This is a genomic window from Lutibacter sp., assembly GCF_016342705.1.
Lineage (GTDB): Bacteria > Bacteroidota > Bacteroidia > Flavobacteriales > Flavobacteriaceae > Lutibacter.
On sequence record NZ_JAEINV010000012.1, the window covers coordinates 57,672 to 114,766 of the forward strand.

The 57,095-nt window shown below is 29.8% G+C and carries 40 protein-coding genes and 3 tRNA genes (1 of these 43 only partly in view); 36 read left to right on the plus strand and 7 right to left on the minus strand.

From position 1 onward, the window contains the following. Nucleotides 1–783: the 3' portion of a tetratricopeptide repeat protein gene (locus tag JEY78_RS11830; protein WP_291851449.1), read on the plus strand. Its footprint begins 453 nt before the window's first position; only the last 783 of its 1,236 coding nucleotides appear in the window; its start codon lies beyond the left edge, outside the window; it ends in the stop codon at nt 781–783. Between the two features lie 48 nt (nt 784–831). On the opposite strand, the gene JEY78_RS11835 is transcribed toward JEY78_RS11830, so the two are convergent. Together JEY78_RS11835 and JEY78_RS11840 are read right to left on the minus strand one after the other, a co-directional pair. Then, nucleotides 832–1,602, minus strand: a complete 771-nt coding sequence (locus JEY78_RS11835; protein ID WP_291851451.1) for a C40 family peptidase — start codon at nt 1,600–1,602, stop codon at nt 832–834. A gap of 9 nt (nt 1,603–1,611) precedes the next feature. Then, complete coding sequence (locus tag JEY78_RS11840) at nt 1,612–2,787, minus strand: acetyl-CoA C-acyltransferase (protein WP_291851454.1); 1,176 nt, start codon at nt 2,785–2,787, stop codon at nt 1,612–1,614. Nucleotides 2,788–2,931: 144 nt separating this feature from the next. Between JEY78_RS11840 and JEY78_RS11845 the strand changes: the two genes are divergently transcribed. The 6 genes from JEY78_RS11845 (at nt 2,932) to JEY78_RS11870 (ending at nt 8,558) form a co-directional block, all read left to right on the plus strand. Further along, a complete protein-coding gene (locus JEY78_RS11845) occupies nt 2,932–4,329 on the plus strand; it encodes an FAD-dependent oxidoreductase (protein ID WP_291851457.1) in 1,398 nt (465 codons plus the stop codon). A gap of 38 nt (nt 4,330–4,367) precedes the next feature. Continuing rightward, nucleotides 4,368–6,422: an HDIG domain-containing metalloprotein gene (locus JEY78_RS11850; protein WP_291851460.1), complete on the plus strand. Its 2,055-nt coding sequence runs from the start codon at nt 4,368–4,370 to the stop codon at nt 6,420–6,422. 101 nt (nt 6,423–6,523) lie between these two features. Beyond that, nucleotides 6,524–6,607, plus strand: a tRNA-Ser gene (locus tag JEY78_RS11855). 13 nt (nt 6,608–6,620) lie between these two features. Further along, a tRNA-Pro gene (locus JEY78_RS11860) sits at nt 6,621–6,695 on the plus strand. A gap of 29 nt (nt 6,696–6,724) precedes the next feature. Then, nucleotides 6,725–6,798 (plus strand) — tRNA-Arg (locus JEY78_RS11865). A gap of 95 nt (nt 6,799–6,893) precedes the next feature. Beyond that, complete coding sequence (locus tag JEY78_RS11870; RefSeq protein WP_291851463.1) at nt 6,894–8,558, plus strand: hypothetical protein; 1,665 nt, start codon at nt 6,894–6,896, stop codon at nt 8,556–8,558. Here the strand turns inward: JEY78_RS11870 and JEY78_RS11875 are convergent. From JEY78_RS11875 to JEY78_RS11885, 3 genes are all read right to left on the minus strand, one after another. Next, nucleotides 8,545–8,691: a hypothetical protein gene (locus JEY78_RS11875; RefSeq protein ID WP_291851466.1), complete on the minus strand. Its 147-nt coding sequence runs from the start codon at nt 8,689–8,691 to the stop codon at nt 8,545–8,547. The two genes, JEY78_RS11870 and JEY78_RS11875, sit on opposite strands and share 14 nt — an antisense overlap. Beyond that, a complete protein-coding gene (locus tag JEY78_RS11880) occupies nt 8,688–9,329 on the minus strand; it encodes a recombinase family protein (RefSeq protein WP_291851470.1) in 642 nt (213 codons plus the stop codon). The genes JEY78_RS11875 and JEY78_RS11880 overlap by 4 nt, the downstream gene beginning before the upstream one ends. 145 nt (nt 9,330–9,474) lie before the next feature. Beyond that, the gene (locus JEY78_RS11885; RefSeq protein WP_291851473.1) at nt 9,475–11,265 is read right to left on the minus strand and encodes a VCBS repeat-containing protein; all 1,791 of its coding nucleotides are present in this window, start codon (nt 11,263–11,265) and stop codon (nt 9,475–9,477) included. A gap of 643 nt (nt 11,266–11,908) precedes the next feature. On the opposite strand from JEY78_RS11885, the gene JEY78_RS11890 reads away from it, so the two are divergent. The 5 genes from JEY78_RS11890 to JEY78_RS11910 all read left to right on the plus strand — a co-directional run bounded on the left by JEY78_RS11890 (nt 11,909) and on the right by JEY78_RS11910 (nt 14,827). After that, entirely contained in the window at nt 11,909–12,910 is a 1,002-nt protein-coding gene (locus JEY78_RS11890) for a DUF2971 domain-containing protein (RefSeq protein ID WP_291851475.1), read from the plus strand. Between the two features lie 154 nt (nt 12,911–13,064). After that, the gene (locus JEY78_RS11895) at nt 13,065–13,358 is read left to right on the plus strand and encodes a hypothetical protein (RefSeq protein WP_291851478.1); all 294 of its coding nucleotides are present in this window, start codon (nt 13,065–13,067) and stop codon (nt 13,356–13,358) included. A 7-nt stretch (nt 13,359–13,365) separates the two neighbouring features. After that, nucleotides 13,366–13,605 (plus strand): hypothetical protein, encoded by a 240-nt coding sequence (locus JEY78_RS11900; protein ID WP_291851481.1) that lies wholly within the window; start codon nt 13,366–13,368, stop codon nt 13,603–13,605. 38 nt (nt 13,606–13,643) lie between these two features. Beyond that, entirely contained in the window at nt 13,644–14,039 is a 396-nt protein-coding gene (locus JEY78_RS11905; RefSeq protein WP_291851484.1) for a hypothetical protein, read from the plus strand. A 50-nt stretch (nt 14,040–14,089) separates the two neighbouring features. Continuing rightward, nucleotides 14,090–14,827 (plus strand): Cthe_2314 family HEPN domain-containing protein, encoded by a 738-nt coding sequence (locus JEY78_RS11910; protein WP_291851485.1) that lies wholly within the window; start codon nt 14,090–14,092, stop codon nt 14,825–14,827. A gap of 76 nt (nt 14,828–14,903) precedes the next feature. Here JEY78_RS11910 and JEY78_RS11915 read toward each other — a convergent pair whose 3' ends face one another. Further along, nucleotides 14,904–15,923 (minus strand): ParB N-terminal domain-containing protein, encoded by a 1,020-nt coding sequence (locus JEY78_RS11915; protein ID WP_291851488.1) that lies wholly within the window; start codon nt 15,921–15,923, stop codon nt 14,904–14,906. Between the two features lie 440 nt (nt 15,924–16,363). Between JEY78_RS11915 and JEY78_RS11920 the strand changes: the two genes are divergently transcribed. The 10 genes from JEY78_RS11920 (at nt 16,364) to JEY78_RS11965 (ending at nt 32,740) form a co-directional block, all read left to right on the plus strand. Continuing rightward, nucleotides 16,364–16,756, plus strand: coding sequence for a hypothetical protein (locus JEY78_RS11920; RefSeq protein ID WP_291851491.1), 393 nt, complete (start codon nt 16,364–16,366; stop codon nt 16,754–16,756). Between the two features lies 1 nt (nt 16,757). Further along, nucleotides 16,758–17,183 (plus strand): hypothetical protein, encoded by a 426-nt coding sequence (locus JEY78_RS11925; RefSeq protein ID WP_291851494.1) that lies wholly within the window; start codon nt 16,758–16,760, stop codon nt 17,181–17,183. Between the two features lie 784 nt (nt 17,184–17,967). Beyond that, entirely contained in the window at nt 17,968–20,736 is a 2,769-nt protein-coding gene (locus JEY78_RS11930) for a triple tyrosine motif-containing protein (protein WP_291851497.1), read from the plus strand. A gap of 293 nt (nt 20,737–21,029) precedes the next feature. Continuing rightward, nucleotides 21,030–24,155 carry a SusC/RagA family TonB-linked outer membrane protein gene (locus JEY78_RS11935; protein ID WP_291851500.1) on the plus strand — a complete coding sequence of 1,042 codons (3,126 nt, stop codon included), beginning with the start codon at nt 21,030–21,032 and terminating at the stop codon, nt 24,153–24,155. A gap of 12 nt (nt 24,156–24,167) precedes the next feature. Beyond that, nucleotides 24,168–25,685, plus strand: a complete 1,518-nt coding sequence (locus JEY78_RS11940; protein WP_291851503.1) for a SusD/RagB family nutrient-binding outer membrane lipoprotein — start codon at nt 24,168–24,170, stop codon at nt 25,683–25,685. Between the two features lie 191 nt (nt 25,686–25,876). Continuing rightward, nucleotides 25,877–27,451: a family 16 glycosylhydrolase gene (locus JEY78_RS11945; RefSeq protein ID WP_291851506.1), complete on the plus strand. Its 1,575-nt coding sequence runs from the start codon at nt 25,877–25,879 to the stop codon at nt 27,449–27,451. Between the two features lies 1 nt (nt 27,452). Continuing rightward, nucleotides 27,453–28,289, plus strand: coding sequence for an endonuclease/exonuclease/phosphatase family protein (locus JEY78_RS11950; RefSeq protein WP_291851508.1), 837 nt, complete (start codon nt 27,453–27,455; stop codon nt 28,287–28,289). Between the two features lie 112 nt (nt 28,290–28,401). Continuing rightward, nucleotides 28,402–29,448, plus strand: coding sequence for an alkaline phosphatase D family protein (locus JEY78_RS11955; RefSeq protein WP_291851512.1), 1,047 nt, complete (start codon nt 28,402–28,404; stop codon nt 29,446–29,448). Nucleotides 29,449–29,457: 9 nt separating this feature from the next. Continuing rightward, on the plus strand, nt 29,458–31,722 hold the full coding sequence (locus tag JEY78_RS11960; RefSeq protein ID WP_291851515.1) for a glycoside hydrolase family 3 N-terminal domain-containing protein: 2,265 nt from the start codon (nt 29,458–29,460) through the stop codon (nt 31,720–31,722). Nucleotides 31,723–31,801: 79 nt separating this feature from the next. Next, on the plus strand, nt 31,802–32,740 hold the full coding sequence (locus tag JEY78_RS11965) for an aldo/keto reductase (RefSeq protein WP_291851518.1): 939 nt from the start codon (nt 31,802–31,804) through the stop codon (nt 32,738–32,740). A 73-nt stretch (nt 32,741–32,813) separates the two neighbouring features. Here JEY78_RS11965 and JEY78_RS11970 read toward each other — a convergent pair whose 3' ends face one another. Further along, nucleotides 32,814–33,536 (minus strand): ribonuclease activity regulator RraA, encoded by a 723-nt coding sequence (locus tag JEY78_RS11970; RefSeq protein WP_291851520.1) that lies wholly within the window; start codon nt 33,534–33,536, stop codon nt 32,814–32,816. A 101-nt stretch (nt 33,537–33,637) separates the two neighbouring features. Between JEY78_RS11970 and JEY78_RS11975 the strand changes: the two genes are divergently transcribed. The 14 genes from JEY78_RS11975 to JEY78_RS12040 all read left to right on the plus strand — a co-directional run bounded on the left by JEY78_RS11975 (nt 33,638) and on the right by JEY78_RS12040 (nt 56,823). Further along, nucleotides 33,638–35,947: a chondroitinase-B domain-containing protein gene (locus JEY78_RS11975; RefSeq protein ID WP_291851523.1), complete on the plus strand. Its 2,310-nt coding sequence runs from the start codon at nt 33,638–33,640 to the stop codon at nt 35,945–35,947. A 14-nt stretch (nt 35,948–35,961) separates the two neighbouring features. Continuing rightward, nucleotides 35,962–38,223 (plus strand): heparinase II/III family protein, encoded by a 2,262-nt coding sequence (locus JEY78_RS11980; RefSeq protein ID WP_291851526.1) that lies wholly within the window; start codon nt 35,962–35,964, stop codon nt 38,221–38,223. 52 nt (nt 38,224–38,275) lie between these two features. Further along, complete coding sequence (gene gndA, locus JEY78_RS11985) at nt 38,276–40,171, plus strand: NADP-dependent phosphogluconate dehydrogenase (RefSeq protein WP_291851529.1); 1,896 nt, start codon at nt 38,276–38,278, stop codon at nt 40,169–40,171. A gap of 29 nt (nt 40,172–40,200) precedes the next feature. After that, the gene (locus JEY78_RS11990) at nt 40,201–41,475 is read left to right on the plus strand and encodes an Nramp family divalent metal transporter (protein ID WP_291851530.1); all 1,275 of its coding nucleotides are present in this window, start codon (nt 40,201–40,203) and stop codon (nt 41,473–41,475) included. 123 nt (nt 41,476–41,598) lie between these two features. Further along, nucleotides 41,599–43,938, plus strand: coding sequence for a polysaccharide lyase 6 family protein (locus tag JEY78_RS11995; RefSeq protein ID WP_291851533.1), 2,340 nt, complete (start codon nt 41,599–41,601; stop codon nt 43,936–43,938). Between the two features lie 13 nt (nt 43,939–43,951). Beyond that, nucleotides 43,952–46,237: a heparinase II/III family protein gene (locus JEY78_RS12000; protein ID WP_291851536.1), complete on the plus strand. Its 2,286-nt coding sequence runs from the start codon at nt 43,952–43,954 to the stop codon at nt 46,235–46,237. A gap of 21 nt (nt 46,238–46,258) precedes the next feature. Continuing rightward, the gene (locus JEY78_RS12005) at nt 46,259–46,633 is read left to right on the plus strand and encodes a cupin domain-containing protein (protein WP_291851539.1); all 375 of its coding nucleotides are present in this window, start codon (nt 46,259–46,261) and stop codon (nt 46,631–46,633) included. A gap of 605 nt (nt 46,634–47,238) precedes the next feature. After that, nucleotides 47,239–50,235 (plus strand): SusC/RagA family TonB-linked outer membrane protein, encoded by a 2,997-nt coding sequence (locus tag JEY78_RS12010; protein WP_367158782.1) that lies wholly within the window; start codon nt 47,239–47,241, stop codon nt 50,233–50,235. 38 nt (nt 50,236–50,273) lie between these two features. Continuing rightward, nucleotides 50,274–51,647, plus strand: coding sequence for a RagB/SusD family nutrient uptake outer membrane protein (locus tag JEY78_RS12015; RefSeq protein ID WP_291851543.1), 1,374 nt, complete (start codon nt 50,274–50,276; stop codon nt 51,645–51,647). Nucleotides 51,648–51,685: 38 nt separating this feature from the next. Further along, nucleotides 51,686–52,534, plus strand: coding sequence for a PKD domain-containing protein (locus tag JEY78_RS12020; RefSeq protein WP_291851545.1), 849 nt, complete (start codon nt 51,686–51,688; stop codon nt 52,532–52,534). 34 nt (nt 52,535–52,568) lie between these two features. Next, nucleotides 52,569–53,483 carry a polysaccharide lyase family 7 protein gene (locus JEY78_RS12025; protein ID WP_291851547.1) on the plus strand — a complete coding sequence of 305 codons (915 nt, stop codon included), beginning with the start codon at nt 52,569–52,571 and terminating at the stop codon, nt 53,481–53,483. Between the two features lie 189 nt (nt 53,484–53,672). Next, a complete protein-coding gene (locus JEY78_RS12030; protein ID WP_291851549.1) occupies nt 53,673–54,377 on the plus strand; it encodes a FadR/GntR family transcriptional regulator in 705 nt (234 codons plus the stop codon). 192 nt (nt 54,378–54,569) lie between these two features. Then, nucleotides 54,570–56,033 carry an MFS transporter gene (locus JEY78_RS12035; RefSeq protein ID WP_291851551.1) on the plus strand — a complete coding sequence of 488 codons (1,464 nt, stop codon included), beginning with the start codon at nt 54,570–54,572 and terminating at the stop codon, nt 56,031–56,033. 25 nt (nt 56,034–56,058) lie between these two features. Then, nucleotides 56,059–56,823, plus strand: coding sequence for an SDR family NAD(P)-dependent oxidoreductase (locus tag JEY78_RS12040; protein WP_291851553.1), 765 nt, complete (start codon nt 56,059–56,061; stop codon nt 56,821–56,823). The last annotated feature ends 272 nt before the right edge of the window (nt 56,824–57,095 follow it).

A 57,095-nucleotide genomic window follows, 5' to 3' on the forward strand; every position in this document is an offset into this window, starting at 1 on the left:
AAAGATTATGCTACATCACGTGATTTATACAAACAATTATTAGACTTAAATTATACAGGTATTGCTCAGGAGTTTATTGCAACTAATAAAGCTGATGGTCAGGATGTATCTTATCCAGATAAAAAAGCTATGGACTTGCAAGTGAAATTAGGAATTGTTGAAAATCCAAGAGTTGAACTTAAAGAATCCAGACGTGAACTTATTTTTAAAAATATAGCGCAAAATTATTCAGATTTAGAAGAGATGGATAAAGCTTTAGAATATATTGCTAAAGGTAGAGCTGAATTTCCTGAAAGTTATTCATTATTAATTGATGAGGCTAATATTTATTATAAATTAGGGGATAATGCTAAATTTAAAGAGCGTTTAGAAATGGCAATTGAAATGAATCCAACAGAGCCAACATTATATTATAATGTGGGTGTTATGAATATGGATCAAAAGAAAATAGACGAAGCTATTAAATATTTTGAAAAAGCAATTGAGTTAAATCCTAAATACGGAGATGCTTACAATAATATTGGAGCTGCAATTATAGATAGGGCTGCACCAATTATAGAAGAAATGAATAAAAGTTTATCTGACTTTTCAAAGTATGATAAATTACAAAAGAAGCAATTTGAGATTTATGAAAAAGCAGTTCCATACTACGAAAAAGCTTTTGAATTAAATAAATCTAGTATAAGTGTAGTTCAAACGTTAATGGGTTTATATGAAAACCTAGGAATGAGTGAAAAACTTGAAGCAATGCAAGCGGTTTATGCAGAGTTAAAAGGCGAATAAATAAAATAAAAATAGTATAAAAAAAGCTCACAAAACTGTGAGCTTTTTTTATACTATTTTTTTAATGACTCTTAATTTATGTGAATGCCTTTGTGTATCAATATTAAAAATTCCACTATGGTCAATTCTATCAATTCTAACTTTTCCGTGTGCGTGAATAATGTAATTATCATTCATGATTATTCCAACATGAGTTATAATTCCTTCATTATTATCAAAAAAAGCTAAATCACCAGGTTCACTTTCTTCAATAAAACTTAAAACTTCACCTTGTGTTGCTTGCTGCGATGCATCTCGTAATAACTTATAGCCACATAATTTATAAACCATTTGTGTAAACCCAGAACAATCAATACCAAAGGGAGACTTTCCACCCCATAAATAAGGTGTATTTAAAAAATTATAGGCTATTTCAACGATAGAATTTTTAGATAATCTTTCATCAAATATTTTTCCTTCATATTGGTAATTAGTGTTGTTTATTACTAATTGCTGATTGTTATAAAAAGGAAGGCAAGAACCCATTGGAATGGTTAAAAAACTTTGGTCCGATTTTGTGGCAAAATCAATAATGTCAGCAGATAAAATATGTTTGCTATTTTCAATTATTAAAAAAGTTTCTTCCGAAATTTCTTCATATTGTTTTTTATCAATCCAGCCTTCATAATTATCAAAGGCTACTCTAATTTTACTCCAGTTTTTTCGTATTTCTAACACTTTAAAATGTTCGCCAAACAGTAATTGTGAAACCATTTCACTTGCATCGTTTGGTTCAATTCTTAAAGGGATAATACTTAAATTACAAATTCCGTAATTCATATAGTTTAATTACATTCGTTCTATAACAATTGCACTTGCACCGCCGCCGCCATTACAAATTCCGGCAGCTCCAAGTTTTGCGTTTTTTTGTTCCAATATTGATGTTAAAGCAATTACAATTCTTGCTCCAGACATTCCTAAAGGATGACCTAAAGAAACTGCACCTCCATTAACATTTACTTTGTCAGGATTTAATCCTAAAATTTTAATATTTGCCAAACCAACTATTGAAAAAGCTTCATTTAGTTCAAAATAGTCTATTTCATTTTGAGAAACTCCTGCTTTTTCTAATGCTTTTGGTAAAGCTTTAGCTGGAGCCGTAGTAAACCATTTTGGATCGTGAGCAGCATCTGCATACCCTAAAATTTTTGCAATTGGTTTTAAGCCAAGTTCTTTTGCTTTATCTAAACTCATTAATATTAGTGCTGCAGCTCCATCATTTAATGTTGAGGCATTTGCAGCTGTAACCGTTCCTTCTTTATTAAAAACTGGTCGTAAAGTTGGTATTTTTTCTAATATAACATTTCTGTATTCCTCATCTTCAGAAAAAAGAATAGGGTCACCCTTTCTTTGTGGAATTTCAACAGGAACAATTTCATTTTTTAAAAGCCCATTTTCCCAAGCTTTTGCAGATTTTTTATAGGATCCAATGGCAAAATTATCCTGGTCTTCTCTAGAAAAGCCATATTCGGTGGCGCATAAATCACCACAAGTTCCCATATGTTGCCCGTCGTAAACATCGGTTAAACCATCAATTAATAATCCATCTGTTATAGTAATATTTCCTAATTTTACACCTTTTCTTCCTTCCATATAATGGGGAATACTGCTCATATTTTCCATTCCACCGGCAACCACAATTTCTGCATCACCGCATTTTATTGCTTGTGCGGCAAACATAATAGATTTCATTCCAGAGGAGCAAACTTTATTTATAGTTGTACACGGAACAGTATTTGGAATTCCTGCAAAAATAGCAGCTTGTTTAGCCGGAGCTTGTCCTAATCCAGCAGAAACAACATTACCCATATAAACTTCATCAACAAGATTTGGGTCTAAATTTATTTTATTTAAGGCGCCTTTTATGGCAGTTGCTCCTAATTTTGTAGCTGAAATATTAGATAAGCTACCTAAAAAACTTCCAATTGGAGTTCTGGCTACGGATACAATAACTACTTCTTTCATAAACTTGGTTAAATTCAACTGCGAATTTAGGAATTTTTAAGCAATCTTTTAAATTATGCGTTGGTCTTTATTAAATGTAATAATTATTGCTTTGAAGAGCTGTAGGTTTTATAATTTTCATGAAGTATTCAAAAACAGGTAATTATGAAGAAAAAAGAACAATTTAACAATCATTATATAGCAATAATTGGAGGTTCAATTTCTGGTTCTGAAGCTGCTAATATGTTGGCTCAGAATGGGTTTAGAGTAGTTGTTTTTGAAATGAATAAACTTCCATATGGTAAAATTGAAGATGGGTTACCAAACTGGCATGTAAATTTAAGAGACCGCCAAATTGCTGAAATTGATTCAAAATTAGATCAAGAAAATATTAGGTTTGTACCAAATACAAAGATTGGTTTGGATATAAATTTTATTGATTTGGTTAATAACTGGGGTTTTTCTGCAATTATTTTAGCAAATGGTGCTTGGGAAGATAGAGCACTTCAAATTCCAACTATTGAAAATTTTATAGACGGAGAAGTGGTGTATCAAAATTCATTTATAAATTGGTTTAACCATAAACATGAATATAATTATTTAGGTAAAAATTATTTTATTAAGAATAATATTGTTGTAATAGGTGGAGGCTTAGCATCTTTAGATGTTATCAAAATTGTAATGATAGAGTTGGTTAAAAAGCAATTGTATTTAAAAAAAGCAATTGATATTGATTTATTCACAATTGAAAAAGAAGGAGTTACTTCAATACTTGAAAAAAATAATATTACTTTAAGTGATTTACAAATTAGTAAAGCTAAATTAATTTATAGGCGTACGGCGAAAGATATGCCTTTAAAAACACCAATTGATGAATCTAAAGAAAGTATTGAGGCTGCAAGATTAGTATCAGAAAAGCTTTTATTTAAGTATGTTGAGAAATATCAATTTGATTTTATTCCATTGTCAATTCCGGTTAATTTAACAGAAGAAAACGGAAGGCTTTCGGGAATAATTTTACAAAACTTAGAAATTAAGAATGGAAAAGTAGTTCCTATAAAAAATAGTTTTGAAAAGTTTAACTGTGAAATGATTATTTCTTCTATAGGAAGTATTCCTGAAAAAATTGAAGGCTTAAATTATAGCAATTCTAATTTGAAAATGCGAGATGAAGCAGATTATCAAGTATTTGGATTTGATAACGTTTTTGCTATTGGTAATGCTGTTACCGGTAGAGGTAATATTCAGGAATCTAAACAACATGGGAAACAAATGACTGAAATTATTATGGATAAACATTTAACAGAAGATGTTTTTGAAAAATGGTTAACAAATCATAATAATCAAATAAAGAATAAAGTTCAAAAACAGCTCAATTCTATAATTGAACAAATTAAAGCTCAGGAGGTTAAACCAGAAGAAATTACCCAAGAAATTTTAAACAAAACAACAGAAATTCATAAAAAAATAAAATTTACAAGCTATAAAGATTGGATTTTACTAAATACTCCTGCCAGATTAGAAGATATCTCAAAAAATAAAGATAATTGCAAATGTTCATAAAATAATTATTGTTATTTTTGGAATGCAAATAAAACTTCGTGAAAAACACTATAAATAAATTACTTGTAAACCACTCCTTATTTTATAAAGCACTTTTATATGTTGCTACGGTAATTTTAGTTGTGTATTTATTTCCGAAAAGTGGACATTTTAAATACGAATTTCAAAAAGGAAAACCTTGGCAGTACGAAAATTATTACGCACCTTTTGATTTTGCTGTTCAAAAAACTCAAGAAGAAATAGATAAAGAAATTTTAGAAACCAAAGAGTTTTCAAAACATTATTTTAATTATAATGAACAAATTGTTGAAAATGTTAAAACAACAATTAATGAATTAGTCGCAGAATTTATTGATACATCTGAACTTACTAAAAATGCTAAAAGTAATTTAATTCAAAAAACACATGAAATAATTGAAGAAGTATATGAATTTGGTTATTTAGAGACTTCCAGTGAGCAAAAAAATGAGCAGACAGTAATTACTCTTAGAAAAGGAAATAAAATTCAGGAGATTCAACTTCATAAAATCTTTTTATCCAATCAAATATTAGATTTTATTCAAAATAAAATGGGGGAGCAGCCCTATAATGAAACTGAAACTGCAATAATAAATATTTTATATAAAGAACTAAAGCCAAACGTAAGTTTTGATGATAGTTTTACGCAAAAAACATTAAATGAAAATTTAAATAAAATATCATATACAAAAGGATTAGTTTCTGAAAATGAGCGTATTATATTTAAAGGTGATATTGTTGAAGGTGAAAAATTTATGATTTTAAATTCTTTAAAAAACGAATTTGAATCGCAAGTTTGGAGTAAATCTAATTATAATTGGATAGTTACAGGTTACACATTATTAGTTGCCTTAGCCTTTTTAATGATATTTTTATTTTTAAGAAAGTATAGATTAGATATTTTTGAAAACAACACCAAAGTATCATTTATATTTTTCAATATTATTTTAATTATTTTACTTATTACATTTATTGTAAAATACGATGCTAAATATGTGTATATAGCACCAATTGTTATTTTACCTTTAGTTCATAAAGCATTTTTTGATGCACGTTTAGGTTTATTTACCCATGTTTTAACTGTATTATTACTAGGCTTTATTGTGCCTAATAGTTTTGAATTTATTTTCTTACAAATTATTGCAGGTATAGTAACAATTTTAACAATATCTGAACTGTATAAAAGAGCCAATTTATTTATTTCAGTATTACAAATTACTTTTGTTTATTTCGTAGCTTATTTTGCATTTTCAATAATTCAAGAAGGAAATGCACAAAACTTAAATTATGAAAAGTTTGTTTATTTTGTTTTAAATGGAGCGGCAACGTTATTTGTACTGCCGCTTATTTATATTTTTGAAAAATTATTTGGGTTAGTTTCAGATGAATCATTAAAGGAATTATCAAATACCAATTCACAATTATTAAGAGAATTAGCAGAAAAAGCACCAGGAACATTTCAGCATTCATTACAAGTTGCAAATTTGTGTGAAGCTTGTGCAAATGAAATTCATGCAAATGCAATGTTGGTTAGAACCGGAGCTCTATATCATGATATTGGAAAAATGTTAAATCCAATGTATTTTACAGAAAATCAAACCACAACAGTAAATCCGCATAACGATTTAACACCGAGAGATAGTGCTCAAATAATTATTGATCATATAATAAATGGGGTTGAATTGGCGAAAAAAAATCATATTCCAGATAGGATAATTGATTTTATTAGAACCCACCACGGAACAACGTTAGTATATTATTTTTATAAAAAAGAAGAACAGTTTATTGGTGGAAAAGTGGAATTGAATGATTTTCAATACCCAGGACCTATTCCATTTTCAAAAGAAACAGCAATTTTAATGATGTGTGATTCGGTTGAAGCAGCTTCAAAAAGTTTAAAAGAGCCAAATTCACAATCTATTGATGAGTTGGTAGATAAGATAGTAAACAAGCAAATGGAAGATGGACAATTTATGAATGCAGATATTACTTTTAAGGAGTTACAAACCATTAAAAAGGTGTTAAAGAAGAAGTTAAAGAATATTTATCATTTACGAATTGAATATCCAGAATAAATAAGTTCATTTTTTAAGTAAAAAAAGTGAAAAAATGTTGTGTAAATGCTTTTCTAGTGCTACATTTGCACTCGCAAAAATAAGTTCATAAGCATATTAAAGGAGAGGTGCCGGAGTGGTAACGGAGCAGATTGCTAATCTGTCGACGGGTAACTGTCGCCAGGGTTCGAGTCCCTGTCTCTCCGCTTTTTTTATTTTCGGGGTGTAGCGTAGCCCGGTTATCGCGCCGCGTTTGGGACGCGGAGGTCGCAGGTTCGAATCCTGCCACCCCGACAGAATAACCGGATATTTATTGTCCTAATGGTGGCATAGCTCAGCTGGATAGAGCACCTGCCTTCTAAGCAGGCGGTCCTAGGTTCGAATCCTAGTGCCATCACTAAACTAAACTGATAATCAGTTGGTTACATAAATTAAACACGATTTGGGAACAGAAATGGGAACAATATCGTGTTTTTTTTATATCTTTATTTTATGGGGTTATCTCTCACACAATCATATAATAAAGGTAAAAAGTTGGTATATCCACACTTTATATACCACAAGAAAAATTATAAAAGAATAAAAATTTACTGCAATGCTCCTTGTTTAATAAAACATTGGAACACAGAACTTAAACGAGTTGAGAGGGGTGATAATAATTACAAATTAAAAAACCTTACAATACAATCATTAAGAAACAAATTAGAGGCTATTATAAATCGTTATAAAAATAACGATGATGATTTATCACCACCACGATTAAGATTAGAATTAAAAAAAAGAGAAAAAATAAAAGAAGCTATTAGTTTCTCAACACTACCATTACTTACTCTAATTCAAGATTGGGAAAAGGAGTATATGAATAATAGTAATGTTTTAGATGTTACTAAAATAAGAACCAAATCAGTTGTTAAGCATATCAAAGATTATATTGTTGAGGTTGAAAAAGAAAGTAGCAAAACATTGTTGATTGATGATATGGATGATACCTTCTTACTTAATTTTATGAATTGGTTATTTATTATTCCTACTATAAATGGTACTGGGTTATTGCCTCGTTCAGCTTTACGAAGATTTCAATATTTACAAAGTTTTTGTATATGGTATAGTAGTAATTCAAAAGAGTATAAGAGGGTGAAAACTCCAACTGAATTAACTCAAGCCGCCAACATTGATAAAAATGAAAACCCTATATCATTTAGCCTAAAAGAGCTAATTAAACTTGTCACTTTTACAGATTTCAACTTTTTAGAACCTGTTAAGAATGAGAAAGGAAAAACCGATTGGGTCGAAAGTGATAAGTGGAAAAAGTATTTAACGAGTGATAAACAGAACAGAGATAATAAAAATGGAATTGTTGAATTTATATATGAAAATACTAAATACGGTAAACAAACTTATACAAGTTGGGAAGTATACAAAGATTTCCTTGTTTTTCTCTGCTCAGTTGGTTGTAGATATAGTGATGGTATAAAAATTAAAGTTGGTGATTTAAAACATTCTAAAAGAAACACTAATTCCCCAATTGAAGGTGGTGTTGATGGAAATTTCGTGTTTTACCAAAAGAAAACAAATACGAAGGCTACTCCACGGTTGAATGATGTTTCTTTTATGATATACAAAAAATACAGTAGAGGTAAAAAAAATGGAGATTTCTTATTTCCAGAAACAAAAAGAGGTAATCAAATAAGTGCAGTAAAAATAAACAAGCAAATAAAACGTATCTGCAAAACCATTGGGTTTAACCGTAAGATAGTTAAAAGAAAACTTGGCAGTAAAGGGATTGAAATACATAGTGAAAGTAAATCTTTATGGGAATTGGTTACCACACATATTGGTAGAAAAACTTATATAAAAACGATGGTAATGGGTAAAAACTTTACCACACAAGAATTAATGAAAATGAGTGGGCATAAAACCGATGATATGTTTCATCAATATTATTCTATAACTGAGGGAGATATACTTAATAAACCAAACTCTTCATTTCTTAGTAAGCAGGGAGAAAATAAAACTACTAAGGATATACCAGCGCTTCTAACGAATGAACCTACAATTATGGATAAACTTATTCAGTTAAAAGAATTAATAAAACGTGAATTAATTTCGGAAGAAGATTATGAAGAAAAGAAAAATGAATTCCTTAAATCTTTATAGAAAGTTTCAGTTCTATCCATTCTATTAAACCAACAACAGGCTCATCCTCTGGGCGATGTGGAATTCTATCGCCCATTCGTTTGTACCATAAATCTCTATCCTTCTCTTTAATAACTTTTAATTCATTTCTCATGCTAATTCATTTTGAGGTTTAATGTACTTCTTGATTTTAGTAATGGTATTTTTATTCAGATTGTAAATCTTACAAACTTCTGAACCTTTATACCCTTTCTCCAATAATTCAATTGGCTTCTTGTATTTTTCGAGAAACATCATAGTAGATTCAGAGCCTCGTTGTTTTCGGTTCTTGTATTTTCCAAGAGATTTAGCAATCTCAATTCCTTCCATCTGCCTCTCACGCCGTATATCATTCTCAATCTCTGCAAATGAACCCATGACTGAAATCATCATTTTAATAGTGTAGTTCATCTTACCATCAACAAGAGTTCTCATTCCAAGGTTTTCAATATATAATGAAACACCATTAGAATGGAAGAATTCAATAACATCTAACAGATTTTTTAAATCGCGGGCTAATCTATCAATTGAATGAATTGATATTTCATCTACTTTTCCTTGTTCAACATAAGACTTTAAATGAATCCCATATGTTCTTTCAAAAAGTGGAATAGTACCACTACATTTATCTTCGAATACATAAGTGTACTGTTCGTTATTTTTTTGTTGCCTATCTAAATTTTGAGTTATAGAACTCACACGGTTATAACGAATAATTCTAATTTCTTTCCTAATTTTAATATCCTTAATCATATACCTCTAATATAGGAAAAAGCGTCGGTAATTACTAACTAAACGGCTGATATGACGAAAATTAAGTGTACTAAATTTATGTAAACATCATCTTTAGGAATTAAAATGAATACTTGATTTTTGGTGTACGAAATAACTATTTTTTCTATTCACCATCCAAGTACCAACTAATTCCAACATGTGGTGGAAGAAATATTAAATCACTCAACTTTCCATTTCTTTGTTCAAAGGTCCCATTTATATTCTCAAGAACAACATGTTCCTCTGGCGATTCAAAACTATTATTCCATTGCAAACTATTGGAAATAATTACATCCATATCATCATCATCATCAATATCAATAATTTCAAAATCTTCCCACAATGAATCTCCAATTGAATTTTTATACAATTCATAAAAACCTGAAAGTTCAAATGTTCCGTCACAATTACCTATACTGAAGTCAATTCTATGGTCTATATCCACAAAATAAGACATAAGATCTAAACAACCATCCTTATTAAAATCATTAACCAATAACCCAATTCCTCCAGAAGGAACACCTGTATTTTCAAAAGAAGTCTTAATTAAACTTCTTGGATATTCATATATTAATTGACCTGTGACAGGGTCTTGAAGTAAAATTAAATTGGTTTTGTTTAATATATTTCCATAGGGGTCAATTATCCTACCTCTTAAACCATTTTCATCAGCAGGGTCGTCTAAATATTGTAATCCACATCCAATAATAGCATCATCAAATCCATCATTATTAAAATCTCCTGATGTACTCCACCAACCAGAAATATGACCATCACCAATATCCATTCTTAGAACTCCATCAATTATTGGGTGTCTTTGAATTTCATATGAGTCAATATTTAAAGCTGGTTCAATTCCTTCATCCCATAATTCAAAAACACCATTATTATTTTTCAAAACAAGTTGACTCCCTCCTGTATTTACAATTATATCTCTATCCCCGTCACCTTCTATATCAATAGAAGTACATCCATGTGAAAAATTTGAAATTTGAGGTAAAAGTTCATTTGTTACTTCAATTAAATTACCATCCGTAGTTTGATAAATTAATTGATCCTGAGCCCCAGGGAAAGGGGGTGAATCTAATCCACTATCCGCCAGAAAAAAATCTATCAAACCATCATTGTTGAAATCATCAAAAACGATATTTCTACCCCAGCAATTAATCCCTGTATTTATACTCTCAAAACTTATATTATCATTGTTTTTAAATAAAATCATTTCCTTATGTTGTCCAAATTCAGGACCAGCAAGAATTAAAATCATATCTAAATCTCCATCATTTTCTAAATCAAAAGAATATGACCAAGACGGATTTCCATCAGGTCTAATTATATCTAAAACCTCATTCCTTAATTTAAGAATAGCTTCTTTGTACATCAACTCATTATTTTTTTTGAACTGAATGGTTAAAGATTTAGATTTATCAACTGTAATTGTAATAGGGTTTTCTGTTCCAACATAATCACCAGACCAACTTTCAAACTCCCAACCATCCACAGGTATTGCAGTTAATTTCACAACACTTCCTGATGGGTAATCTTTTGTTGGTTTAGATGATAATAGTTCTTCTGTTACTGTTCCTTCACCTTCAATTGTTATTGAAAGAGGATACATTCTCTTTTCAAAAACTCCAGTAATATTCTTATTAGAATTTATTGTTACTGAAATCGGGTTGGTTGTTCCAGTAACTCCACCATTCCATTCCTTAAAAATATACTCTGGTGATGGAGTTGCAAGTACGGAAACACTTGTACCTGTTTGATAGTTCCCATCTGATGGAGTTACTGTTCCACCATCAGTAGGCGTAACTGTAACCTTTAAATTATAGTTTGGAATAATTTCAGGTTCAACATCTTTAGAACAAGAAATAAATAAGATAAAGACTAATAATGTTTGGAAGGGGATTTTCATAATAATTTTTTATATAGTAAAGTTATTCAATTTATTGTTAAACTCTATGATTTTTATCACCACCAAAAAATGACATGGTTAAGCCAGTTTGTTAAAGTCCGATTGTATTTAACTCTCATAGTGTTACCCTTTATAATTGAGATTAAACATATCAAAAATCAACGACAAAATCTGATATAATACGCATTAAATATGCCTTTTAGAGTTACGTTGTAATTTGTGAATTAAAGGGAAATGTTTTTATTTTAATGAGTTTATAAACTCACTAAATATATTCTTAAAAAACGATTAGGTTTCTTGTAACTGAGAAAAAATAAAAAAGATTATTATGTTGTAGTACCAGTTCATATATCGAGGTTAATTTTTCACTCCATACAATATGACAGGGTAAAAAAAATCAAAACATGTAGTTTCAGAAATGGAAACAATGAAGAATATTTAAAAATTGGTAATAAAAATAGTGAATGACAATAATCATATGATATTAAAATCATCTTTTTTATATTTGAAATAAATTGCAACCAAATTCGATATTTTGTAAATGTATAAAGAAAACGTTTATTCACCTTATACGGATAATTTGAGGGGATGTGCATATAAAATGAACATATAACAGAGTTGACAACAAGCTGAAAACAAACTAATGGCTGAATACAAATATAAAGACAGAATATACAAGTTAACTAATGATAACTATGATGTTGTATATCCAGACGATATTAAATTACCAAAAAACGTATTTAAATATTACGGAAAGACAAATTACAGTATAGATGCAATTATAAACAATTATTTATTTTGTAGTCACCCATATCATTTAAATGATTCAATTGATAGTTCTAGTCTACTTTGGGATTTTACAAATTTATCAAAGAAAGTTTTTGATGCATTTTACAAACACTACTATGATAGCGTAAATGTTATCGACTATGACGAAGAAAAAAGTAATAGTTTTGTTTTTACAAAGCAAAGATTTTTTGAAATTGCTTCAAAAAATGCGGGAATTATTTCTCTTACAACTAATTCATTACAAACATTAATGTGGGCGCATTATTCAACGGAAAATGGATTTATGATTGAATTAGATTGGGAAGAAATTAAAGACAATTTAAAAAGCTTAAATCCAAAATTAAATAATTACGCTTTTTTTCCAATCCAATACGTTGACAAATTAGAAAGTATCGATTTTTTCGATAAAAACTTTGATTCACGTGATATTCCTTACCTATATTCATCAGCTGTAAAAAGAAAAGATTGGATTTATGAAAACGAGTGGAGATTAATGACTTTTACACCAGATTATGGGGTGCCAAATTCTATTAGAGGTCCTTTACCAGATATACAAAGTGAACACGAAAGAAAATTATATTATCCGAAAAAGGCAGTAAAGTCAATAGTTTTAGGAAAGCATTTTTTAAATTCATCAAATTTAAAAAAAATAATAGACGACAAAACATATCAACTAAAAACCAATTCAGATTTAGATTTTATTAACTTTTTAATGGAGAATTATAATGATAGAATATACTTTTGTGGAGAATACCAAACCGGTATAGAATTCAAAAGAAGTGCTGAAAAAGTACACTTTGAAAAAGTAGATTGGAATACAATTCAAATGATAAGAGAAGACAAAGTTTATATTTAAAGGCTTTAGCTGAATCCGAAAAGTATCACTTACAACCACCCTACTTTTCTTGTACTAACCCATTGGCAAGTATTTGAAGAAATGATTAAGTTTTAATATTTTTAATAAAATGAATAATACAAATAAATTAGAATAACCTAAAATAAAAAATACAATGAATATACATCCTATTTTTTCTAAAAAATATATACTATGGTGGTTCATTATGGCTGCTACTATATCCTTAAAAATTATGTTATTAGGATTTAAACCAAATGGAATATCTTCAATGGAGGCATATGAAAATAGTGGTCTGTTAACTTGGGTTTTTGGAACATTACTCTGTGGAATCGTGTTTGCCACACCAATTTACTTGTTATACCGAGTATTTTTCAAAAAATGGAATAACAAAGTATTTATGATTTTAATTTCCGCGTTTGTTGGTCTTATGTTAATTTTTATATTATAAATAAAATATGTTCGAATTCACAAAAGAAAACAGAAATGTGATTGGTGTAATTATGGGAATCAGTTACACTCTTTATTTTAATTTGAGAATTGGTCAATATCCATTAATAGAAACTTTAGTTTATTCTTTACCTTTTTTAGCTGCTTCAGCTTTAATTGGTTTTGGAATTTCTAAAGTTAGAAAGGATAATAATTTTGGGATTTACTTTGCTGTTATTTCTTTGATATTTGTAGTTTCTAAAATTTAAAAGGACAGACAAATTCCCATATAAAATTCTTTGGATAAATGAAAAATATAATTCTACTATTTACATCAATTTTAATAATGTTGATTTATTCTTTTCAAAATGAATATACATTTGGTGATGGTATTAAATGGGCTGTAACTTTATACATAGTTATTTTACTATTTGATTGGATATTTATTGGGTATTTTACAAATGAGTTCAAACCTATTAAGGGTTTTATCAATTCAAGAGTGTTTATATACAAAGACAATGATTTGAATTGGTTAAATCTATTTAGTTGGGTGATTGCACCTTTAATATTGATATTAGGTGTTTTATTAAATGAAAAAACAAGAAATGAAAATTTATTTGTTGCAATAATTTCTTGTATAGTATTATTTTTAGGTGTGAGGGGTTTGTTTCGGTGGTTTGTAAAGGGTAAGCAAAAAAAATGAAATAAATATAGTATATTTTAGAATGATTTAACCAATTAGAGTAAATTCAAATGGAACACCTCGAAAAGCATTATGCTGAAGTTTCAAAATTCTTTGCACAAAAAAGTTTAATCAGCCTATCTGATAATAAACATAATTATAATGGGCTGAATACAATGGAAATTCTGAATTTGAAGAAAGTCAATCCAAAGTTTATAAAGTTTAATAAATTCAAAAATTTAATAGATTTAAAAAACTGTAATAACGACTTGAAGTTGCTAATTGCAAATTTATATTTATATCATCCACACATAAACAATCCGTTAAACGAATTCAAAATATTAGAAGGAGAAAAGTTATTTACCTATTTTCAAAATGGACCTGATTGGATTTACTCAACTTTTGTTAGTTGCTGTTATGAAAAATTGTATAATTATTGGGATAGAATTGGAGATACTCTTGCCTATTATTTAGAAATAGGTATTCTTGAACATAGAGTAACGTTCGCCTCTGTAATTGACAAAATGGAAAGAATGGAGATATTTAAGTCTAACCCAAGTTTTGAATACCTAAAAGAGTTTAAAGAGAATGAGTATATGGAATTTAACAAACATCGAAAAGAGGTAGTTCACTATTATCAATTTGAAACTACCTACAAACACCAAATAGAAGAAAATTGTCGAAATGAAGAAGAGATTGAAAAACTTTGGAATTGGAAAAATAATATGCCTGAATATTTTAAAAATCAATTAAATTTATCGTGTGAGGGCTTTACTAAAACCTATGAATTAATAAAAACCTTTCCCTAACAACCATATAAAAATAAAATAGTGAGTTCGTAAACTTATCTAATTAACTCATTAATAATAAACCTCAACAATTCTATTAAACAGTTTTATTTGACTTTTTCAAATCTAAATATCCTTGATTTATTGATATAACACCTTTCAATACTTTATTGTAAATTTCAGAGTCGGCATTTTCAATATATCCCAATCTATATTCTTGTGTTTGGGAAATTCCAGTTTGTTTATATAGATAATCCCTCATATTTGAATTGCCCATTAATTTTTTCCTATCCTTATAACCAAGGTTTAGAATTTCTTGCTTCAATTCTCGGTATCTCTTCACCTGTTCAGATAGCAATACGCTACTATTCAGTTTGAAATTAATTATTTCTAAAATATCAGATTTAAACACCTTCTTAATAACTGTTATTTTTGATATTCCAAGTTCTTTACAACATTGATATCTCTTAACCCCACATACAACGTAATCGGTTTTTTCATCTACAATTATTGGTTCTAATAATCCATATAATTTAATCTTTTCTAATAGGGTTAAATATTCTTTGCTTTTAGAATTGCATATATTTCCTTTTGGGTGTAAGTTTATGGAGTTGATATTTACAATTTTAATTTCATATTTTGATTGAGGCTCATATTTCACTCCATATTTTTTAAACAATTCTACTTTTTCCTTTTCTAATATGCCTATTTGTTCTAACGTATCATAATAATCCTCACAATGATGCATGCTCTCACCTAAATCTTTTGCAAGTAATTTTAAAAATTCATAATCACGCGCTTTCTTCTTTTTTTTCTTGGGATAAATGAAGTTGTATTTCCTTTTAGGTATTTCGTTAATACAAACTGAATAAAAACCTCTAAAATCAACTTTTCTATACTTTGGAATCAACTTTCTTTCAAGAATTTTCCTTGCTGTTAGATATTCGGAAATTTTTAATAATGGTTGAATAATTTCCATTTCTTCAATGGATTTAAGTTTTCTCCAAATGAGCCAAATTTGCCCTTCTATTTTCTCCACTTCCTCATCCGATAGATTAGCTACCCAGTTAGGTTCCTGTATTGCGGTAATATTTTCTATTACTTTGCTTATTGTCATTTTTCAATCCTTTTAGCGATTATAAATTCAAAACTACATATTGCAACTAACTCTTGAAATACCTCTCGTAAATGCTTTAAAAACAAGGTTATGTTTGATAGTGATTCAAGTATTATTAAATGTTTTGTTAAGCTCTATTTAGTGAGTTTAAAAACTCATTAAATGTAGTAAATAATTTAATCATTTTAAGGCTTTCAATTTCAAGTACTAAACCTCATTGTGGTTCACTTTTTATCTTTTTTTTAAAACTCTCTACTTATAGTTAGAATTTTTATTGAGATAGTTCCAATACATTACTACAAACGTAGTTGAAAAGCACTTGATGAATAAATTTCAAATAGAATACTTAAAGATGTGAAATTATCAGACATCAAGACCATACTTATAACTTAAAAGTAATAATAGTCATCTAAAATACTAATAAGCATAACTTAATAACCATGAATAAATTAGCAATCACCATTAGAAAATTCGATTACAAAAATGGAAATTTTCAAAACCCATCACCAGAAGTACTACATAAACAAATATTAAAACTTCATAGAAATATTAAAAAGAATGATAGTATATATTCGGAATATACTATTGAAAAAGATAGTGACAAATCTAAATACCATGCACACTTACTTATCCAATATAACGATAAAAAGAACCTATATAATCAGCTATCCCGATTCATAGGTGGAATTGATTGGAAAATCAGAGAAAAGGGGTTAGACACCTTTGATGAATGTAATGGGAAATACGGATTAATTCACACAGAACCAATATATAATGAATTGCAGTACAGAAGATATATGAACAAGCATGAATTATCTAAATCTCTTTATTAAAATGATAGAAGAAAGGCAAGAACTAATAGAAAAAGGAACTCTATTTCTTATACAACATCAGATTTTAATGGAAGAAAATTCAGAGTATTTAGATAGTCTACCAACTAAACAAAATAGGATACTACAAATGGATAGAATTAGAAAAGAATATTGCCTGTGGTTAGAAAGTTTACCAAATGAATATGAATTAAAGAAAATCAAAGAATTAAAAATAAATATTATGAAAATAGAAGAAAGAATATCTAAACAAGAATTACAAAAGATTTATAAAGTTGATAGAAGCACAATAGAATCATGGATTACGAATTATGGCTTGCCCATGATTGTCATAAATTCACACAGTAAATTTTGTCGTGCATCAGACCTCATAAAATGGGAGCAGTCAATGATTTTAAGTAATAAATTTATTGATATTTTAGAGAGTTAATCTTTCGTAATGTATCAGAATTGAATTATGATAGTGTATGTAAAGTAAGCCTATTACCTACTATTGTATAAGTATTAAAAAATATGCTCATCTGTATACGCCTTGTGTATCTTTATTATTTTAGTTTTGTGATATGTTCCCAATATGGAAACATATTTGTTCCTATTGTAGGAATATGTAAAAATATTCAAAATTTTAATAACTTGTAAATAAGTAATATAGAGAAATAAATTAAATTGGTTCTGATGCTAGTGCCATCACTTTAACACTTATCAAAGAGTGGTAAAACCTTGTAAATCATAAGATTTACAAGGTTTTTTTAGTTTTTAGACCATCATACGAGTTGATTTCAATTGATTTTTTAGGTCAACAAATCAGTCAATAATTTTTTTTCAATAAATTTGTTGACCAGATGAGCATAAAAAATAGTAGTTTTGATAATTATTAATATGCTTGTGAGCCTTTATTAATGCTGGGTTATAACAATTTATTACTTCAGAAGAATTCACAGAATATAGTGGAATCAAATTGGAAATTGTAACAGAATATTTACAAAAAGTTTCATAGTATTTGATGCAACTTATAGTATGAAAAATAATTTAGAATATAACTATGTTTTTTCATTCTTCTAAATATGAATGAAACTTTAAGAGTCTTAAATTTAATTTCATTTTAATTGTTTTATTAGCTCGTGATAAATTATTACTACAAATCAATTTTGTTTAACTTTGAAATACAATTATAAATAGTGTAAAAGTATTTATTAATCCTTATCTTCAAAATAGTGAGATATTTTAAAGAAGTTTTTTTTATTTTTCTAATTTCTTGCTCTTTAAAAGCACAAGAATTGCCATCTATAGAAATATTTACTCCTGAAATATATGGAGGTGAAAATCAGAATTGGATGATTTCACAAGGTTCAAATAAATTTATTTATATAGCAAATAATGAAGGTTTATTGGAATATGATGGAGCTACTTGGAAAATGTACGCTTCACCAAATAACACTATAATAAGAGCTGTAAAAGTTGTTGATAATAAAATATATACGGGGTCTTATATGGAATTTGGATATTGGGAAAAAGACTCATTTGGAATGTTGAATTATAATTCTTTGGTGCCTAAGCTAAATGAAAAAATGATTGAAGATGAAAATATATGGAATATTATTACCTATCAAGATTGGATAATTTTTCAGTCATTTAATAGGATTTATTTTTATAATCTGGCAAAAGATAAGTTCACAATTATAAATTCAAAAAATCCAATCTCTAAGGTATTTAACAATAATAATGCAATCTATTATTTTGTTAATAATGAAGGTTTATTTAAAATCAAAGAGGGAAAATCAAAATTAATTGTAAATAATTCAATATTAGATGTTAATATTTTAATTAATATTTTTTCAATTGATGAGGGCCTACTTATTCAAACAAGAAATTCAGGTTTTTATATTTTTAAAGAGGGGAAGCTTCAAAAGTGGAAAAGCTCTGAATTGAATGATTTAGAAGGGATTAAAACATACAACAGTATTCAGTTAAAAGACAAAAGTTTTGTTTTAGGAACAATTTCAAATGGAATTATTTTTTTATCAAAAGAAGGTAAAATACAATACCAATTAAACCAGAAAAATGGATTAAGTAATAACACGGCACTCTCACTTTTTGAAGATAGTGATGAGAATATTTGGGTAGGTTTAGACAATGGAATTAATTGTATTAACATAAAATCTCCTGTAAATGTTTTTAATGATGACGACGGTTCTTTAGGAACTGTTTATACTTCAATTGTTTTTAATAATTACAGCTATTTAGGAACCAATCAAGGATTGTTTTACAAAAAAATAAATTCTAATGAAAGCTTTAAAATTATTACAGGAACCGCTGGTCAGGTTTGGAATTTATTTGAAAATGATAATGAATTATTTTGTGGACATCATTTAGGGACTTATTTAATTAATGAAAATAAAGCCATAAAAATAAGTGATATATCGGGGACCTGGAGTTTTAGAAAAATCCCTGGTTCACAAAATAAATTATTACAAGGTAATTATAGTGGGTTTTATGTGTTAATTAATAATAATGGAAAATGGTTTTTAAAAAATAAAATAGTTGGATTTGATAATTCTGCAAGATACTTTGAATTTATTAATGCCAATGAGTTATTTGTAAGTCACGGGTATAAGGGAGTGTTTAAACTTAACGTAGATGCAAGTTTCGAAAAATTCACCAAAGTTTCAAAACAAAATGATGTTTCTATTGGAAAGAACTCTAGTTTAATAAAATTCAATAATTCTATTTTGTATGCTAATAATAAAGGAGTTTATAAATATGATTTGATAACAAATAAATTTTTAATGGATTCTGTTTTAAGCCCTATGGTTAAAAATGAAACTTATTTATCTGGAAAATTAATAGTTGATAAAAGTCAAAAATTATGGGGTTTTACTAAAGAGAGTATGAACTATGTAACAATTAATGATTTAACAAAAGAATTTAATATTAATACAATAGATATTCCTGCATCTCTTAGGAAAGGTATAAGTGGATACGAAAACATTTCATTATACAAAGACAACAAATATTTATTAGGCACTTCAAATGGATATATTACTTTAGATCTTGGCAATTTTGAAACTCGAAAAGAAAGCTTAATTTTTATTAATGAAATTTCAACAAAAAATAGGGAGTCAAATAAATCATTTGTGAATTTGAGAGATAATGGTGAATTTGCATTTGATCAAAACTCAATTGTTTTTAAATTTAGTGTCCCTGTTTTTGACAAATACCAATCAGTAACCTATCAATACAAATTGGAAGGCTATTATAATAAATGGAGTGATTGGAGTGACCAAACAACATTAACTTTTGATAATTTAACATTTGGAGAGTATTCTTTTAGTGTTAGAGGGAAATTAGGAAATGAACTCACAAATAATATTGCTACTTATCATTTTCAAATATTAAAACCTTGGTATTTTTCATATTTTGCAATATTCATTTATGGTCTTCTGTTTTTTATATGTGCATTTTTATTGCATAAAGCCCATTTAAGGCATTATAAAAATCAATTAGCTCATAAACAATTAGAAAGTGAGCAATTAATTATTCGAATGAAAAATGAAAAGTTGAACCAAGATATTGAAAATAAAAATAGAGAGTTGGCAATTTCGACAATGAGTATTATTAATAAAAATGAAGTACTCAATAGTATAAAAAGTGAGTTAAAAACGAATAATATTGATTCAAGTAATTTACAAGTATTAAAATTAATTGACGGGAATTTAAATAACTCAAAAGACTGGGATGTTTTTAAGGAAGCCTTTAATAACGCTGATAAATATTTTTTAGATAAGATTAAAGAATTACACCCAAACTTAACTCCTAACGATTTGCGTTTTTGTGCATATTTACGTTTAAACTTAACTTCTAAAGAAATTTCACCTTTACTCAACATGACTGTAAGAAGTGTTGAAACAAAACGCTACAGATTAAGAAAACAAATGGGTTTACCCCATGATGCTTGTTTGGTAAGCTACATCTTAAATGTGTAATACCACATCATATGTTAATTTCACTACGACATTACCACAACGCAAACGTTGTAATTAAGCAAAAAGCTTTAATTTCTTTACAACATTAAAAAGTATTTAATATCGCCTAGCCTAATATTCATAACGATTCAGTAGGGAATTTTTATTTTTTTTAAGTTTTAATTCAGCTGTCTGTTTTTTGTTGTGGTACACTTTCATTTATAGGAGAGAATATTGTGTAATTTTAAGAATATTCTTTAGGGATTTATCCAATAGATATAATCAAACAAAATTTTAACTTAACTCAAATGTTTATGAAATTTAAATTATTCACCAAAAAAGTCAGATTACTTTTCTCACTTTTTTTATTCTTAGGTATTTTTGTTGTTACGGCACAAACCTTAGAAGTTAATGGTACCGTAATTGATGCAAATGAAGTTCCTTTACCCGGAGTTTCTATTGTTGTTAAAAATACAACAAAAGGGACAACAACAGATTTTGGAGGTAAATTTGCATTGTCAAATATTCAAAAAGGAGAGGTGTTGGTTTTCTCTTTTATGGGATACAAATCGATAGAAATTGTGATTAACAATTCTAATTACTTGAATATTACACTTAATGAAGATACTCAAACATTAAATGAGGTTGTTGTGACAGCTTTAGGTATTAAGCGTGAGGAAAAAGCGCTTGGGTATGCAGTTCAAAAAGTAGCTGGAGCAGACATTCAAAGAGTATCAGGTGTAGATGTTACTTCATCTCTTACGGGTAAAGTAGCTGGTCTTTTGGTTTTAAATTCCACAGATTTTGCTGCTACTCCAGTACTTACTATTCGTGGTGAATCTCCGCTATTAGTAATAGATGGTATTGCTTATGAAAATAAAACACTAGGAGATATATCTTCTGAAGATATCGAATCTATGAGTGTATTAAAAGGAGCAACTGCTTCAGCGCTATATGGTTTTCGTGGTGCAAGTGGAGCTATTTTAATTACTACAAAAAACGGAAGTTCTAATAGTACAGGTATTACGGTAGATTATGCAACTAATACCATGTTCTCATCTGGGTTTTTAGCAATTCCTGAAAAACAAAGTCTTTATGGCCGAGGTAGTAATAATACTTATGATAAAAATTCTACGAGCTCTTGGGGTACAGTTATGGAAGGACAAATTCTTAATCAATGGGATCCTTTCTTAAAGGCATATAGTGATTACGAATATTTACCTGTTGGAAAAGATAACTTTAGTAATTTTTTAGAGCAAGGGTATGTTACGAATAATAATTTAAATATTGGATTTAAACAAGATAACATTTCCTTAAGAAGTTCACTTAACTGGACACAAAATAAAGGTATTTACCCAAATTCTGTATTAGATAAATTTACTTATACTTTTGGTGGAGAAGTAAATTTAGATAAATTTAAATTGAATTCAAATTTAGCATATTCAAGAAAAACATCTCCAAATCAGGGGTCAAATGGGTATACATCATATGACCCAATGTATTCACTGTTAATTTGGTCGAGTGCAGATTATAATATTTTGGATTATAAGAACAATTACTGGATTGATCCAGGTGTAAAACAAAATTTTACCTATCAATCTGGTATAAATAATCCATATTTTGATAAATACGAAAAAATAAATGAGACTTCTCGTGATATTTTTAATGCTGATTTATCTGCAAGTTATGAATTAACAGATTGGTTAAAAGCAACTATTCGAACTGGTCTTGATTTTTATACAGACCGCGGAGAGCTGAGACTTTCAAAAGGTTCCTATACCCAATCAGGTAATACCGCTGTACCAGGTAATCTTTATACTTGGAATGGCGGACCAGCAGGTGGATATGTTACAGGTCAAACACAAGGATTTAGTATAAATAGTGATTTTTTACTTACAGGTGATAGAGCATTTGATAAATTTAATATTGAATATCTAGCGGGTGGAACTATATATTACAAAAAAGATGATAATATTTATGCAAATACTGTAGGTGGTATTTCTATACCAGACTATTTTTCATTGAATGCATCTGTAAACCCAGCGAATGTTTCAGAAAGCACATATGCAAGACAAGTAAATTCTGCATTTGGTAGAGTTGCTTTTTCTTGGGATAAATTAGTTTATATAGATATAACAGGGCGTAATGACTGGAGTTCAACTCTTGCAAAAGAAACACAATCATACTTTTACCCATCAGTTGCTACTAGTTTTATTGTATCGGAACTATTACCAGAATCAACAAAAGATTGGTTAGATTTATTTAAGATTAGAAGTTCTTGGACTCAATCAAAAGGAATGGCAGGTATTTATGATATTAACAGTTCTTTTACAATTAATAGTGGTACTTGGAATACTTTTAATGGAGCAAGTACGCCTTCAAATTTATACCCAACAAATATTATTCCATCAAGTGCAGAAACTTTTGAAGTAGGTTTACAAGGAATGATGTTTAAAAATAGATTAATGCTTGATGTATCTCACTATAGTAAAAGATTTTACGATGGTATTATAACTGGACCAATATCATCAGCAAGCGGATATTCAGGAGTTTTCACAAATTCAGAAGAAGAAATAACCCGTCGTGGTTGGGAAGTAACACTAAATGCAACACCAATTAAAAATAAAGATTGGCAATTAGATTTAGGTATGAACTGGTCCACTTTTAAACGTGTTTACACAAAATTGGATCCAACTTATACAACTGTAAAACCATGGATAGAAGTTGGAGAACGTGTTGATGCATATGTAGGTAGAGAATTTTTAACAGATCCAGCAACAGGAGCATTTATCTATAATAATGGAAGAATCGCAAAAAGTGGATACGATTCAGTTTTTGGATATTCTGACCCAGATTGGCTTTGGGGAGTAAATTCTACTTTAAAATATAAAGACTTTAGTTTATTTCTATCTTTGGATGGTGTAGTAGGGGGAATGATGACAACTAGGACTGAAAGTTATATGTGGAACTCAGGAGGTCATCCAGATTCTTTAACACCTGAGAGAGCATTAGACGTTGCTACACCTGGTTCAACAAACTATATTGGTGAAGGTGTGAAAATTGTATCAGGTACAGTTACCTATGATGCCGTTGGTAATATTACAAGTGACACACGTGTTTTTGCTCCTAATGATATTGCAACAACCTATAAGCAAGCAATGCAAGATTTGCATGCTGGTAGTGCTTGGGGAGGGTCAGGAACACGTAATGATGCGTATTCTAAAACCTTTTATAAACTACGAGAAATGTCTATAACTTATACGTTCCCAAGTAAATACTTACAAGGTTGGGCTGCAAAGGCTGCATCCGTAAGTTTTGTTGGGCAAAATGTGCTTTTATGGGCTAAAGATTTTAAATATTCTGACCCTGACGGTGGTTATGAAGATTTTTCTGACCCATCAGTAAGATACCTTGGAGCGAATATTAAACTTACATTTTAATCTAATAGAACAATGAAAAATTATATATATACATATTTAGCCGTATTTTCTCTTATCATTGTAGCTTCATGCAGCAATTTTGAGGATATAAATACTGACCCGAATAAGCCTACAACTGTAGCGCCTGAAATGCTTGCTACACAAGTATTGAAAGATTCTTATAGATTTTGGAACCCAAATCCAACTGATTTTTCTTACGCAAACTTATATAATAAGCATACGGCAATACTTCAAACAAATCCAAATCCGTATCAATATTATTATTCATATTATCCTTATGGAAGTTGGGGATATCAGAAATTAACAAGTCTTAAACGTATGGTTGAGTTTTCTGAAGGAAGTTCAACGGAATCTTCATATAAAGGATTGGCTTTGTTTATGAAGGCTTCTTACGGTTTTTCAGCAACATTAGAAATGGGTGATGTTCCATATTCTGAAGCAGGATTGGCGGAAGAAGGAATTACCAAACCAAAGTACGATAAACAAGCTGATGTATTTGTGGCTATTTTAAATGATTTGAAAACAGCAGAAACATATTTTGCATCAGGAACAAATTTTTCTGGTGACATCATGTTTAATGGAGATGTTACGAAATGGCGTAAACTTTGTAATGCTATGCAATTAAAGGTTTTACAAACTATGAGCAAAAAAATTACTGCTGAACAAAAAACTCGTTTTGCTGCTATAGTAGCTGCAAATAATTTAATGACAGGAAATGCAGATAATTTTAAATTAGTATATACAGATAATCCAAACGCAACTCACCCTTTCTGGAACGGAGAAGGTATTAGAATTACGGACGCTGTTTCAAAATTGGTTGTAGATGCATTAAAAAACACCAATGATCGTAGATTGTTTTATTTTGCAGAACCAGCAGCAGCATTAATTACAGGTGGAGCAACAGAATCACAGTTTTCAGCTTATGAAGGTGCTCCAACTGAATTAGCTGCAGATGCTTTATATATTAATGGTCAAGCTGGTCAATATTCTTTAGTAAATAAACGATATACTTTATCTAGAGCTGGTGACCCAATGATTTTATTCACCTATGCTGAACAATGTTTTATAATTGCTGAAGCAATTGAAGAAGGTTGGGTTGCAGGAAGTTCACAAACTTATTATGAAAATGGAGTGAAAGCAATGCTTGCATATTATATGGCATTACCTTCTACTGGAACTCATGGAATGGCAATCACACAATCTTATATTGATGGTTATTTTACAGGTGCTGCTGCTTTTGCAGCAACTAAAACAGATCGTTTACACCAAATTTGGACACAAAGATGGCTGATAGATTTCTTTCAAGGAAATGGTGGGAATTATCCACAATTCCTTCGCACAGGTTATCCAGTCTATCCTATAGATCCTTCAACTAGTATGAATCCAGATGATTCAGCCTTATATCCTCAACGATGGAAGTACCCAACCAGCGAATTAACTACAAATGCAGAAAATTATTTAAAAGCGGTTGATGAGCAATATGGTGGATATGATGGAATAAACCTAAAGCCATGGTATTTGCAAAATTAGTTGAAATCATAACTAAATAAGAACTCCTCTTATAGGAGGAGTTCTTATCCAATAAAAAAATGTTAATTCATATTTTTATTGATGAGTATAATTAAGTGTATTTCTATATTAATTAAGTTTTGTTTTATTTGTTGCTTCTGTCTTTTATTTACAAAATGCAGAAGCAACTTTTAAAATATAGAGTATTCAAAATGAGAAAAATAAAAAAAATATCTACGGTTTTATTGATAATATCTTTTGCATTTCTTTTGGGATGTAATTCAACTAAAACTAGCTTGAAAAGCAATATTAATTTTGCTAATAACAAAGTTGTTGCACATAGAGGAGCTTGGAAGATGCATAATCTTCCTCAAAATTCAATAGCTTCGCTTAAGAAAGCAATTCAATTAAACTGTTCAGGTTCAGAATTTGATGTTAGAATGACTGCAGATAATGTGCTAATTGTAACACATGACCCACAATATAATAATTTAGAAATTGAAAAAACCAACTATTCAGAATTAGCGGCTTTTAAATTATTCAATGGAGAAAAGCTCCCAACTTTAAAAGAATATCTTTTGGCTGGGATTAAAAACAATACCACCACTAGATTGTTTTGTGAGATAAAACCTTCAAAAATAAGTAAGGAAAGAGGACAGCTTATAGCAACTAAAGTGGTTCAAATGGTTGAAGCGCTAAAAGCAAAAGATTTGTTAGTGTATATAAGCTTTGATTATGATATACTAAAAAAAATTATACAATTAGAACCATCAGCTTTAATCCAATATTTAGAAAGCAATAAATCACTTGAGCAATTAAAAAAAGATGGTATTAGTGGTATTGATTACTACTATAATAATTATAAAAACAATTTAAAAACAATTGAAAACGCAAAAACAATAGGTATTGCTTTAAATGCTTGGACTGTAAATGATGTTGCTGATATGGAATGGTTGCTGGCAAATAAATTCGATTTTATTACAACAGATGAACCTATACTATTGTTAGAACCCGAAGAGAAAAGAGCTGCTAACTATAAAGAATATAACCTTGTTTGGTCAGACGAATTTGAATATTCAGGTTTGCCTGATTCATTAAAATGGAATTATAGATCTGGAGGGCAGGGTTTTGGTAATAATGAAAAACAGTTTTATTTAGAAAAATCTTTAGAGAATTCATTTGTTAAAAATGGAAAATTACATATTGTAGCTTTAAAAAAAGACATTGAAAATAAACATTATACTTCAGCAAGGTTAACAACTTATAATAGGTTTGTTTTTCAATACGGAAAAATTGAAGTAATGGCAAAATTACCTGAAGGAAAAGGAACTTGGCCAGCAATTTGGATGCTTCCAGAAAGTCTTCGTAAAAAAGAAGAGTCTTGGCCTTTGTGTGGCGAAATTGATATTATGGAACATGTTGGGAAAGACCCAAATATGGTCCATGTTTCACTACATTCCAAAGAATACAATCATATAATGAATACTCAAATAACACATTTTGATAGAATTTCTGATGTTTTTAATGACTTTCACTTATACGGAATTGAATGGACACCAGAATTTATGAAGTTTTATATAGACAATAAATTGTTTTTTGAAGCTAAAAAAGGGGAAAATGGAATGGTTTCTACGAACGAAGGTTGGCCTTTTGATAAGCCTTATTTTTTAATCTTAAATCTTGCCATTGGTGGAAATTGGGGAGGTGAAATTGATGATGCAATTTTTCCTTCTGAAATGTTAGTAGATTATGTTAGAATATACCAAAAAGCAACAAATAAAAATTAGGATGAAAAAATTAGTTATTTTATTACTATTTATTGGATTGTGTATCAACTCATATGCCCAGACTTTTAAAGCAATGACATATAACATCCGTTTAAATGTTGCAGTCGATGGTGAAAATGCTTGGCCATTAAGAAAGGAATTTTTAACATCACAAATACAGTTTTATGAACCTGATATTTTAGGTGTTCAAGAAGCAACTCCTCTTCAGGTTGCTGAAATGTCTGTATCGCTTCCTCTATACAATCAAGTAGGTGTTGGAAGAGATGGTGATGGTAAAGGAGAATCCTCAAATATTTATTATAAAAAAAATCGATTTATTGTTATAGAAACAGCTACTTTTTGGCTTTCTGAAACACCTGATGAAATTTCAAAAGGGTGGGACGCAGCATATAACAGAGTTTGTTCCTACGCTTTGTTGAAAGATAAAAAAACAAAATATAAAATATGGGTTTTCAATACTCACTTAGATCATATTGGAGAAGAAGCGAGAACTAAAGGTATTGAATTAATTATGACTAAAATTAAAACGCTTAACACAAATAATTACCCCGTAATATTTATGGGTGATTTTAATTCTGACCCAGCCACTGAAAGAATTATAAATCTAAAAAAAATAATGAATGAATGTAGGGAAGTTTCAATAGAAAAACCTTTTGGTCCTTCAGGAACTTTTAATGGTTTTAAACACAATGAACCAGTGACCCAATTAATTGACTATATTTTTATTTCAAAAAATAATAAAATAGTAGTTGATAAATATGCAATTTTAAGTGATTCTAAAGACTTAAAATATCCATCAGACCATTTGCCTGTATTTGTAAAATTGAGATATAAATAATAGAATATTGCTTAAATTAAACTAAAAGTAAAACTTTATCGATTAGTTGTTTTTGCTTATGTTGTGCAAGGGAATGCCATAATTTAAATATCCCATTTAAAATAAATTAATTATGAATTATCAAATCAAATTTAAACTAGTTTTAATGGCATTGATAGCTATTTCTTTAAATAGCTGCTCTCAAAATAAAACTACAAAAATAGCTTTTGGATCTTGTGGTCATCAAAATGATTCGTTACCAATTTATAATGTGGTGGTGAAACACAAACCAGATATATTTATTTTTTTAGGTGATAATATTTATGGTGACACCTATGATATGGATGTGCTAAAAGCTAAGTATGATATATTAAAAGGTAAACCCTCTTTCCAAAATTTAAAGAAAAACACACCTATAATTGCCACTTGGGATGATCACGATTTTGGTTGGAATGATGCTGGAAGACATTATAAATTTAAAAAGGAATCAAAAGAGATTTTTTTAGATTTTTTTAATGAACCTAAAAATTCTGAAAGAAGGAAACAAGAAGGTGTTTACACTTCTTATTATTATGAAAAAAGCGGAAAAAATTTACAAGTAATTCTATTAGATGTCAGAACTTTTAGAGATGATTTATTAAAACATACAAAAGAAGAAAATAAATTCTTTTACGAACCAGATTATGTTCCATATCAACATGCAGACTCTACATTGTTGGGTGCAACACAATGGAAATGGCTTGAAAAGGAATTATCAAAACCTGCAGATATAAGAATTATTGGTTCAGGTTCACAATTTGGAATTGAATATAATGGGTATGAAGCTTGGGCAAATTTCCCCTTGGAACAACAAAAATTCTTTGATTTAATAAAAAAAACTAAGGCAAATGGTGTTCTTTTTATTTCAGGAGATGTGCATTATGCCGAGATTTCAAAAGTTGAAACACCTAATTTATATCCCATCTATGATATAACTTCAAGTGGGCTTTCCTCACGTTGGCTGTTTGCAACCCCAAATAAAAACAGAATTGAAGGACCCGTAATGGAAAATCATTTTGGTTTAATTACTATTAATTGGAAAACTAAAAACCCTGAAATAAAAATGGAAATTTGGGATGTGAATGATAATCAACGAATTGAATATTCAATAAAATTAGATGAAATAAGTTTTAAAAAGTAACTACTCAAAATGAAAACACACCTATTAAATATAATTTTATGGATAACCTTACTATCAATTTTTTCTTGTTCTACAAAAATGACTATAAATAAAAAGCAACCAGAGAAAAATCCTAATAATTCAAAGGCAATAGTTTTTGTTGATAGTTTACTTCAAAAAATGACATTGGATGAAAAAATAGGTCAAACAATTCTCTTTTCTTCTGGCTCCGACATTACAGGACCAACTATAGATAAAAATTTCGTTGATTATTTAAAAGATGGTATGCTTGGAGCAGTATTTAGTGTGCCAACTGTAAAAGCTACCATAGATCTTCAAAAAATTGCAGTTGAAGAAACCAGATTAGGAATTCCATTATTATTTGGATATGATGTTATTCACGGATACAAAACTATATTTCCAATTTCACTGGGAGAATCAGCATCTTGGGATTTAGATTTAATAGAAAAAAGTTCAAGAATTGCAGCAGAAGAAGCTTCGGCCTCGGGTTTTCACTGGACCTTTGCACCAATGATTGATATTACTCGTGATCCTCGTTGGGGAAGAGTCTCGGAAGGAGCGGGAGAAGATGTTTTTTTAGGTAGTGCAATTGCAAAAGCACGTGTTAAAGGTTTTCAAGGAGATGATTTATCTAAAAACAATACAATTTTGGCTTGTGCAAAACATTTTGCAGCATATGGAGCAGCAATTGCAGGAAGAGACTATAATACGGTAGATATGTCCGAAAGAGAATTAAGGACAACGTATTTGCCACCTTTTAAAGCTGCCATTGATGCCGGAGTAACTACTTTTATGACTTCTTTTAATGATTTAAATGGAGTTCCAGCTTCTGGAAATAAGTTTTTATTGTCGGATATCTTAAGAAATGAATGGAACTTTGATGGTTTTGTGGTTACTGATTATACATCTATAAATGAAATGATTCCTCACGGGTATTCTAAAGATGAAAAACAGGCAGGAGAACAAGCGCTAAATGCCGGAGTTGATATGGATATGCAAGGTGGTGTATTTTTAAGAAATCTAAAAAAATTAGTTGAAGAAGGTAAAGTTTCAGAAGAAAAAATAACAGCTGCAGCAAGGCGTATTTTAATTTTAAAATATCGTTTAGGGCTGTTTGAAGATCCTTACAGATATAGTAATGAACAACGTGAAAAAGTAACGCTTTATAAACCTGAATATTTAGAGACAGCCAAAGAATTAGCTCAAAAATCTATTGTCTTATTAAAAAATAAAAACAATATTTTACCTTTAAATAAGCATCAGAAAATAGCGTTAATTGGTCCTTTAGTTAAAGACGAAAGTCATATTTTAGGAACTTGGATAGCGCGTGGAGATAGGACTGGTAAAGCTGTTAGTGTTTATGAAGGAATAGAAAATTTACTAGGGAATACTGAAATTATTGAGTACGCAAAGGGTTGTGAAATTGAAGGAAATGATAAATCAAAATTCAATGAAGCTGTAAATATTGCTAAAGAATCAGATGTTGTAGTAATGGTTTTAGGAGAATCTCACGGATTAAGTGGTGAAGCTGCTAGTAGAACTAATTTAGATTTACCAGGAGTGCAAAAAGAGCTAATTGCTGAAATTAAAAGAACAGGGAAACCAATTATTTTAATTTTAATGAATGGTAGACCGTTAACATTAGAATATGAAAACGAAGTTACAGATGCAATTTTAGAAACTTGGTTTTCTGGGACATTAGGCGGAACTGCAATTACGGATGTGCTTTTTGGAGTGTACAATCCATCAGGGAAACTTACAATGTCGTTTCCTAGAAATGTTGGGCAAATCCCGATTTATTACAACCATAAAAATACAGGAAGACCTTATGAAATTAAAGGGGCAGAACAACTTTTTAGATCAAAATATTTAGATGTTCCTAATTCGCCATTATATCCATTTGGTTATGGTTTAAGTTATACGTCATTTGAATATTCAGACTTAAAAATTAATAAAAAAGAGTTTAATTTTAATGAAACTATTGAGATTAGGGTAACAGTTACAAATACTGGGAAATATGATGGCGAAGAGATTGTGCAACTATATATTCAAGATATTGTAGGAAGTGTTACTAGACCAGTGAAAGAATTAAAAGGGTTTGAAAAAGTTTTTCTGAAAATTGGGGAATCGAAAGAAATATCATTTTCATTGACTTCTAAAAATTTAGCATTTTATACAATCGATATGAGTTTTAAAGCTGAGGTAGGCGATTTTAAAATATTTGTAGGAACAAATAGTGCAAAACTTTTGGAATCAGCGTTTGTTTTAAAATAAAGAGTAATATCTCCATAAATGTTTTCTTTAAATTACTATTTTTTCTTAATTTTAAAAACTTTAAAAGGATTTTTTAAATATGGAAAACTTTAATAAAGTTAAAAGACGTGAGTTTATAAAAAAAAGTGGGATATTTACTGCTGGAACCCTGTTTTTAGGTTTTGGAGGCTCAAATCTTTACGGGGCATTTGAGTTTGCTGAAATTGAAAATTCCATTCCATTTGTAACACTTAGTAATAACGTTAAAATGCCAATACTTGGCTTTGGAACTAATACGCTTATGGGACCCGTTTGTATACAAAGTGTTTCCGATGCAATTTCAGTTGGATATCGCTTAATTGATACCGCTAAAATTTATGGAAATGAAGAATTTGTAGGGCAAGGGATAAAGCAAAGCGGTATGAATAGAAAAGAGCTATTTATAACTTCAAAACTTTGGGTAGATGATGCAGGTTATGAGAGTACTAAGAAAGCTTTTCAGACTTCCTTAGAGAAATTGGGCGTAGAATATTTAGATTTATATCTTATTCATAGACCAAGAGGAGATGTAAAAGGTTCATGGAAAGCTATGGAAGAGTTACATAATGAAGGAAAAATTAGAGCTATTGGAGTAAGTAATTTTAATCCTAATCAGTTAAATGATTTATTATTAAATGCTACTATTAAGCCGGTCATTAATCAAATTGAGACAAATGTTTTCTGTCAGCAACACATTTCTTATGAATTTTTAAAAAACACGAATATTCAAATGGAAGCTTGGTCTCCATTTGCTGCTGGTAGAAATGATATTTTTAACAACCAAATCTTAAAAGAAATTGGTGAAAAGTATCAAAAAAGTGTTGCGCAAGTTTGCTTAAGATGGCTTTATCAAAGAGGAATTGTTGCTATTCCAAGATCTTCACAAAAAACACATATGATTGAAAATTTAAATATTTTTGATTTTGAACTTTCTAAAGCAGACATAAAAAAAATAGTAGCATTAGATGTAGATACTACTCAATTTCCTGAATGGGAATAAAGAATAATTATAGTTTTAATAAACATCAAATTTAAAATTGTAAATATTCCATTATTAGATGTTAATATTTTGTTTATCTGTTTTTTTGTAATTTTTTCCATTCTTGAAATTGTGCTAAGGAGGCTTCATTGGTTGGTGGATATAAACCAATAATTGTTTGTCCTTCTGCAACTTTTTCTAAAACAAAGTCTTCAAAAATGGTCATTTCAACACATTCATCGGTAACTTCATTTATAATTTCTTGAGGAATAACCATAATACCATCATCATCACCAACTAAAACATCGCCAGGGAAAACGGCAACATCGCCACAGCCAATAGGTACATTTATATCTAACGCTTGATGTAATGTTAAATTTGTTGGAGCGGATGGACGTTGATGGTATGAAGGGAAATCTAACGCCGCAATTTCGGCGCAATCTCTAAATCCACCATCGGTTACAATTCCAGCGACACCTCTTACCATTAAACGAGTTACCAAAATTGAACCAGCAGAAGCTGCTCTTGCATTGTTTCTGCTATCAATAACCAATACAGAGCCTTCAGGGCATTCTTCAACAGCAACACGTTGAGGGTGTTTAGGGTCTCTAAATATACTTATTGGGTTTAAATCTTCTCGTGCAGGTATATAACGTAATGTAAAAGCTTCGCCAACCATAGTGGGTTTTCCTAGTTTTAAAGGTTGTACATTTTGAATAAATTGGTTTCTTAAACCTCTTTTGAATAAACAAGTTGCAATAGTTGCAGTACTAACAGTTTTTAGTTTGTTTCTGGTTGAAGTTGAAAGCGTATTCATTAGATTTAATTTATAAAAATTGGTTAGAATTGATTGTTGTTTAAACAAATATACATATATTTGGTAAACCAAATTGGTAAACCAATTTAATTTATTAAAAAATGAAACGAAATATTCTTTATTTAACACTTTTTACAATCATTATATTTTCTTGTAACACTACAAAATCAGTAGGGATTTTGGTAAAAGATATTAATGAACTGAATTCTGCAATTACAAATGCGAAAGCAGGTGATGAAATTATTTTAGCAAACGGAATTTGGAAAGATATTGAAGTAAAATTTACAGGAAAAGGAACAAAAGAGCATCCAATTATTTTAAAAGCAGAAACAGCGGGAGAAGTTTTTATTGAAGGAGTTTCTAATTTAGAAATAGGAGGAGAATATTTGGAAGTAAGTGGTCTTCATTTTAAAAATGGCTATACGCCATCAAAAAACGTGATTCAGTTTAAAATTGATTCTGATAATATTGCCAGAAACTGTAAAGTTACCAATTGCGTTATTGAAGAATTTACACAGCCAGAAAGAGATATTCAAGATCATTGGGTGGAATTTTGGGGAAGAAATAACGAATTAAGCAATTGTTATATTGCTGGGAAATCTAATAGCGGACCAACAGTAATGGTGGTTTTAAAAGGAAATGAAAGTATAAATAACCATCACCAAATTATAAATAATTATTTTGGACCGCGACCAAGAAAAGGTGGTCCACACGGTGAAACATTACAAATTGGTGATAGTGGAACTTCAATGTCACCATCGTTTGTAAATGTGGCTAATAATTATTTTGATCGTAATAATGGAGAGGTAGAAATAGTTTCAAATAAGTCTAATAACAACATTTTTAAAAATAATATTTTCTTTGAAAGCGAAGGTTCATTAGTATTACGTCATGGAAATTACGTTACAATTGATGGTAATATTTTTATAGGAAATGATAATTCTGAATTTATTGGAGGAATTAGAGTAATAAATACAGGGCATTGGATTACAAACAACTATTTTTATAAAATTAATGGAAATGAATTTAGAAGTGCGCTGGCAGTAATGAATGGCGTACCAAAATCTCCTTTAAATAGATACAACCAAGTTACAGATGCCGTAATTGCCTATAACTCTTTTATAGATTGTAAATCGCCTTGGCAATTTAGCGTTGGAGCAAACAATGATAAAAGCGATGTGTTGCCAGCTTCTGAAATTCGTTCTGCGCGACCAATTAGAACTATTTTAGCGAATAATGTAATTTACAATCAACAAGCAGATGAATTTCCAATTGTAAATTATGATAAAGTTGATGGAGTAACGTTTAAGAATAATAGCTTAAACAGTACCAATAAAAGTGAGGTTACTAGTGATGGACTGATCACTAAAAATATGGAAATGAAACAACTTTCAGATTGGTTGTTTGTTCCTGTAACTAATGATAGTGAAACATATGCTGGATTTGATTTTGAAACCATAACAACAGATTTGCTTGGGAATTCTCGAGCAACTCAAAACAATGTTGGAGCAATAACAGTTCCTGCCAATGAGTCTAATTTTAAGTTTGATAAAAAAGCATATGGACCTACTTGGTTTTCTTCTGAAAAAGAAAAAGTTGCAGCAATTACTGTGGAAGTTTCAACAGCTATAGAACTTCTAGATGCGGTATCAAAAGTAGTTTCTGAAACAGTTATTGAATTAAATTCAGGTTCTTACGAAATTTCAAAATCATTGAATATTAGCAATAAAGTAACTATTAAATCAAAAGATGAAAATAGCAAAGCTCAATTGTTATATACTGGTGAGGCAAATACTCCAGCTTTTCAAATGCTACCAAAAGGTATTTTAATTTTAGAAGATTTAGATTTAAAAGGAACGAATGAACAACAAGCAATTGCTCCACTTGAAAAAGGAATGTCCAAAGCCTATAATTTATGGATGAAAAACACTTCTGTTAGCGATTTTAAAGATGTGTTAAAAACATATAAAAATTCATTTTCGGACACTATTTCAATTGTAAATTCATCGTTTAAAAACTGTGAAAATGGAATTCAATTAGCAGGTGAAATAGATGATAAAGGTGAATATAGCGCTGAGTTTGTGTATATTCAAAACTCGGAATTTGACAATGTTAAAAACAACGTATTAAATTATTATAGAGGAGGTTATGATGAGTCTACCATTGGTGGTAATTTAGTTTTTGAACAAAATAAATTTACAAATTGCGGTAAAAAGGATGCTGAAGGAATTTTAATTAAAACGCGCGGAATTGTAAATGTAATTTTTAAAGAAAATTCGTTTACCAATAATCCAGTTAAATTAATTGCCATTTTATGGGGGGAAAAAGGACAGCAACCTGTTGATAATACAATAATTAATTCAGGTAAAATTGAAGTTCAACAAAACTTGAAAATGAAATTAATGTATTAATAAGGATGTTGGAAATGAAAAATATAAAAGTAATTTGTTTGTTGGTTATAGGTGTTTGGTTTCAAATTACTGTAGCGCAACAACTACCAGATTCTAAAATTATCCCAACTAACAAACTTTCAAAATATTTGAAAGAGGAAGCAAAAAAAGAATTGAAAGGTGATTTTTCAATTAAAAATATGGCTAACTTTTTTCGTGAAAAGTACGCTGAACGTTATTTTTATAACTGGAAAATTTTTGATCAACGGTTTCAAGACTATAAAACACTGTATCCTGAATCGGAAGCTTCTCACAATGAACGTGCTATAGATCATATTTCTAAGTTTTCGGATGTTACGCCTTGGGTATTGCCCTTTAATTATTTAAACGGTGATCCAGTTAATGCATATGCTATGAGGCACTTAGCACGTCAGCATAAAATGGTAGATATTGCGTTTCAATACCATTATTTGAATGAAAACAGTAATAATTTAACTTATTTTAAAAATCAATTACAGTCCTTAAATACGGCTTTAAAAGCTAATAAATACGAAACTATTAAAGATGGAAATGGTGTTTTTGAGGCGTTTAGGTCTGGTTACAGAGTGTTAAATTGGTTACAAATTCATTCCATGTTTTTGGGGCAAGAAAATTATACCGATGAAGATCAGTTAATTACAGTTGCCACTTTATTACAGCATGCGTCTAGTTTATACAAAGAGAATGTTGAATTTGTTCCTGGAAATCATCAAACAAGAGGAATGTCGGCTTTGGCAATGCTTTCTATTATATTCAGCGATTTTAAGGATGCTGATTTATGGCGAGCACGTTCCATGAAGCTATTGGAAGAGCATATGTTGAAAGAAATTAATGATGATGGCTTTCAATTTGAACGTTCAGTACACTACCACATGAGCGATATTGATAACTACTACTATGTGTATCAATTAGCTAAAATTAGTAAAGTTGAAGTTTCAACTATTTGGGAACAAAAGCTAAAATCGTTGTTTGTAACATTAACAAAAATAGCATATCCAGATAAGTCATCTCCTGTTTTACAAGATGATACAGATAATCCTTGGGCAGAGAAAAATGATATTTCTGGAGCAATAACGTTGGGTTATTTATTGTTTGAAGATCCTGAAATGGGCTATTTTTCTTCTGAAAAAGTAGATTCTAAAATGTATTGGTATTTAAATGAACACCAATTATCATTGTTGAAAAATATTGTAAAAAAGGAGCCAACAACTACATCTACTTCTTTTCCAACAACTGGTTATTTTATTCAACGTGATGGATGGAATGCAAATGATAAAATGCTAATTATTTCTGCGGGATTGGATGATGAAAAACCAGATCATCAACACGGAGATATGTTAGGAATACAAGCAATGGCTTATGGAAAAGTGATTTTGCCAAATTATCAAGTTCGCTATTCATTGGCTGATTACGAGTTTTTTAAAAATTCTATGGTTAAGAATGTAGCTTTGGTTGATGATGAATTACAAGGTAAAAATTATAAAGGAAATCAAGGAGGAAGCGGCTTTGGAAAGTTTGGTGAATTGCCAAATCCTAAAGTTATTACTTGGAATACTTCAAAAGAATTAGATGTTTTTGTAGGTGCACACGATGGTTTTAGTAACGTAGGAGTAAATTATACACGTCAGGTTATTGATATTAAAAATGGTTTTTGGATTGTAAAAGATAATTTTTATTCTGAAAAAAAGCACACCTATAAACAAGTTTGGCAGGGACATTATTCATTAGAAAATTCATCAAGTTTAATACGTGCAACTTTTGATGATGCTACAGGAAATGATATTTTCCAATTAAATTCTGTAGATGATGTTCAATCTTCTGGAGCTAGAGGAAAACAATGGAGTGTTGTTTCAAAAAATAATGCTTCAAATTTTAGTTTTATTACCGTGGTTTATCCATATGAAGGATTTGAAAACAGAATTGATGAAACTTCAAAAAACAAGAGTTTAAAAGGTTGGAAATTAAATGATTCAAATTGGAAATTAGTTGGAGATAATGTTGTTTCACTTTCAAAAGAAAATCAATTATTAGCTTTTTCAGTGCGTAAAATTTCTTTAGGAGATTTTAGTATGGAAATTTCAAGTGTTGGTGATTTTTTTGTCACCAAGAATGAAAATAAAATTACTATTCAATTAATTGGTGATAAAGAATTAGAACTAAATACCGAAGGAACAATTGAATGCACAATCAACGGTGTAATAGCATCTAAAATTATAAAGATGGCTCCTGGAATTGTATTAGAGTGCAAAATAAAATAAATAATAAGTAGCGCTTTTTCAATTGGAAAAGCGCTTTTTAATTTAAAATATAATGGTAATTAGTAAAAATCGTGTGATTTTTGTAATGGGTGTTTCAGGTGTTGGTAAAAGCACTATTGGGAGTCTTTTATCACAAGAATTGGGAATTCCGTATTTTGATGGAGATGATTATCATCCCAAAGAAAATGTATTGAAAATGTCTAACGGTGAACCACTAAATGATCATGATAGATTTGGTTGGTTGGCAAGTTTAAATCAATTGGCAAAAGAGCAAGTAATAAATACGAGTTGTATTATAGTTTGTTCAGCATTAAAAGAAAATTACAGAACAATTATTAGCCTAGGAATTGAAGTAGTATCAAAATGGGTGTATTTGTATGGTTCATTTGAACAAATTACAAAAAGGATTGAGAGTCGTTTAGGTCATTACATGCCGTCATCATTATTACAATCTCAGTTTGAAATTTTAGAAGAACCTAAAAATGCTTTAAAAGTAAATGTTAGTTTAACGCCAACCGAAATTGTGAAAAAAATAAGAAAAGAATTAATGAATACATCAGAATTTGGATTGTTTGGCTTAGGAGTAATGGGAAAAAGCCTGAGTCGTAATTTAGCTAATAAAAACATAAACATATCAATTTTTAATAGACATGTTGATGGAGTTGAAGAAAATATAGCAGTTGACTTTAAAAATGAATTTGAAGAATTGGAAACAGCTAAGCCTTTTGATGATATTGAAAATTTTGTTAACTCATTGCAACAACCACGAAAAATTATGTTAATGGTAAATTCGGGGAAAACAACAGATATTGTTATTGAAAATTTATTACCATATTTATCTGAAGGTGATATTATAATAGATGGAGGGAATTCAAATTATAATGAAACCAAAAGAAGGTTAGATTATTTACTTTCAAAAAATATCAATTTTATTGGTACCGGAGTTTCTGGAGGTGAAGAAGGAGCTTTAAAAGGACCAAGTATAATGCCTAGTGGTGATGTAGAAATTTATAAAATGGTGGCGCCATATTTAAATGCAATTGCGGCAAAAGATGCAAATAATTTACCTTGTTGCACGTATGTTGGAAAAGAAGGAAGTGGTCATTTTATAAAAATGGTACACAATGGTATTGAATATGTTGAAATGCAATTATTGGCTGAAGTTGTTCAAATTTTAAAATTATCTGGGAACAATAATGATGAAATTGCTGACATTTTAGAGTCTTGGAAAAATAGTGCAGATAGTTATTTATTAGACATTACAGTTAAAGTTTTAAGAAAAAAGGAAGGATCTGCTTGGTTGGTTGATAAAATAATGGATAAAGCTGGCAATAAAGGAACAGGAAATTGGACCACTATTGCAACGGCAGAATTAGGAGTGCCTAGTACACTAATTCCAGCAGCATTATTTGCGCGTTATTCTTCATTTTATAAAGATGATAGAGTGCAATTGAACAATTTATATGGAGATGCAAATACATCAACACTTAATTTAGATACCAATGATATTTTAAAAGCATATCAGTTTTCCCGAATTATGAATCATTTTCAAGGATTTAATTTAATTTCTGAAGCTTCCAAAAAACATGAATGGGATTTGAATTTAAGTGAAATTGCCAGAATTTGGACCAACGGATGTATTATTAAATCATCCTTAATGATTGAATTGGTTGAAATTTTAAAAGAAACAAGTAATATATTAATGGATAAAAAAATTATTGAACAAATTAAAGATTTAAAATCATCCATAAATATTGTTGTTTTACAATGTGTTTTAAATGAATTATCAACTCCTTGTTTAAGTGAATCTGTTCAATTTTTTAATGGTTATATTTCAAAAAATTCGCCAGCAAATATTATTCAGGCTCAAAGAGATTATTTTGGAGCACATACCTACCAAAGAATTGATGATCCATCAGAAAAATTTTATCACACAAATTGGAGTTAATTTTAATTAACAAATAAGCTAAATATAACATGCAAGAATTGACAGTTAAAAAATCGATTTTAAAAAAAATAATAGCTTTGGTTCTTGGTTTTGGTCCGGGTATTTTTGCCATTGGTTATACTATAGGAACGGGAAGTGTAACTTCCATGATTGTTGCCGGTAGTACTTATGGAATGCAATTAACATGGGTATTATTACTTAGTTGTATATTTTCTGGAGTGTTAATGTTTGCCTATGGGAATTATGCTTTAATATCAGGCGAAACTGCGCTTTATGGGTTTAAAAAACATATTAAAGGAGGTAAAATTTTAGCAATTTTAATTATTGTTGGAATTACTTTTGGACAATGGAATTCACTAATGGGTATTTTAGGGATTTCGGCCAATATGCTTTTTGAAATTATTGCAATGAATTTTGAAGGAGTCAGACCATATCAATATGAAATTGTTTTGGCAATTGCAATTGCTGTAATCGGTATTTTTTATTCGGTAATGTTGGTTGGTAAGTATTCTTTCTTCGAAAAAATATTAGTTATTTTCGTAACTTTTTTGGGGCTATCGTTTATTGTTTCATTGTTTTTTGTAGCGCCACTTCCTTCTGAAATTATAAGCGGATTAATACCAACAATTCCGGAAGTGCCAGGTGGTAAAATGATGGTTGCTGCATTTGTTGGTACAACTATGGCTTCGGCAACTTTTTTATCAAGGCCACTTTTTGTGAAAGGTAAAGGTTGGACAATTGATAATTTAAAACAACAAAAGAAGGATTCAATAATTGCCGCAATTTTGGTTTTTATTATTAGCTTATCAGTAATGGCAGTTGCTAGTGGTGCATTATTTCATCAAGGAAAACCAGTTTTAAAAGTATTGGATATGGCAAATACTTTAGAGCCAATTGCTGGTAGTTTTGCAGTTGCAATTTTCTTTTTTGGAACACTAAGCGCAGGTCTTTCTTCTATTTTTCCTTGTTTGTTAATAACTCCGTTATTAGTTGCAGATTATCAATTAGGTGAATTAGATACAACTTCTAAACAATTTAAAATAATTACGTTTATTGCGTGTTTAGTGGCCTTAATTGTACCTGTTTTTGGGGCAAACCCAATTGAAATGCAAATTTTATCTCAGGTATTTAATGTTTTTGTATTACCAATTGTGGTGTTTAGCATTATTTTAATGGTAAATAATAAAAAAGTAATGAAGGATTATAAAACTGGCTGGTCAGTAAATTTAGGCTTAATTTTAGCTTTATTTTTTTCTTTGGTAATTTCATACAACGGTATTTTAGCAATTTCTCAATATTTTTAATCATTATTATTTAGGGTAAATTTGCATAGTTAGATGTTAAAATTCAGGTAAAATTTTTTTAGGTTATTAATTAATTATATATTTGGTAAACCAAATTGGTTAACCAGTTCAAAAAATATATAAATGAATTATATAAAGTCAAAAATCACATACTTAGCATTTCTATTTGTTCTATTAATTTCTTGTAATTCAGCTACTGAAACAGGAATTTTAGTGAAAAATATTGATGAATTTAACACAGCGGTTAAAAATGCAGTTCCAGGAACTGTTATTAAATTGTCTAATGGAGTATGGAAAGATGTAGAATTAGTTTTTCAGGGTAAAGGAACTGAAGAGAATCCAATTAAATTAACAGTTGAAGAAAAAGGAAAAGTTACTTTAGAAGGTGCGTCTAACCTTCAAATTGCAGGAGAACATTTAATTATTGAAGGGCTTGTTTTTATAAACGGATATACACCAACTAATGCAGTTATTTCATTTAGAAAAAACAAAAATGAAATAGCGAATAATTGTAGATTAACTGAATGTGTGATAGATAATTATAACAATCCAGAACGCCAAGTTCAAGATTATTGGATAACTATTTATGGAAAAAACAATAGATTAGATCACAATCATATTGCAGGTAAAAAGAATTTAGGTGTAACTATGATTGTTGGATTGGATACTGATGATAGTATTGAGAATAATCATAAAATAGATCACAACTATTTTGGCCCTCGTCCAACTTTTGGAAATAATGGAGGAGAAACTTTAAGAATTGGAACCAGTCATTCTTCATTAAAAAATTCAAACACCTTAGTAGAATCTAATTATTTTGATAGATGTAATGGTGAGCACGAAATAATTTCAAATAAATCGTGTCAAAATACATTTAAGTATAATACTTTTTTTGAGTGTACAGGAACGCTTACTATGCGTCATGGAAATGAAACATTGGTTGATGGAAATGTATTTATTGGGAATGGAAAGCCAAGTACTGGCGGTGTTCGTGTTATTAATGAAACACAAACAGTTATTAATAATTACCATATTGGTTTAACAGGTTACCGTTTTAGAGGTGCATTTGTTATGATGAATGGTGTCCCTAATTCACCACCACATCGTTATGTGCCAGTTATTGATTCAAAAGTAAATAACAACACGTTTATTAATTGTGACCACATTGTTTTATGTGCAGGAAATGATGCGGAAAGAAGTCAGGCTCCTAGAAATTCAGAGATTTCAGAAAATATTATTTATAATGAAAACAAAAAAGATATTTTTACAGTTTTTGATGATATTAGTGGTATAACATTTAAAGATAATATTTTAGAAGAAGATACAGAAGCTAGTATTAAAGAAGGTTTTGAAACTGCAGCTATTACATTAGTTAAAAATGAACAAGGTTTTTTAATTCCTACTTCAGACAAAATTAAAAAGAAGGTTACCATAAGTGAAAATATTGCAACTAAAGAGAATACAGGGACTACTTGGTATTCTAAAACGGATAAAGGTGTAGCGTTAAATTCAGGAAAAACAATTAAAGTAGCCGCAGGTATTAATACTTTATTTGAAGCAACAAAAAACTCAAATCCAGGAGATATTTTAGAGTTAATTTCTGGCGAAACTTATTTATTGACAAAAGCAGTAGAAGTTAATCATCCATTAACATTTAAATCATCAGGAAAAGAAAAATCGGTTATTTTATTTGAAAGAATGATGGCTTTTGAAATTCAAAATGGTGGAAGTTTACTGCTTGAAAACATTAAATTTGATGGAGCTAGTTCGCCTGATTATGCTGGAAATTCTGTAATTAGTACTAGTAAAAATTCTATGACAGAAAACTATAAATTGTTTATAGAAAACTGTGAATTTACAGATTTTGTAGTCAATCATTCTTTTGATGTGTTAAGAGTTTCTAAAGGAACATTTGCTGATACCATAAGCATTCAAAATTCAACATTTAAAAACATTACAGGGCATATTGCTGCTTTAGATACTGAAACAGATGATATTGGAGCCTATAATGTTGAATACTTTTTAATGAAAAATAATACTATTACAGACTTGCAAGGTGCCGCTTTGCGTTTGTATAGGGGTGGAAAAGATGAAAGCACATTTGGACCTTTTTTAGAAGTAGACCATAACGTTTTTAATAATGTAGGTTTTGGTAGTAAGAATAAATACAATGCAGCAATATCTTTATATGGTGTGCAAGTAAATGATATTACAAATAATATATTTACTAACTGTAAACCAATGGAAATGCATTTAGTTGTTGGTGAGCCAATTGTAAATATTTTCAATAATAATTTTTATAATTCTGATGAGATTTCTATTTCAGGAGATCAAAAATATAACATTCAAAATTTATGGAAGTTAAACCCTGATTTTATAAAGGGCACTTATAAATTATCAGATAAGTCAGCTTTAAAAAGTAAAGGAACAGACGGAATGGATTTAGGAGTAATTTTAAAATAATAAACACGAGTTAATGAAATTCATAAAACACATACAAATTTTAGTAGTTGCTGTGCTTTTGGTGACAGTGTCATGCAAGGCGCAAACTAAAACCACTTCAAAAAAAGCACAAGTACAAGAGCATCCGAGTTTAATTTTAACAAAAGCGGGTGTTGAAAAAATTAAAGCTGAACTAGGTAAAGTTCCTTTGTTTGATGAAACCTTAGCCAAAGTAAAAGCTGAAGTTGATGCTGAAATTGCAAACGGAATTGAAGTGCCTGTTCCTAAAGATTATTCTGGTGGATACACACATGAACGTCACAAACGTAATTTTTTAATACTACAAAAAGCAGGTGTTTTATATCAAATTTTAGATGATGAAAAATATGCATTGTATGTAAAAGATATGTTGTTTGCGTATGAAAATTTATATCCAACATTACCTGTGCATCCACAAACTAGATCGTATGCGCGAGGCAAATTGTTTTGGCAATGTTTAAATGATTCTAACTGGTTAGTATATGTAAGTCAGGCGTACGATTGTGTGTATGATTATTTAACGGAAAAAGAACGTAAGCAATTAGAGAAAAACTTGTTTAAACCATATGCCGATTTTATTTCAAAAGGAAATCCGCAATTTTTTAACAGAGTGCATAATCACAGTACTTGGGGAAATGTTGCTGTTGGTATGATTGCCTTGGTAATGGATGATGCTGCGTTGTTAAGTACAGCTTTAAATGGTTTAAAAAAAGATGGTATTGATCCGAATGCAAAAGATAACGATGGTGGATATATTAAAAAAGCAGGACAAAAAGTTGGTTTTTTAGCCAATGTTAATGAGCCTTTTTCACCAGATGGATATTATACAGAAGGACCTTATTACCAACGTTATGCTATGTATCCATTTTTAGTTTTTGCCGAAGCTTTGCAAAACGTAAAACCAGAAATGAAGATTTTTGAATACAAAAATGGCGTGTTGTTAAAATCTATAAATACCTTATTGAATTTAACAGATGCCGATGGTAAATTTTTCCCATTAAATGATGGTCAAAAAGGAATGTCGTATTTCTCAAGAGAATTGGTAACTGCTGTAAATGTTGGTTATTATTTTGGAGGAAATCAACCAGAGTTGTTATCAATTGCAAAAGAACAAGGCGAAGTTTTATTAGATCAAACTGGGTTAGCTGTAGCTATTGGAATTCGTGATGGTTTAGCAAAAACGTTCAATAAAAAATCTGTCGAATATACCGATGGAGCTAATGGAACAGAAGGAGGTGTTGGAATTATTAGAGCTAATGGATCAAAAAATGAGTTGGCATTAGTTTATAAATATGCAGCGCAAGGTTTAAGTCATGGGCATTATGATAAACTTTCTTTTTCTTATTATGAAGGAGGAAATGAGGTTTTACAAGATTATGGTTTAGCACGTTTTGTTAATATTCAACAAAAAGGTGGCGGTAATTATTTAAAGGAAAATACTACTTGGGCAAAACAAACCGTTGCACACAATACGATTGTTCAAAATGAAACATCGCATTTTGGAGGAAAATTTGACGTTGGAAGTTTAAATCATTCAAATAAATATTTGTTTGATGTAGAAAACCCAAATTTACAAGTTGTAAGTGCTAAAGAAAACAATGCATATCCAGGAACGAAATTGCATAGAACTTTTGCATTAATTAAAGACGAGAGTTTTGAAAATCCATTTTTGTTAGATATTGTAAAAGTGAATGGAACAAATGAAAATCAGTACGACTTACCTTATTATTTTATGGGACAAGTTATGTCAACTAATTTTAAATATGATGTTCCAAAAGTATTAACAACACTTGGAGAAAAAAACGGTTATCAACATTTATGGAATGAAGGTGTAGGAATATCAGACGGTAAAAACTCAAAATTATCTTGGTTTAATAATGAACGTTTTTATACATTAACTGCTGCAGTTGCAAAAGATGATGAATTGATATTTGTGAGAATTGGAGCGAATGATCCTGAATTTAATTTACGCCGTGAGGCTGGTTTTATTATCAGGAAAAAGAATGCAAAAGATGCTGTTTATGTTTCTGTAATTGAATCTCATGGAAATTACAATCCAGTAAGTGAAATAGCAACTAATGCATTTAGTTCTATAAAAAATATTGAAGTTGTATATAATAACGATAATTATATAGGTATTGTAATTAGAAGTGAAACTGGCGGAGAAAAATTATTTTTGATGTCACTTAACGATACATCAAAAGAGAAAGCGCATAAACTAGAGATCAACAATAAGGAATACCAATGGGTAGGTCCTTATTCTTATAGAATAATTAACTAATAACAAATAAATTATAAAATTATGAAACGATTTAGTGAAAAATACATAATCACAAAAGAAATGGAATGGGAAGTGCTTGGTGGAGGAGTATCAAGAAAGTTTTTAGGTTATGATAATCAAATCATGATGGTGCAAGTAAAATTTGAAAAGGGAGCATTAGGTGCGCCACATCAACATTTTCACACGCAAGCTACCTATTGTGTTTCTGGAAAATTTGAATTTGAAATTGATGGAGTAAAGAAAGTTATAGAAGGAGGAGATGGAGTGTATATAGAACCTAATTTATTACATAGTGCAATTTGTTTAGAAGAAGGGACTCTAATTGACACATTTAGTCCCGTAAGAGAGGATTTCTTAAGTGGTGGTGCGGTATCTTATTTCGGAGATAAAGAATAATAAAAATTGCTGATAATCTAATAAGGGAAAATTTTAAAGAACCCAAAGAATAATTATTTTTTGAATAATACTGGTTTTTAAAATTAGTATTGTTTGGTCAGAGTATCAATAATTTAGCACAGTTTCGTTATTTTTCGTTGATTGTTTAAAAAATTTAATAGCAATATTTTTTTTTAACATTTAATTAGTATATATTTGGTTTTCCAAAGTGGTTTACCAGTTTGGAAAACCAAATAAAATAGAATATTAATAATTAAAACTTAGTTAAATAATGAAATGTGAATATTTCTAAATAAAAAAAAAAGGACAGGTGCACGCCTATCCTTTCTCGTAAAAATTACTTCTTTTAGGAGGGAAGTAAAATTAAAATTACATGTTATTACTTTTATAAAAACACGATAAAACAAATTTACAAAAAACAATTCATAAATTCAGAATTGGTGAGTTTTTATAAAATGGAAGATTAAAAGGATTTAAAATCTATTCTTAAAAAAAATTAATATTAAATGATATTAATTAAAACTAAACTTAAACATAAAAATTTAATTATGAATTTAAAAATCAAGCTAACGCTTCTGGTAATATTGATGCTCAATATTACTTTAATGGCTCAAAGTAGCTTTACAATTAACGGTACAGTATTATCCCAGACGGATAATTCACCAATTCCTGGAGCAAGTATTATCATTAAAGGGAGTACTAAAGGTGCTTCAACAGATTTTGATGGAAACTTTTCTTTAAATGTTGCTTCTGGTGATGTTTTAGAGGTGTCTTTTTTAGGGTTTACAACAAAATTGGTTCCTATTGCTAATCAAAAGCAATTAACAATTGTTTTAGCCGAATCAACAAATACTTTAGATGAAATTGTAGTTGTTGGATATGGTACTCAAAGAAAATCACATTTGAGTGGTTCAATTTCTAAAGTGGTGAATGAAAGTTTAGATCAGATTGCTACAGCAAGAGCGGATGATGCTTTAGTTGGGCAAGTTTCTGGTGTAAACATTCAAGCAACAAATCCTGAGGCAGGTGAAGCTCCAACAATTCGTATTAGAGGTGTTGGATCTATTAATGCATCATCAAATCCATTATTAGTAATTGATGGTGTTCCAGTAGATATTGAGTTCTTCGGAAATTTAAACATGAATGATGTAGAATCTATTGAAGTTTTGAAAGATGCTGCCTCTTCTGCAATTTATGGTTCTCAAGGAGCTAATGGTGTAATTATGGTTACAACAAAACAAGGTAAAGAAGGTAAAGTGAAATTTAGCTTAAGTACTTTTACTGGTTTTAAATCGGTTCCAACAAATGACAATTATAATATGTCCTTAAAAGAGTGGACGGCTATGGAGCTTGCGGCAAACGGAAAACTTTCTTATGCTACTACTTTTAAAAACTTATTAGGAATAGACCATAACTGGCAAGATGATATTTATGATGGAGGAACTATTACAAGTCACAACTTAAGTGTTCGCGGAGGTACTGATAAAACAAAATTTTCAGCATCTTTAGGATATTTACATGATGAAGGTGTAATTATTACTGATGATTATAAAAAATACAACTTAAAATTAAAACTTGATACTAAAGTAAGTGATAAACTTTCATTTGGTGCAAACTTATCTCCTTCATTTACAGAAAGAAGACGTTTAGATGGAGATACTTATGGTGTATTACGTCAAGGACCTTGGTTACCAATTTATTTAGATGAGCATACTATTCAATTTGTAGATAGAGCCTATTCTAATGGCAAATATGCAAATGTGCAAGTAGGAGATTATGCAATGCAAGATATGTTTAGAAATTACCCAATAACTATTGATGGTGTTACTAAACTAACAAGTATCAGATATTCTGGTGACTCAAATCCATATGCTCAGTTTAATGAAGTTAATTATAATGAAGATAGATTTAGTTTAACTGGAAATATTTACGCGCAATATAATATTACTGACGATTTAAGTTTTAAAACATCTCTTGGAGGTTCTTACCGTGCAAATAGAGATGAAAGATATATTGGTGTATTACAACATTCAACTGGTGCAGATAGAGCAAGTTCTAGATTTAGAAGTACTCACGAAATTTCATTAGTGAATGATAACTTATTCTTTTATAATAAAGAATTTGGAAAACATGAAATTAACGCTGTAGTTGGTATTTCTGCTCAAAAAGAAAATACTTTTAGAACTGAAACTACTGGTATTGGATATGAGTTTGATTATATTCAGACATTAAATGCTGCAACTATAATTTCAAATGCTACATCTTATGAAGTGGACAGAAGAATGTTATCTTTCTTAGGTAGATTAAATTATTCTTTTGATGGTAAATATTTGGCATCATTAAGTGTACGTAGAGATGGTAGTTCAGTTTTTGGACCGGATAAAAAATATGGAAATTTCCCTGCAGCTTCTGTTGGTTGGAATGCATATAAAGAAGATTTCTTAAAAGATAGTGATGTTGTATCTAACTTAAAATTAAGATTTAGTTATGGTGTAACTGGTACTGATGCTATTGATGAATATAAATACTTAGCGTTATTAGAAACTTCATCAGCAGTGGTAAACGGAAGTATCGTAAATGCATTTAACCCATCAAACATTTCAAATCCAGAATTACAATGGGAACGTTCAATTGAGTGGAACCCTGGTGTTGATTTCGGATTCTTTAATAATAGAATTTCTGGATCTGTAGATTATTATAATAGAACGAGTGATAATTTATTATTATTCTTAGATATTCCTTCTGTAACAGGCTTTTCTAATACTGATGTAAATTTAGGTCAAGTTGAAAATGCAGGTTTTGAATTAGAAATTAGAACAAGAAACATTTCTAAAGATAAATTTAGTTGGAATACTTCAATTTTGGCTTCAAGAAATAAAAATACATTATTAGATTTTGGAACTGCCAATGGATTGATTTCTAGCTTAGATACAAAAAGAGCCTCTGAATGGATTAATCTTGTAGGTCACCCAATTTCATCTTTTTACGGATATGTTGTTGATAAACAAATTCCTACTGAATATTTAAAGGATCCATGGGCAGTTGTTGGTGGACAAGCACAAGATGTGTATGTGAAAGATTTAAATGGTGATGGTTTAATTGATGCTGATGATAAAACTATATTAGGTGATCCTTATCCAGACATCGTTTGGAGTGTATCTAACGAATTTAATATTGGTAATTTTGATTTTAGTTTTATGTTCCAAGGAAGTCACGGAGCTGAAATTAGAAATATGGAAGTTCAGTATTACTATAATCATTTTAATAGTGGAATGGATTATGATCCAGCAATAACTCCAGATCAAGGATTTATTCAAGAAAAAATATTTACAAGTGATATTATTCAAAATGCATCTTTCGTTGCACTTAGAAACGTAAATATTGGATATAAACTTCCAGAAAGTGTATTAAAAAAGTTACAATTAAGTAGTGCAAGAATATATGCTACAGGGCAAAACCTGTTGTACTTTACTGCGGATAATTACACAGGTGCAAACCCTGAAGCAATGCACAGTTATAATACTGTTACTCAATATGGTTACCATTTAGGTGGAGCGCCAGTATCACAAACAATCTCTGTAGGTTTAAACTTAGAGTTTTAAGAGTTAACATATAAATACAAAAAATTAAAAATAATATTATGAAACAAATACAAATCATAACATTACTTGTGCTAGGTATGTTAATCTCATCTTGTGGTGAAGATTACTTAGATCCAGCACCGGTTTCATCCATCGGTAGTAATGGATTTTATACAAGTGAATCAGAAATTGAAGCTGCCGTATTAAATATTTACGATGGTTTACAGTTAGCAGTTCAAAGAGAATTTGCACTGGTTGAAATGAGATCAGATAATAGTAAAACAAGAAGTAGCGAGGGAGATTGGGCGCAGTTTGAGACTTTAAATGTGAAATCTACAAACACTACAGTAGCTGATTATTGGGCATTGTATTACAATGTAATATTTAGAGCTAATACTGTTTTAGAACACCTTGATGCTGCTGGAAATTCTATAGATCAATTTGAAGGAGAAGCTAAATTTGCAAGAGCGTTAAGCTATTTTAATTTAGTTCGTTTATATGGTGATGTACCATTAATTGATAAAGTGATTGGTCCAACTGATACGGATTATTTTGATAGAGATGCTACAGTTGATGTATATGCATTAATTGTAAATGATTTAAAAACTGCCGTTGCTAATTTAGATAATACTTATAAAGGAAGAGCTTCTAAAGCTGCTGCGCAAGCATTGTTAGCCAAAGTTTATTTAACATTAAAAAACTATGGTGATGCTCAAGACTTATTAGAAGATGTAATTGCTGGTTCTTCAGCATTACCAAGCTTTAGTAGTGTATTTTATACTGAGTTGAATAGTGAAATTATTTTTGCTATTGAATATACAAATGATGCTGCTGACGATAGTCAAGATTTCAGTATTGAATTTACACAAGATGGTAGAGTAAGAGGTTTAAATTATGCAACCCCTGAATTAATTACAGCGTTTAATACTTTTGGAGGTGCTATAAGAACTACTACATCAATAATTTATGATGATGTTAGTACAAAACCTGTTACACCAGATCCTTTACAAGATTATAAGTGTGGAAAATTTGTATACAACTCAACTGCAAATAATTTAAACGGAAACGATTGGATTGTTTTAAGAATGGCTGATGTGTTATTAATGCATGTAGAAGCAATTTTAGCAGGTTCGGATGTTACAAGTAGTTCTTCAGCAATTGCCTCATTCAAAAAAGTGAGAGATAGAGCTGGTATTACATCACCAATAACTTCAATTACTAAACAAGAATTGTTAGATGAAAGACGTGTTGAATTAGCATTTGAAAATCAACGTTGGTTTGATTTAATTAGATTTGGTGTTGCAGAAAGTGTTTTGGGAACGTTTGCAACCGATAACGGAATTGTTTTTTCAGCATCTGATTTATTATTACCAATTCCACAGAGAGAAATAGGGGTAAGTTTTGGAAAATTAACACAAAACCCAGGTTATTAATATTTCTATGCTAAATAGAGAATAAAAAATTTGATATTATGATACAAAAAATTAAAATAAATAAAATCATAGGTTTTTTAGGATTATTAGCCTTAACGCTTTCCTTTAATTCTTGTGAACAATTTGAACTACCAGAAGCAGGATCTATGGCAGATTTAACTCCGCCAACAGCTAGTTTTGCAGCTTCATTAAATGGTGATTATTTAACATATAAGTTTGATAATTTATCTGCGAGTGCTACTGATTATGTTTGGGATTATGGAGATGGTCACACATCAACAGATAAAAATGGAGCAAATATTTATGCTGGTGAAGGAACTTATACAGTTACATTAACAGCATCTGATAAATTAGGTGTTTCAAGTACATACTCAGAAACTATAGAGGTTGTAAAACCACCAGTTCCAGTAGTATTGTTACCTGAAATTTTAGAGGCTGGATTTGAAGATTATACGTTAGAAAATGGAACTGGAGATGGTCGTGATTCTTGGAGAACTAGTTTAGGTGAAATTATGCAAATTACTAGTAGCCCAGTTTACGAAGGTGTTCAAGCTGCAAAATTCCCATCAGATGGAACAAGAATTGCATATCAAGAATTGGAAGTTTCTGCAAATGCAGATTATGTTTTAACATATTATTATACTATGAAAACATCACCTGCTGGATTAATTACTGTATCTGTTTTAGGAGGAGCTTTAACTGATCTTGCAAATGCTGCATCTCAAACAATTGCATCTTATGTAGGTACGGATCAAACTGATGATAGTACGTATGTTCAAGTAGATTTACCATTTAATTCTGGTAATAATACTAAAGTGGCAATTTATGTTAGAAATGAAAGTGTTGAATGTAGATTAGATGCATTTAGCATTAGAGTAGCAGACTAATTATAAAATAATTGGCAGTTTAAATAAAGTTCATATGAAATATATTTTAAAAATTAGCGTCATATTTTTTACAATATTCTCTTTAACACTTCAAGTAAGTTGTCAGGAAAAAGTTGTAGATGATTTAACATTTTTTGAAGACTATCAAAATGAAAATTCTGATATTCAAAATAATGATAATGAAGATGTATTTAAACTGCCAAATATTGATTTAAATAATTGGAAAGTTACACTGCCAATTGGCAAACCAATAGAAGTTGCGCCTCCTGAAATATTAAATTATGCAACAAATGAAACGTTAAAACCATTTTTTTATAACGATTCAATAAAAGGAGCCTTAGTTTTTTATACATACCCAGATGCCTCAACAACTAATTCTTCATATTCTAGAACTGAATTAAGAGAGCAGTTAGTTCCTGGAAGTAATAGTACAAATTGGACCTTTGAAAAAGGAGGTACTATGAAAGGGACGTTGGAAGTAGCTGAAATGTCTAAAGACGCAAGTGGAAATTACTATAGAACAATAGTAATGCAGATACATGGTATTTTAACAAAAGCCCAAAAAGAGTTAATAGGTGCTTCTGATAACAATGCACCGCCAATGTTAAAAATATATTGGGTAAATGGTCAGGTGAGAGTTAAGACAAAAGTGTTAAAAGATTTAAATGCAACAGAAACTGAAATGTTGCACGAAGAAGCTTGGGGAGATGATGCAGGTTACACTTTTCCTGAATATGTTGGTTTTGATAAATTTACGTTAGAAGTAAAAGTATCAAATGGAAAAATGGAAGTTATCTTAAATGAAAAAGCCTCAGTTGTTTATGAAAGTATTCATATTCAAAAATGGGGAATATTTGAGAATTATTTTAAAGCTGGAAATTATTTTCAGTCAAAAGATATAGAGTCATATTCAAAAGTAAAGTATTATGAGTTAGTGGTAACTCATTAATTATGTAATTGATAGGTTTGAATTAGTTACTATTTTTTGGTTAAGAAAAGCTGGTCTTTTTTATTAAGGACCAGTAATTCTAAATCAAAAAAAGATTACTTTTAGTATTTATTGTAATAAAGAGGTTTTTTATGAAGTTTTTTTTAATTTTATAAATTAAATCTGGTTAACCAAATCAAATAGAATTATATGAAGTTAGAGGTCATTTCAAAAAGTGAAAATAAAGAAGTTCAAAATTTTATTATTTCTCAAATTAGAGATTTAATTAATTATAAAAATTTAGAACCTGGAGATAAACTACCATCTGAAAGATCATTATCGGATAAATTTTCAGTGAGCAGAAGTAATGTTAGAGAAGCAATTCAAAAGCTAGAATTTTATGGATTGTTAAAGTCAATACCTCAAAGCGGAACTTTTGTTGCTAACATTGGTGTTATTGCAATGAATGGGATGATTGATGATATTTTAAGACTTGAAAAGCCAGATTTTAAAGCTTTAGTTGAAACTCGAATTTTATTAGAATTAAAAACAGCAAGGTTGGCAGCTTTAAGAAGAACTGATGAAGATTTAAAGCAAATGAGAGAAGCCTTAGAAGCATACAGTGAAAAGGTTTTAAATGGAAAAGATGCAGTTCAAGAAGATTTATTATTTCATTTGGCAATAGCAAAAGCGAGTGGAAATAGTAGTTTAAATACTTTAATGTTAATGATAACACCAGAAATTATTACAAACTTTGAAAAGCATCATGTTTGTGATAAAGGAATGGCAAGGTCAGGAATACAAGAACATCAAGATATTTTTAATGCTATTAAAAATCAAAATCCAGTGGAAGCGAAAGAAAAGGTAAAGGTACATTTTAAAATGTTGTATCAATACTGTTATAATATTGAATAAAACTTTTTATGACAAAATGCACGTTTTTGTCTTAAAAATTATAAATAAAAGGAGGGATTCGTACACTTACAATTAAAATTTCATTTTAATTTAAAATAATAGTAAACGTTTCAATTATTAAATTATTAGAACCAATTAAAAGAGGTTTTAATAGAATATTATTATATAATAATAAGTAAAATTTCAAAATTTATGAAAGTAAAAGGATTAAGATGGTGGATTATTGGCTTAATAATGCTTATTACCATTATAAACTACTTAGATAGAGGTACGTTAAATTATATGTGGGTAGCCAATATTGAATACAATTTAGTTGATAATATTGATACTGATCAAAAGGAAAATCAGGCTCAATTTTTAGCTGCAGATAATACATATCGTTTAGTTTCAAAAAGAGGAGAAGAAATTATTCAAAAAGCTGACCTTATATCTTTTAAAAAGGATGGAGCGATTGTTGTGAATCGTCAAGGAATTGCTTATGAATTAGGGATAGTTGATAAAAATGCAACAGCTGAAGAAGCTTCAAAACAAGCGAAAGATCAATTAGGAATTATAACCATTTTCTTCATGATTGCCTATGGTTTTAGTCAACTTTTCTCGGGAAAATTATACGATAAAATTGGTACACGAAAAGGGTTTTTAGTTTCTGTGTTATTATGGGGTACTGCAGATGCTTTGACAGCTTTAGCTCGTGGAAAAATATCATTAACTGCATTTAGAATGATGCTTGGTCTAGGTGAAGCAGGACCATGGCCCGGCGCTACAAAAAGTAATGCTGAATGGTTTCCCCAAAAGGAGCGTGCTTTTGCACAAGGGCTTTTTGGAGCTGCAGCATCCATTGGTTCTATTTTAGCGCCAATAATTATTTTAATGTTATATATGTCTATAGGATGGAAACTAACTTTTGTTGTAGTTGGTGGTTTAGGTATCTTATGGTTAGTTCCATGGTTAATTATAAATAAAAAAGGGCCAAAAGAGCATCCTTGGATATCAGAAGAAGAACGTGAATATATTTTAAGTAATCAACCAGAATCAAAAGTTATAAATGAAGTTGGTAAAACTTGGGGGCAATTACTGTCTGACAAAAAGAATTACTCGGTAATATTAGGTAGATTTTTTCTTGATCCAATTTGGTGGATGTTTGTTACGTTCTTACCAATGTATTTAGTTGAGGAATTTGGTTTAAACATTAAAGAGTTGGCCTTCTCAGCTTGGGTTCCATATGTTGGAGCAATGGTTGGAAGTGTTGCTGGTGGATGGTACTCTGGATTTTTAATTCGTAAAGGAGCAACTGTTGATAAAGCTAGGAAACAAGCAATGATTTTAGGAGGGGTTATTATTATTCCATCTATTATAGCAGCTGTGTTGGTTCCGAATGCTCCATTAGCAGTTATATTAATGGCTTTTGTACTTGGAGGATTCCAATTTACAATGACTAATATACAAACATTACCTAGTGATTTACATGGTGGAAAATCAGTTGGTTCATTGGCCGGTTTAGGTGGTGCCGCAGCAGTTTTAGGTACTATTTTGGCAATTTCATTTGCAGGTCAAATTTCTAGTTGGCCATTATTGTTTGGTTTACTTGGTGCCTTAGTACCGTTGTCATTAATTTCTATCTTTTTGACCGTAGGTAAAATTGAGCAAATAAAATAAAAAATAAAAAATAAAATTTAATAAAATGAGTAATTTAAAAGAAAAAGTAGCGGTAATTACAGGAGCTACTGGAGGAATTGGTTTTGAAGTAGCAAAAAGATTAGGTAAAGACGGATATATTGTAGTATTAAATGGCATTGAAGATGAAATTGGTGCAGAGAGAGTAGCTGAACTTACCGCTGAAGGGATTACTGCTGAATATGTCGGATTTGATATGACAAAAGACGAGGCAGTAACTGAAAACATTACTAAAATTGGTGAAAAATACGGGAAAATTGATGTTCTTGTAAACAATACTGGTGGTATTGGTGTTAGAGCTAGATTTGAAGAAATGACAACTGAACAATACAGATTTGTGATGGCTTTAAACCTTGATTCAGTATTTTTTGCATCAAGAGCAGCAATTCCTTTTCTTAAAAAAAGTGATAACCCTAGCATAATTAACTATACTTCTAATGCAGCATGGAATGGTGCAGGACCTGGAGCTGGAATCTATTCAGTTTCTAAAGGTGGAGTACAATCTATCACTAGAGCTTTAGCTAAAGATTTAGCTGAATATGGAATTAGAGTAAATGCAGTATCTCCTGGTACTATTGATACTCCGTTCCACGCACAAATTAAAGCGACTAAACCAGAAGTTTTTGCTTCTTGGGCAAATAGTGTTTTATTAGGTAGATTAGGTCAGCCGGAAGAAGTTGCTGGTGTTGTTTCTTTCTTAGCTAGTAAAGATGCTTCTTTCATTACAGCTGAAACTATCCAAATTGGTGGTGGACAAGCTTTAGGAATCTAAGAATAAAATTTATTTATGAAGACTTGTCTAAAAGACAAGTCTTCATTTTTTTTTTGATATTAGTAATAATAGTATTTTAAATTTTAGTTAGCACATTTCGGATTATTAAACCCCTTATTTAGAACAATTATAATAGTGCTTTATAGTAGTTTTATTTTTTCTAATTAAGAAATAATAATTGGAATTAAAAAAAAATAATAATGAGTAGAGTAATAACATTCGGAGAAATCATGTTGCGATTAGCTCCACAAGGATTTTTAAGATTTTCACAA

Coding starts and splice junctions, on each gene's coding strand:
- JEY78_RS11835 (WP_291851451.1), bottom strand. CDS start 1,602: ATGAATTACGGAATTTGTAATTTAAGTATTATCCCTTTAAGAATTGAA.
- JEY78_RS11840 (WP_291851454.1), bottom strand. CDS start 2,787: ATGAAAGAAGTAGTTATTGTATCCGTAGCCAGAACTCCAATTGGAAGT.
- JEY78_RS11845 (WP_291851457.1), top strand. CDS start 2,932: ATGAAGAAAAAAGAACAATTTAACAATCATTATATAGCAATAATTGGA.
- JEY78_RS11870 (WP_291851463.1), top strand. CDS start 6,894: ATGGGGTTATCTCTCACACAATCATATAATAAAGGTAAAAAGTTGGTA.
- JEY78_RS11875 (WP_291851466.1), bottom strand. CDS start 8,691: ATGAGAAATGAATTAAAAGTTATTAAAGAGAAGGATAGAGATTTATGG.
- JEY78_RS11880 (WP_291851470.1), bottom strand. CDS start 9,329: ATGATTAAGGATATTAAAATTAGGAAAGAAATTAGAATTATTCGTTAT.
- JEY78_RS11885 (WP_291851473.1), bottom strand. CDS start 11,265: ATGAAAATCCCCTTCCAAACATTATTAGTCTTTATCTTATTTATTTCT.
- JEY78_RS11890 (WP_291851475.1), top strand. CDS start 11,909: ATGGCTGAATACAAATATAAAGACAGAATATACAAGTTAACTAATGAT.
- JEY78_RS11895 (WP_291851478.1), top strand. CDS start 13,065: ATGAATATACATCCTATTTTTTCTAAAAAATATATACTATGGTGGTTC.
- JEY78_RS11900 (WP_291851481.1), top strand. CDS start 13,366: ATGTTCGAATTCACAAAAGAAAACAGAAATGTGATTGGTGTAATTATG.
- JEY78_RS11905 (WP_291851484.1), top strand. CDS start 13,644: ATGAAAAATATAATTCTACTATTTACATCAATTTTAATAATGTTGATT.
- JEY78_RS11910 (WP_291851485.1), top strand. CDS start 14,090: ATGGAACACCTCGAAAAGCATTATGCTGAAGTTTCAAAATTCTTTGCA.
- JEY78_RS11915 (WP_291851488.1), bottom strand. CDS start 15,923: ATGACAATAAGCAAAGTAATAGAAAATATTACCGCAATACAGGAACCT.
- JEY78_RS11920 (WP_291851491.1), top strand. CDS start 16,364: ATGAATAAATTAGCAATCACCATTAGAAAATTCGATTACAAAAATGGA.
- JEY78_RS11925 (WP_291851494.1), top strand. CDS start 16,758: ATGATAGAAGAAAGGCAAGAACTAATAGAAAAAGGAACTCTATTTCTT.
- JEY78_RS11935 (WP_291851500.1), top strand. CDS start 21,030: ATGAAATTTAAATTATTCACCAAAAAAGTCAGATTACTTTTCTCACTT.
- JEY78_RS11940 (WP_291851503.1), top strand. CDS start 24,168: ATGAAAAATTATATATATACATATTTAGCCGTATTTTCTCTTATCATT.
- JEY78_RS11945 (WP_291851506.1), top strand. CDS start 25,877: ATGAGAAAAATAAAAAAAATATCTACGGTTTTATTGATAATATCTTTT.
- JEY78_RS11950 (WP_291851508.1), top strand. CDS start 27,453: ATGAAAAAATTAGTTATTTTATTACTATTTATTGGATTGTGTATCAAC.
- JEY78_RS11955 (WP_291851512.1), top strand. CDS start 28,402: ATGAATTATCAAATCAAATTTAAACTAGTTTTAATGGCATTGATAGCT.
- JEY78_RS11960 (WP_291851515.1), top strand. CDS start 29,458: ATGAAAACACACCTATTAAATATAATTTTATGGATAACCTTACTATCA.
- JEY78_RS11965 (WP_291851518.1), top strand. CDS start 31,802: ATGGAAAACTTTAATAAAGTTAAAAGACGTGAGTTTATAAAAAAAAGT.
- JEY78_RS11970 (WP_291851520.1), bottom strand. CDS start 33,536: ATGAATACGCTTTCAACTTCAACCAGAAACAAACTAAAAACTGTTAGT.
- JEY78_RS11975 (WP_291851523.1), top strand. CDS start 33,638: ATGAAACGAAATATTCTTTATTTAACACTTTTTACAATCATTATATTT.
- JEY78_RS11980 (WP_291851526.1), top strand. CDS start 35,962: ATGAAAAATATAAAAGTAATTTGTTTGTTGGTTATAGGTGTTTGGTTT.
- gndA (WP_291851529.1), top strand. CDS start 38,276: ATGGTAATTAGTAAAAATCGTGTGATTTTTGTAATGGGTGTTTCAGGT.
- JEY78_RS11990 (WP_291851530.1), top strand. CDS start 40,201: ATGCAAGAATTGACAGTTAAAAAATCGATTTTAAAAAAAATAATAGCT.
- JEY78_RS11995 (WP_291851533.1), top strand. CDS start 41,599: ATGAATTATATAAAGTCAAAAATCACATACTTAGCATTTCTATTTGTT.
- JEY78_RS12000 (WP_291851536.1), top strand. CDS start 43,952: ATGAAATTCATAAAACACATACAAATTTTAGTAGTTGCTGTGCTTTTG.
- JEY78_RS12005 (WP_291851539.1), top strand. CDS start 46,259: ATGAAACGATTTAGTGAAAAATACATAATCACAAAAGAAATGGAATGG.
- JEY78_RS12010 (WP_367158782.1), top strand. CDS start 47,239: ATGGCTCAAAGTAGCTTTACAATTAACGGTACAGTATTATCCCAGACG.
- JEY78_RS12015 (WP_291851543.1), top strand. CDS start 50,274: ATGAAACAAATACAAATCATAACATTACTTGTGCTAGGTATGTTAATC.
- JEY78_RS12020 (WP_291851545.1), top strand. CDS start 51,686: ATGATACAAAAAATTAAAATAAATAAAATCATAGGTTTTTTAGGATTA.
- JEY78_RS12025 (WP_291851547.1), top strand. CDS start 52,569: ATGAAATATATTTTAAAAATTAGCGTCATATTTTTTACAATATTCTCT.
- JEY78_RS12030 (WP_291851549.1), top strand. CDS start 53,673: ATGAAGTTAGAGGTCATTTCAAAAAGTGAAAATAAAGAAGTTCAAAAT.
- JEY78_RS12035 (WP_291851551.1), top strand. CDS start 54,570: ATGAAAGTAAAAGGATTAAGATGGTGGATTATTGGCTTAATAATGCTT.
- JEY78_RS12040 (WP_291851553.1), top strand. CDS start 56,059: ATGAGTAATTTAAAAGAAAAAGTAGCGGTAATTACAGGAGCTACTGGA.